Origin of the sequence: Magnetovibrio sp., from assembly GCF_036568125.1 — a bacterium.
Classification (GTDB): Bacteria; Pseudomonadota; Alphaproteobacteria; order Rhodospirillales; family Magnetovibrionaceae; genus Magnetovibrio.
The window spans coordinates 1-51,650 of record NZ_DATCTF010000018.1 but is presented as its reverse complement, the minus strand read 5'-3'; the positions used below and the strand labels follow the sequence as shown (position 1 = coordinate 51,650).

The 51,650-nt window shown below is 59.3% G+C and carries 44 protein-coding genes and 1 tRNA gene; 40 read left to right on the top strand and 5 right to left on the bottom strand.

Going from position 1 to position 51,650, the window contains the following annotated elements; all coding sequences use genetic code 11:
• Window positions 1-23: 23 nt before the first annotated feature.
• The 14 genes from VIN96_RS15205 (at window position 24) to mobB (ending at window position 13,156) form a co-directional block, all read left to right on the top strand.
• Window positions 24-100: transfer RNA gene (locus VIN96_RS15205), tRNA-Met, on the top strand.
• 158 nt (window positions 101-258) lie between these two features.
• Complete coding sequence (locus tag VIN96_RS15200; protein ID WP_331897317.1) at window positions 259-963, top strand: fumarylacetoacetate hydrolase family protein; 705 nt, start codon at window positions 259-261, stop codon at window positions 961-963.
• A 91-nt stretch (window positions 964-1,054) separates the two neighbouring features.
• Window positions 1,055-2,581 carry a fused MFS/spermidine synthase gene (locus tag VIN96_RS15195; protein ID WP_331897315.1) on the top strand — a complete coding sequence of 509 codons (1,527 nt, stop codon included), beginning with the start codon at window positions 1,055-1,057 and terminating at the stop codon, window positions 2,579-2,581.
• Between the two features lie 140 nt (window positions 2,582-2,721).
• Entirely contained in the window at window positions 2,722-3,618 is an 897-nt protein-coding gene (gene fdhD / locus VIN96_RS15190; protein WP_331897313.1) for a formate dehydrogenase accessory sulfurtransferase FdhD, read from the top strand.
• Complete coding sequence (locus VIN96_RS15185) at window positions 3,615-4,166, top strand: DUF3305 domain-containing protein (protein WP_331897311.1); 552 nt, start codon at window positions 3,615-3,617, stop codon at window positions 4,164-4,166. The genes fdhD and VIN96_RS15185 overlap by 4 nt, the downstream gene beginning before the upstream one ends.
• The gene (locus VIN96_RS15180) at window positions 4,159-4,743 is read left to right on the top strand and encodes a DUF3306 domain-containing protein (protein ID WP_331897310.1); all 585 of its coding nucleotides are present in this window, start codon (window positions 4,159-4,161) and stop codon (window positions 4,741-4,743) included. Before VIN96_RS15185 ends, VIN96_RS15180 begins: the two co-directional genes overlap by 8 nt.
• Before the next feature lie 342 nt (window positions 4,744-5,085).
• The gene (locus tag VIN96_RS15175; protein ID WP_331897308.1) at window positions 5,086-5,718 is read left to right on the top strand and encodes a molecular chaperone TorD family protein; all 633 of its coding nucleotides are present in this window, start codon (window positions 5,086-5,088) and stop codon (window positions 5,716-5,718) included.
• Window positions 5,719-5,770: 52 nt separating this feature from the next.
• Window positions 5,771-5,977 (top strand): twin-arginine translocation signal domain-containing protein, encoded by a 207-nt coding sequence (locus VIN96_RS15170; protein ID WP_331897306.1) that lies wholly within the window; start codon window positions 5,771-5,773, stop codon window positions 5,975-5,977.
• Between the two features lie 15 nt (window positions 5,978-5,992).
• Window positions 5,993-8,866, top strand: coding sequence for a formate dehydrogenase subunit alpha (locus tag VIN96_RS15165; RefSeq protein WP_331897305.1), 2,874 nt, complete (start codon window positions 5,993-5,995; stop codon window positions 8,864-8,866).
• 17 nt (window positions 8,867-8,883) lie between these two features.
• Window positions 8,884-9,477: a formate dehydrogenase FDH3 subunit beta gene (gene fdh3B / locus VIN96_RS15160; protein WP_331897304.1), complete on the top strand. Its 594-nt coding sequence runs from the start codon at window positions 8,884-8,886 to the stop codon at window positions 9,475-9,477.
• A 96-nt stretch (window positions 9,478-9,573) separates the two neighbouring features.
• Window positions 9,574-10,635 carry a formate dehydrogenase subunit gamma gene (locus VIN96_RS15155; RefSeq protein ID WP_331897303.1) on the top strand — a complete coding sequence of 354 codons (1,062 nt, stop codon included), beginning with the start codon at window positions 9,574-9,576 and terminating at the stop codon, window positions 10,633-10,635.
• A 44-nt stretch (window positions 10,636-10,679) separates the two neighbouring features.
• Window positions 10,680-11,324, top strand: coding sequence for a respiratory nitrate reductase subunit gamma (locus VIN96_RS15150; protein WP_331897302.1), 645 nt, complete (start codon window positions 10,680-10,682; stop codon window positions 11,322-11,324).
• Window positions 11,321-12,574 carry a (Fe-S)-binding protein gene (locus VIN96_RS15145; protein ID WP_331897300.1) on the top strand — a complete coding sequence of 418 codons (1,254 nt, stop codon included), beginning with the start codon at window positions 11,321-11,323 and terminating at the stop codon, window positions 12,572-12,574. Before VIN96_RS15150 ends, VIN96_RS15145 begins: the two co-directional genes overlap by 4 nt.
• 36 nt (window positions 12,575-12,610) lie before the next feature.
• On the top strand, window positions 12,611-13,156 hold the full coding sequence (gene mobB, locus VIN96_RS15140) for a molybdopterin-guanine dinucleotide biosynthesis protein B (RefSeq protein WP_331897299.1): 546 nt from the start codon (window positions 12,611-12,613) through the stop codon (window positions 13,154-13,156).
• A gap of 28 nt (window positions 13,157-13,184) precedes the next feature.
• Here mobB and VIN96_RS15135 read toward each other — a convergent pair whose 3' ends face one another.
• Window positions 13,185-15,224 (bottom strand): 4Fe-4S dicluster domain-containing protein, encoded by a 2,040-nt coding sequence (locus tag VIN96_RS15135; protein WP_331897298.1) that lies wholly within the window; start codon window positions 15,222-15,224, stop codon window positions 13,185-13,187.
• Window positions 15,225-15,466: 242 nt separating this feature from the next.
• On the opposite strand from VIN96_RS15135, the gene VIN96_RS15130 reads away from it, so the two are divergent.
• The 20 genes from VIN96_RS15130 to VIN96_RS15035 all read left to right on the top strand — a co-directional run bounded on the left by VIN96_RS15130 (window position 15,467) and on the right by VIN96_RS15035 (window position 36,930).
• Window positions 15,467-15,769, top strand: a complete 303-nt coding sequence (locus tag VIN96_RS15130; RefSeq protein WP_331897297.1) for a DUF3144 domain-containing protein — start codon at window positions 15,467-15,469, stop codon at window positions 15,767-15,769.
• 116 nt (window positions 15,770-15,885) lie between these two features.
• A complete protein-coding gene (locus tag VIN96_RS15125) occupies window positions 15,886-16,200 on the top strand; it encodes a hypothetical protein (protein WP_331897295.1) in 315 nt (104 codons plus the stop codon).
• Window positions 16,193-16,921 carry a hypothetical protein gene (locus tag VIN96_RS15120; protein ID WP_331897294.1) on the top strand — a complete coding sequence of 243 codons (729 nt, stop codon included), beginning with the start codon at window positions 16,193-16,195 and terminating at the stop codon, window positions 16,919-16,921. Before VIN96_RS15125 ends, VIN96_RS15120 begins: the two co-directional genes overlap by 8 nt.
• 8 nt (window positions 16,922-16,929) lie before the next feature.
• Window positions 16,930-18,834 (top strand): V-type ATPase 116kDa subunit family protein, encoded by a 1,905-nt coding sequence (locus VIN96_RS15115; RefSeq protein WP_331897293.1) that lies wholly within the window; start codon window positions 16,930-16,932, stop codon window positions 18,832-18,834.
• Window positions 18,831-19,184 (top strand): ATP synthase subunit C, encoded by a 354-nt coding sequence (locus VIN96_RS15110; protein ID WP_331897291.1) that lies wholly within the window; start codon window positions 18,831-18,833, stop codon window positions 19,182-19,184. Before VIN96_RS15115 ends, VIN96_RS15110 begins: the two co-directional genes overlap by 4 nt.
• A gap of 1 nt (window position 19,185) precedes the next feature.
• Window positions 19,186-19,482: a V-type ATP synthase subunit F gene (locus VIN96_RS15105; RefSeq protein ID WP_331897289.1), complete on the top strand. Its 297-nt coding sequence runs from the start codon at window positions 19,186-19,188 to the stop codon at window positions 19,480-19,482.
• The gene (locus tag VIN96_RS15100; RefSeq protein ID WP_331897287.1) at window positions 19,479-20,114 is read left to right on the top strand and encodes a hypothetical protein; all 636 of its coding nucleotides are present in this window, start codon (window positions 19,479-19,481) and stop codon (window positions 20,112-20,114) included. The genes VIN96_RS15105 and VIN96_RS15100 overlap by 4 nt, the downstream gene beginning before the upstream one ends.
• Window positions 20,111-21,889 carry a V-type ATP synthase subunit A gene (locus tag VIN96_RS15095; protein WP_331897285.1) on the top strand — a complete coding sequence of 593 codons (1,779 nt, stop codon included), beginning with the start codon at window positions 20,111-20,113 and terminating at the stop codon, window positions 21,887-21,889. Before VIN96_RS15100 ends, VIN96_RS15095 begins: the two co-directional genes overlap by 4 nt.
• Window positions 21,879-23,279 carry a V-type ATP synthase subunit B gene (locus tag VIN96_RS15090; RefSeq protein WP_331897283.1) on the top strand — a complete coding sequence of 467 codons (1,401 nt, stop codon included), beginning with the start codon at window positions 21,879-21,881 and terminating at the stop codon, window positions 23,277-23,279. Before VIN96_RS15095 ends, VIN96_RS15090 begins: the two co-directional genes overlap by 11 nt.
• A complete protein-coding gene (locus tag VIN96_RS15085) occupies window positions 23,260-23,895 on the top strand; it encodes a V-type ATP synthase subunit D (RefSeq protein WP_331897282.1) in 636 nt (211 codons plus the stop codon). The genes VIN96_RS15090 and VIN96_RS15085 overlap by 20 nt, the downstream gene beginning before the upstream one ends.
• A gap of 16 nt (window positions 23,896-23,911) precedes the next feature.
• A complete protein-coding gene (gene greB, locus VIN96_RS15080) occupies window positions 23,912-24,400 on the top strand; it encodes a transcription elongation factor GreB (protein ID WP_331897280.1) in 489 nt (162 codons plus the stop codon).
• A gap of 159 nt (window positions 24,401-24,559) precedes the next feature.
• Entirely contained in the window at window positions 24,560-25,144 is a 585-nt protein-coding gene (locus tag VIN96_RS15075; protein WP_331897278.1) for an ANTAR domain-containing response regulator, read from the top strand.
• Window positions 25,145-25,155: 11 nt separating this feature from the next.
• Window positions 25,156-26,277 carry a CmpA/NrtA family ABC transporter substrate-binding protein gene (locus tag VIN96_RS15070; protein WP_331897276.1) on the top strand — a complete coding sequence of 374 codons (1,122 nt, stop codon included), beginning with the start codon at window positions 25,156-25,158 and terminating at the stop codon, window positions 26,275-26,277.
• Between the two features lie 323 nt (window positions 26,278-26,600).
• Entirely contained in the window at window positions 26,601-28,037 is a 1,437-nt protein-coding gene (locus VIN96_RS15065) for a CmpA/NrtA family ABC transporter substrate-binding protein (protein ID WP_331897274.1), read from the top strand.
• A 68-nt stretch (window positions 28,038-28,105) separates the two neighbouring features.
• Window positions 28,106-29,209: an ABC transporter permease gene (locus VIN96_RS15060; RefSeq protein ID WP_331897272.1), complete on the top strand. Its 1,104-nt coding sequence runs from the start codon at window positions 28,106-28,108 to the stop codon at window positions 29,207-29,209.
• Window positions 29,210-29,233: 24 nt separating this feature from the next.
• Entirely contained in the window at window positions 29,234-30,958 is a 1,725-nt protein-coding gene (locus tag VIN96_RS15055) for a nitrate ABC transporter ATP-binding protein (RefSeq protein ID WP_331897271.1), read from the top strand.
• Window positions 30,959-30,987: 29 nt separating this feature from the next.
• Window positions 30,988-31,407 carry a globin family protein gene (locus tag VIN96_RS15050; protein ID WP_331897270.1) on the top strand — a complete coding sequence of 140 codons (420 nt, stop codon included), beginning with the start codon at window positions 30,988-30,990 and terminating at the stop codon, window positions 31,405-31,407.
• A 43-nt stretch (window positions 31,408-31,450) separates the two neighbouring features.
• Complete coding sequence (gene nirB / locus VIN96_RS15045; protein WP_331897269.1) at window positions 31,451-33,898, top strand: nitrite reductase large subunit NirB; 2,448 nt, start codon at window positions 31,451-31,453, stop codon at window positions 33,896-33,898.
• A gap of 19 nt (window positions 33,899-33,917) precedes the next feature.
• On the top strand, window positions 33,918-34,253 hold the full coding sequence (gene nirD / locus VIN96_RS15040; RefSeq protein ID WP_331897268.1) for a nitrite reductase small subunit NirD: 336 nt from the start codon (window positions 33,918-33,920) through the stop codon (window positions 34,251-34,253).
• Window positions 34,246-36,930, top strand: coding sequence for a molybdopterin-dependent oxidoreductase (locus VIN96_RS15035; protein ID WP_331897266.1), 2,685 nt, complete (start codon window positions 34,246-34,248; stop codon window positions 36,928-36,930). The genes nirD and VIN96_RS15035 overlap by 8 nt, the downstream gene beginning before the upstream one ends.
• On the opposite strand, the gene VIN96_RS15030 is transcribed toward VIN96_RS15035, so the two are convergent.
• Window positions 36,869-38,164, bottom strand: coding sequence for a TIGR03862 family flavoprotein (locus VIN96_RS15030; RefSeq protein WP_331897264.1), 1,296 nt, complete (start codon window positions 38,162-38,164; stop codon window positions 36,869-36,871). The two genes, VIN96_RS15035 and VIN96_RS15030, sit on opposite strands and share 62 nt — an antisense overlap.
• 74 nt (window positions 38,165-38,238) lie before the next feature.
• Between VIN96_RS15030 and VIN96_RS15025 the strand changes: the two genes are divergently transcribed.
• Both VIN96_RS15025 and VIN96_RS15020 read left to right on the top strand, forming a co-directional pair.
• On the top strand, window positions 38,239-40,341 hold the full coding sequence (locus VIN96_RS15025; RefSeq protein ID WP_414675627.1) for a YgiQ family radical SAM protein: 2,103 nt from the start codon (window positions 38,239-38,241) through the stop codon (window positions 40,339-40,341).
• A gap of 96 nt (window positions 40,342-40,437) precedes the next feature.
• A complete protein-coding gene (locus VIN96_RS15020; protein WP_331897262.1) occupies window positions 40,438-40,920 on the top strand; it encodes a hypothetical protein in 483 nt (160 codons plus the stop codon).
• Window positions 40,921-40,940: 20 nt separating this feature from the next.
• Here the strand turns inward: VIN96_RS15020 and ggt are convergent, their stop codons facing one another.
• Window positions 40,941-42,692 (bottom strand): gamma-glutamyltransferase, encoded by a 1,752-nt coding sequence (gene ggt, locus VIN96_RS15015; protein ID WP_331897260.1) that lies wholly within the window; start codon window positions 42,690-42,692, stop codon window positions 40,941-40,943.
• A 139-nt stretch (window positions 42,693-42,831) separates the two neighbouring features.
• On the opposite strand from ggt, the gene VIN96_RS15010 reads away from it, so the two are divergent.
• Window positions 42,832-43,770 carry an MBL fold metallo-hydrolase gene (locus VIN96_RS15010; protein WP_331897258.1) on the top strand — a complete coding sequence of 313 codons (939 nt, stop codon included), beginning with the start codon at window positions 42,832-42,834 and terminating at the stop codon, window positions 43,768-43,770.
• 28 nt (window positions 43,771-43,798) lie between these two features.
• Entirely contained in the window at window positions 43,799-45,016 is a 1,218-nt protein-coding gene (gene arsJ, locus VIN96_RS15005; RefSeq protein WP_331897256.1) for an organoarsenical effux MFS transporter ArsJ, read from the top strand.
• A gap of 2 nt (window positions 45,017-45,018) precedes the next feature.
• Here arsJ and VIN96_RS15000 read toward each other — a convergent pair whose 3' ends face one another.
• Window positions 45,019-46,209, bottom strand: a complete 1,191-nt coding sequence (locus VIN96_RS15000; protein ID WP_331897254.1) for an NAD(P)/FAD-dependent oxidoreductase — start codon at window positions 46,207-46,209, stop codon at window positions 45,019-45,021.
• Window positions 46,206-46,457, bottom strand: a complete 252-nt coding sequence (locus VIN96_RS14995) for a hypothetical protein (RefSeq protein ID WP_331897252.1) — start codon at window positions 46,455-46,457, stop codon at window positions 46,206-46,208. The genes VIN96_RS15000 and VIN96_RS14995 overlap by 4 nt, the downstream gene beginning before the upstream one ends.
• A 133-nt stretch (window positions 46,458-46,590) precedes the next feature.
• Here VIN96_RS14995 and VIN96_RS14990 point away from each other — a divergent pair, with 133 nt between their 5' ends.
• On the top strand, window positions 46,591-46,959 hold the full coding sequence (locus VIN96_RS14990; RefSeq protein WP_331897250.1) for an Hpt domain-containing protein: 369 nt from the start codon (window positions 46,591-46,593) through the stop codon (window positions 46,957-46,959).
• A gap of 163 nt (window positions 46,960-47,122) precedes the next feature.
• Window positions 47,123-51,650 (top strand): tandem-95 repeat protein (locus tag VIN96_RS14985; RefSeq protein WP_331897248.1); only part of this gene is annotated, 4,528 nt, incomplete at its 3' end.

Genomic DNA, 51,650 nt, shown 5'->3' with positions numbered 1-51,650 from the left:
CTCGGTCCGGTATACAAAATTGACGCGGGGTGGAGCAGCCCGGTAGCTCGTCAGGCTCATAACCTGAAGGTCGTTGGTTCAAATCCAACCCCCGCAACCAATAATATCAACGGCTTAGCCTTAACCGGCTAAGCCGTTTTTGTTTGCCGGGAAAGCGTGCGGCAAGCCGTGGGGCTCTGCCGCGTTAATGGGCTGTTGCAAGAACATCGTTCAGCGTAAGCTCGCGCGACATCAAGCGTTCTCGGGAAATGTGCCACTATGAACAGCATCTATCTCTTTCCACCGTCGCCCGTGCCGACCGTCCCCATCAAAGGCGGGGAACAGGTGTTTCCGGTAAACCGTATTTTTTGTGTCGGGCGGAACTATGCCGAACATGCTCGGGAAATGGGCGGGCAGCCCGATAAGGAAGAGCCGTTCTATTTCACCAAAAGCCCATCTGCGATTGTGCCGTCGGGGGCGAGCGTTTCGTATCCTCCCGAAACCGAGAATTATCACTATGAGATAGAATTGGTGGCGGCTATCGGAAAGCCCGTTTTTCAAGCCGCGCCGAACGATGCGCTCGACGCCGTATTCGGCTACGCCTGCGGGCTGGATATGACGCGCCGCGACCTGCAATTTCGGGTTCGCGAAAAGCAGCGGCCGTGGGATGTGGCTAAGGACTTCGAACAATCCGCGGTGATCAGCCCCATCGTGCCTTCGGCGGTCTGCGGACACTTGACCCACGGCAAGATCGAGCTGCGCGTCAACGGGGAAACCCGCCAGAAAGCGGACTTGAGCGACCTGATCAATTCTGTCCAGGAACTGATCGTCGATCTGTCGCGCTATTATCATCTGGTGCCCGGTGATCTGATCTACACCGGCACACCGGCAGGGGTCGGACCGGTTGTGCCCGGCGATCATCTGATCGGCAGCATTGCCGGCTTGGGTGAAATTGAGCTCACCGTCGGCAAGCCCCACACGTAAGAACAGAACCTTTCTTCATCTTCAATCCCTGTTAAAGTCGGATGCAGTTGAGTATTCGTCACCCGGTCATATCGTGAGGAGAGCGTTGAGCATGCGCCAGGTCCTGTTTGCCGTAACGTTGCTGGTCAGTTCCGCGTGTGGGCTGGTGATCGAAATCGTCGCGGGGCGGTTGTTGGCACCGTATGTCGGCATGTCGCTGTATACCTGGACCGCGATCATCGCGGTGGTTTTGGCCGGGTTGTCGGTGGGCCATTGGATCGGCGGCGCGTTGGCCGCACCCCATGTCGACAATCGCTTGGGCGCGTCGCGGGTGGCGTGGGCCTTGGCGTTGTCTTCGCTGTCCAGCCTGGCCACGCTGGTGTTGTTGCGGGAAGTGTCGGGGCTGTTGTTGCAAAGCGGTCTTGGCCAGATCGAGATCATTGTGCTGCTTGCATCGGCGCTGTTTTTTCTGCCCAGCCTGTTCGTCGGTATCGTCTCGCCGATCCTCACCAAGCTTGCCGTGGATGCCAGCGCGCATCATCCGGGCGGCGTCATCGGGCGTATGTTCGCGTTGGGCACGTTGGGTTCCATCGCCGGTACGCTGTTGGCGGGGTACCTGTTCATTTCGTGGATCGGATCGATCGGCACGGTGTTGATGGTGGCCGCAGTTTACGCGACATTGGCGGTGTTGTTCGTGGTGTCGAGCCGCACCGGCGTGATCGTTGTGGTGCCGTTGGTTTTGGGGTTGGGGGCGACCGGTTTGTGGGGCAACAACGTTCAAGCCTTCACCAGCCCATGTACGGCGGAAAGCGACTATTTTTGCATCCGCGTGGATCCATTCCCCGATGCGCCCGGCGCGCGGTTGATGGCCTTGGATCATTTGGTGCATTCGATCAACGACGAACGCGACCCGGGATTGCTCTATAGCCCCTATCTGCATTTCGTCGATGAATACGCACGCGCCACATTGGGCCCGGGGGCACGGAGCGCCTACTTCATCGGCGGCGGCGGGTTTACGTTGCCGCGCGCCTGGGCCGCTGAATTTCAGGGCCGGGCCAAGTTGGTGGTGGCGGAAATCGACCCTGCTGTGACCAGGGCCGCGACGGATCACTTATGGCTCGACCCGCGCGCGCCGGGCCTGGAAATCGCCCATCAGGATGCACGCATGTATCTGCAATCACTGCCGCTGGAACCGACATTCGATGTGGTATTCGGCGACGCTTTTTACGACATTTCCATTCCCGCACATCTGGTCAGTCAGGAATTCACCGAGCAGATCGCCCGGCGTCTTAACCCCAATGGCTTTTATGCCATCAACACGGTCGACAATGGTCACAATCCGCGCTTTTTGCTGAGCCTTGCGCGAACCCTAGGCACGCGGTTCGCCAATGTCGAGGTGTGGGCCGAACGCGGTCAAATGGGACAAGAGGGCCGAGTCACTTTTGTCGTGGTGGCGTCCAACAGCCGCAGCGCGCGCCCGGTGTTGGAATCCAATAAAGGGTTGGAGCGCACGTGGGTGCGTTGGCCGGACGCAGATCTGCGCGCCCGTGCCTTGGTCCCGGACGTGCCCGTGTTGACCGACGATTACGCACCGGTGGATCGCTTGATGAGCGGCCTTCTGACGGCGGCAGAGTTATAATCCGGGCAGATCAAAATGCCGACCGGATATGGGGGCATGACTATCTGAGCGACAAAACCTTGCTATGCCTATTGACCTGGCACTAGGTTGGACTCAGATACTAAAAGGTATGTCCTTTCATCTTTCACAACGAGGGTGCCGTGAACACAGTTCCGTCCAATACGTCTGAAGCCTTTGTGATTGGCCCCGATCCCGAAGACGCGCGTCTCACGGCAGAGGTGCACGGGATCGACCACAACGGCGATGCGGTCACCACCTCGGTCTCGGTCGAGCGGCCCTTGACGCTGTTTCTCAACAGCCAAGAGATCGTCACCATGATGACCATCGGCGACTATCCGGATTATCTGGCGGTCGGTTATCTGCGCAATCAGAACATGTTGCGCGACGACGACGAAATTACCGCCATCGATTACGATGAAGAAATCAACACCATCGTCGTGCGCACCGCCAAGGACACGAACTTCGAAGACAAGCTGAAAAAGAAAACGCTGACCTCGGGCTGCGCTCAAGGGACGGTCTTCGGCGACGTCATGGAACAGTTCGACACGGTCAAGCTCGCCGCGGACGCCAAGGTTCACACCGCGGCGCTGTATCCGTTGCTCAAGGCCATCAACACAGCGCCCAGTTTGTATCTCAAGGCCGGCGCCATTCACGGCTGCGTGCTGTGCGCGCACGACCGGCCGTTGGTTTATATGGAAGATGTGGGGCGCCACAATGCGGTCGACAAAATTGCCGGTTGGATGTTTTTGGAAGGCATGTCGGGGCACGACAAAATCTTTTACACCACCGGGCGGTTGACCTCTGAAATGGTGATCAAAACCGTGCAGATGGGCATCCCCATTTTGGTGTCGCGTTCCGGTTTCACCGCATGGGGCGTGGATTTGGCACGCAAGGCGGGATTGATTTTGATCGGCCGCGCGCGGGGTGCGCGGTTTGTCGCCCTGTCGGGCGAAGATCGCATCGTCTTCGACGCTCAAGAGACCGACAAAGCCGACAGCGCCGCCACGGACAAAGTGCGCAAAGGGGCTACGTCATGACCGATGGATCATCGACAGGGGACGCGGGCGCCGCCATTGCAGACCGCCACCGCGTCGGCATCGTGGTGGAGCGGCGCGACAGCGACAATCCGTGGATCGACGCGACTTGGCGGGTGGCGGACATTCTGCCCGAACCGCCCAGCGACGATACCCGCCGCCCGTTGGATAGCGGGCCTGGGTGGCGGCGCGATTACGTTGGCAGCCTTGAGGTCGAATTGTTCAAGCGCGAAACGGAAGCCTATAAAGTCAACTTGTCTCAAGAGGATCCGGTTCTTTACGTCGTCTTGCGTCCTGGCGAAGACGACGACGATGAAGAGGTGTCGCCGTTTCTCGCCACCTTCAGTCCCTACGAGGCCGGGGATTATACCGAAAGCGGCGAAATGATCGTGGACGCGGTACCCGCGCCCGCGGTTGTGGTCGCATGGGCGGCGGCGTTCGTCGAAGCCTTTCACGTCGATCAGCCCTTTAAAAAGCGCAAGCAGAAACGCAAAGAAGACAGCGCCACGGGGCGGAACGATGGTGCGCGAATGAGGCCCGGTCATGGTTGATAAAATCGAAGAGAAAGGCTTTTTGCAGCGCTGGTCAGCGCGCAAGTTGGAAGCCGATCGCGATGCGAAGATGGCGGTCGTTCCACTGGAAGATGCCCAACCCGCAAGCGTTGTTGCGGACAGCGAAGCGCCTTCCGACGCCGAACCATCCGCACCGCCGCCAGATCTGCCGGACGTGGAAAACCTGGATGCCGAATCTGATTACACGGGATTCCTCGGTGACAATGTTCCCGAGGACTTGGCCAAGATGGCGCTGCGCAAACTGTGGCGATCCGACCCGGTCCTGGCCAATATCGACGGTCTGAACGATTATGATGCGGACTTTTCCAAAGTCGGCATGGTCTCGGAAGTGGTGAAGACCGTTTATCAAGTCGGCAAAGGCTACCTGAGCGCGGACGAAGCAGTTGAAGACTCCGAAGAGAGCGAGGATCAAACGCTCACCGATCAAGGGAGCGGAGATGAAGCGGCCGCAGAGCCAGATGCGGAGTCTGGCGATGTTGCCGTTGACGGTGACCCCGTTGCGACCGTGAATGACGCGCACACACCTATGCCCAAGAAGGCCGAAACGGCGAGCTGATTTCCACAATGTGAAATTCTCGTTATCCGCGTTTTCAGTGTGGATAATGCGCGAACGCGCGTGGATGCCTGAGAATCCTTTTACATGCAAAAATCCTAATATTATTTCGTATTTACAAGACATTATTGAAGGCTGGATGAGCACTGGCCCGGAGTTGACAACGGCTCTAATGAGGATCCTAATGACCTCACAAGCGGGACGTGGGTATAAAGTGTGCCAGCATGCCGGGTCCCGCAGGCAACGTGGTTGTAACGCATTGTGCGCGTCATTTCATCGGTTTGGGAGCTGATTGGAATGGAACGTTAGGCTTACAACATTCATTCATGCGGATCGTGGGACAGCATGGAACTTTCTGAAGATACGTTAACGCCAGAAAAGAACGATGCGTCAAATCTTGCAGAAGAAGATCTTCTGCGGGCCAATGGCTATGGTCTTCTGGCGTCACTGCTGATCGCGCCACCAAGCGGCGAGGTGCTGAATATTGTCAAGGCTATGAACGGTGATGCTTCGCCTTTCGGTCAAGCCATCACCGAACTGGGTGAATTGGCCCGCACCACCACCAAAACCGACATCGAAGATGAATTTACGCGGTTGTTTTACGGTCACGGTGCCGGGGGGGAACTGCATCCGTATGCCAGCTTTTATCTCACCGGGTTCGTCTACGACAAACCATTGTCGGACCTGCGCGAGGATTTGGCCCGTTTAGGCCTGTCGCGTGCCGATGGCATCAGCGAACCCGAAGACCAAATTGGATTTTTGATGAACGCCATGCACGACCTGATCACCGGCGCGCATGGACGGTTCATGGACATCGAAGGGCAAAAAGCCTTTTTCGACCACCATGTGGCGCCTTGGGCGTCGCGCTTTTTCAAAGACTTGGAAGGGGCAGAGAACGCGGTGTTCTACCGTCCCGTAGGCATCATCGGCCAAGTGCTGATGGAAATCGAAAGCAAAGCCTTCACCATGGCCGCCTAGGCGGCGCAGGGACGTGGGAAACATTCGAAGCCGTTTCGAAAGGGAGACGACAATGAGCGAGCAGATCAAAGAAAAAGACAAGGCCGTTCAATCGCGGCGTGGTTTTTTGAAGGGCGCGGGCGTTGCGGGCATCGCGACCGCCATCAGCGTGCTGTCCGACACGGAAGCCGAGGCCAAAGAGGTCGTGGTGGAAAAGGGCTCGTCCGGGTATCGGGAAACCGATCACGTCAAATCCTATTACGAAGTTGCGAAGTTTTAAGGGGAGGGGATAGAGATGCTCATCAAGAAAAAGAACGGTTCCGCCTCAGCCCCGCGACTGAAGCAGGCATTGTCCAAAAGCATGGGCGGCGCTGTCGATCGTCGTGCATTCCTGAAAGGCTCAGGTCTCGCAGCCGGCGGTGTCGCGCTGGCCGGTGCCCTTCCGCTGGGCGCGGTGCAAAAGGCCAAGGCGGCAGAGCCCATGGGCGATGCCAAAGGCGAAACCAAGTCGTCTGTGTGTACGCACTGTTCGGTGGGTTGCGGCATCAAGGCAGAAGTCAAAAACGGCGTGTGGACCCGCCAAGAGCCGGACTTCGACAGTCCCTTCAACCTCGGCGGACATTGCGCCAAGGGTGCGTCGGTGCGTGAACACGCGCACAACGAACGCCGCCTGCGCTATCCGATGAAGTTGGAAGGCGGCAAATGGAAACGCATTTCCTGGGAAACCGCGATCGACGAAATCGGCGACAAGATGCTCGAAGTGCGCCAGCAGTCCGGTCCCGATTCCGTGTACTGGCTGGGCTCGGCGAAATTCTCCAACGAACAAGCCTATCTGTTCCGCAAGTTCTACGCTTTCTGGGGCTCCAACAACGGTGATCACCAAGCGCGTATCTGTCACTCCACCACGGTTGCCGGTGTCGCCAACACCTGGGGCTATGGCGCAATGACCAACTCCTTCAACGACATGCATAATGCCAAGTCGTTGTTCTTGATCGGCTCCAACCCGGCGGAAGCTCACCCCGTCGCGGTTCAGCACATCTTGAAAGCCAAGGAAGAAAACAACGCACCCTTGATCGTGTGCGATCCGCGCTTCACCCGCACCGCCGCCCATGCCGACGAGTTCGTGCGCATGCGTCCGGGTACCGACGTGGCGTTGATCTGGGGCATCTTGTGGCACATCTTCGATAACGGCTGGGAAGACAAGCAGTTCATCGAACAGCGCGTCTGGGGCCTGGATCGGGTGCGCAAGGAAATCGAACAGTGGACGCCCGAAGAGACCGAACGCGTCACCGGCGTTCCCGGTGCGCAGCTCAAGCGCGTCGCTGGGCTGTTGGCGAAAAACCGCCCCGGCACCGTCGTGTGGTGCATGGGTGGCACCCAGCACCACAACGGCAACAACAACACCCGCGCCTACTGCATCTTGCAGCTTGCCCTCGGCAACATGGGCAAGGCCGGCGGCGGCACCAACATCTTCCGCGGTCACGACAACGTGCAAGGCGCGACCGACATGTGCGTGCTGTCGCACTCTCTGCCCGGCTACTACGGCCTTGCGGCGGGTGCGTGGAAGCACTGGTCGCGCGTTTGGGATGTCGACTACGACTGGATGGTCAGCCGCTTTGCGTCCGAAAAACTCATGCAGTCGGCGGGCATTCCGGTGTCGCGTTGGATCGACGGCGTGCTGGAAAACAAAGACAACATCGATCAACCCGACAACCTCCGGGTGATGGTGTTGTGGGGCCATGCGGTGAACTCGCAAACCCGCTTGCCGGACATGAAAAAGGCGATGGAAAAGCTCGACACCATGGTCGTGATCGATCCGGTGCCGACGTTCGCATCGGTCATTCCCGACCGCACCGACGGCGTGTACGTGCTGCCCGCCTGTACGCAGTTTGAAACGTACGGCTCGGTCACCGCGTCCAACCGTTCCTTGCAGTGGCGTGAAAAGGTCGTCGACCCGCTTTACGAATCTTTGCCCGATCACACGATCATGGCCAAGTTCGCCAAAAAGCTCGGCTTCGCCGATCAGTTCTTCAAGAACATCAAGCTCAACGGCGACGAGCCGGTGGTCGAAGACATCACCCGCGAATTCAATAAGGGCATGTGGACCATCGGCTATACGGGTCAATCGCCGGAGCGCCTGAAGAAGCAGTTGCAATACAAGCACACCTTCGACAAGACCTCCTTGAAGGCCGTGGGCGGTCCTTGCGACGGTGAGTATTACGGTCTGCCGTGGCCGTGCTGGGGCGACGATAAGTTGGGTCACCCGGGCACGCCGATCCTCTACGATCCGTCGATGTCGGTGGCCGAAGGCGGCCTGACGTTCCGCGCTCGTTACGGCGTCGAACACGAAGGTGAAAACCTGCTCGCCGAAGGCTCGTACTCGAAAGGTTCCGAGCTCAAGGACGGCTATCCCGAGTTCACCATGGCGATGCTCAAGAAACTGGGCTGGGACAAAGACCTGACCGCCGAAGAACGCGCCAGCATCGAAAAAGTCGCGGGCGATAAGACCAACTGGAAGACCGACCTGTCGGGCGGCATCCAGCGTGTCGCCATCAAGCACGGCTGCGCGCCGTTCGGCAATGCCAAGGCCCGCACGTATGTGTGGACCTTCCCCGATCCGACGCCGCTGCATCGTGAACCGCTGTATACGGCGCGCCGCGATCTGTTGCCCAAGTATGCGACCTACAAGGATACCCGGGCTTATCGTCTTCCGACGCTCTATGAATCGATCCAAAAAAACGATCATTCGAAAAACTTCCCGACCATCCTCACCACCGGACGTTTGGTGGAATATGAAGGCGGCGGTGACGAAGGCCGCTCCAACAAATGGTTGGCCGAACTGCAGCAAGACATGTTCTGCGAAGTGAACCTCAAGGATGCCAACGATGCGGGCATCCGCGACGGTGCCGATATGTGGGTGCACAGTCCCGAAGGCGGCAAAGTTCTGGTCAAGGCCATGGTCACGGATCGGGTTGCGCCAGGCGTCGTGTTCATGCCGTTCCACTTCGGTGGTTGGTGGCAGGGCAAGGATCTGCGCGACAAGTACCCGTCGGGAACCGATCCGTATGTCTTGGGCGAAGCCTCGAACATGTGCGGCACCTATGGATATGACTCGGTGACGCAGATGCAAGAAACCAAGTCGACGCTCTGTCGTATTGAAGCCGCGTAAGGGTAGGGAGAAAAACAATGGCTCGCATGAAATTTCTTCTCGATTCCGAACGCTGCATTGAATGCAATGGCTGCGTTACGGCGTGTAAAAACGAAAACGAAGTGCCATGGGGCGTCAACCGCCGCCGGGTGGTGACCATCAATGACGGTCAGCCCGGTGAACGGTCCGTCTCCGTGGCGTGCATGCACTGTTCGGACGCGCCGTGTATGGCCGTTTGTCCGGTCGATTGCATCTACTCCACCGAAGACGGTGTGGTGTTGCATTCCAAGGACCTGTGCATCGGCTGTGGCTACTGCTTCTTCGCTTGCCCGTTCGGCGCGCCGCAGTTCCCCAAAGACGGGGCCTTCGGTTCGCGTGGCAAAATGGACAAGTGCACCTTCTGCAACGGCGGTCCGGAAGCCGACGGCTCGCAAGAAGAGTTCCACAAGTACGGTGGCAACCGTCTGTCCGAAGGCAAGCTTCCGCTGTGTGCGGAAATGTGCTCGACCAAGGCGTTGTTGGCGGGTGATGGGGATATGGTTTCCAACATCTACCGCGAACGCGTGGTGTCGCGCGGCTTCGGCACGGGTGCGTGGGGGTGGGGAACCGCCTACAACCAAAAGGGCGAATAAATTCGCACGGGTGCGTCCGGGGTTAGTTTGAAACCGGGCGCACCTATTCGGATTGATGCGTTCGCAGTGAACGGTTGCATACGGGATACCTTGTTCATGACGTCACGTGGGTTGATACATCTCTTTCGCACATTTGCTTTCACCACCTTGATGGTCTGGGGATTGGCTTTCGCGCTGAGTGGAGGCGTGAAGACGGCTTTCGCCCAAGCCGACAATCCTCTCGCCGGTTCCGTTCCGGGCGAGGTGAAGGGATCGAACAGCAACAGCGATTTATGGCGCGGCATCAATCACGGCGAGCCGGGCACAGTCTCCATTCCCGATCAAAAAGCGGCCACCTTGATCAACCGCACCGGTGAAGACTGGCGTTTGGTGCGCATGGGCCCGCTGCCCATGTGGGGCGGCGTGTTGATGGGCATTTCTCTGGTGGGCGTGCTGGGCTTCGCGTTGGTCTACGGCAAGTTCAAGCTGCATGGCGAACGCACCGGTCGCGTCATTCCCCGTTTCAGCCAAGCCGAGCGCTGGGTGCACTGGTTCGTCGCCAGCCTGTTCATCATGCTGGGACTCACGGGCATCGTCATCTTGCTGGGGCGTTTTTTGCTCAAGCCGGTGTTCGGCGCGGATGTTTTGGGCGCATTGGCCAATGCGAGCCTTCAAGCCCACAACCTGTTGGGTCCCATTTTCATCGTCGCGATGCTGATCATGTTGGTGATGTATTTCAAGGACAACTTTTATCAAAAGGGTGACTTCACCTGGGCGTTGAAGGGCGGATTTTTTTCCAAGCACCATCCGCCGTCGTGGAAATACAACTTGGGCGAAAAGTCTTGGTATTGGCTGATCGCTTTCGCCGGCACGGCGCTTTCCCTTTCGGGTGTGTTTTTGATTTTCCCGACCCTGCTCGATGACGTTCAAGGCATGCAACTTTCCCACATCGTACACGCAATCTGCGCGGTGGTTCTGATCGCGGCGTCTTTGGGTCACATCTATCTGGGTATTTGGGGCGTCGAAGGCGCGTTGGACAGCATGACGCTCGGCTACGTCGATGAAACCTGGGGGCTGGAACACCATCGTTGGTGGGCCGAGGAAGAAATCAAGAAGGAACGCGTTGTCGAGGGCGCACCCGATGCCGTACTCGCCGCGAAGCATGACCAAGCCACATGATGTCGTCTTCGTTCGCGAGGCGCTTGCATGAAGGAGTTTAAACCGTGAGCTTTCTGGAGTTTGTAGAAGGACCACTTTGGTATTTCGCCGCAACGGTGTTCGTGCTCGGCGCGCTGTGGAAAGTCGTGGGGATTTTGCGGTTGGGGCGCAAGAAGGATCTGTCGATCCCCCGCGCATCCGCCGCGGGTGGGGCGGTGAAGTCGCAATTCCTGCATTTCATCCCGCACGGTGGGTTCACCTTTCGCACTCTTTACCATCTGACGGCGGGTTATATCTTTCATATCGGTTTGTTCGTCTTGCTGCTGTTCGCGGCCCCGCATGTGGCTTTCATGCAAAACAACATCATTGCTATCGAATGGCCGACGATACCGTATTGGGGCTTTGTCGTTGCGGCTCAGTTCGCCTTTGCCGGTTTGATCCTTTTGTGGGTGCGGCGCATTTCCGACCCGGTGATGATCAAGATTTCCGACAAGGACGATCACATCGGATCATGGCTGACCTTCTTGGTGATGTTGACGGGCTGCATGGCGTTGCAAGAAAGCGTTGATGCATTGCGCGCCACGCACATGCTGCTGGTGGACCTGTGGCTCATCTACTTCCCGTTCAGCCGCTTGATGCATGCCTTTACGTTCGCATTCAGCCGTGGATATACCGGAGCGTTCTTTGGACGTAGGGGGATCGTGCCATGACCATCGCCGCCGCTGTCGAGACTTTGGTCTCCAACATCGATGCCTCCGCCGCCAGTTATCTGGACGCCTGCGTGCATTGCGGTCAGTGCGCCGAGGCCTGCCACTTTTTCGAAAATACCGGCGATGTGCGCTACATTCCGACCTACAAGTTGGATCTGTTGCGGCGTGCCTATAAACGCCACAAAGACCCGCTGAGAGGCGTCAAAAAACTGTTCGGCTTGGTGCCTGCGGAATTGACCGAGGATGACCTCAACGAATGGTCCGAGCTTATTTACGACAGTTGCACCTTGTGCGGGCGTTGTTCCATCGTTTGTCCCATGGGCATCGATATCGCCGGACTGGTGCGCAAAACCCGCGAAGGCATGGTCGCCGCCAACATCGTTCCCGATGGCCTGACCGGCGCCGCCGGCCGCGCCTTGGAAACCGGCAGCCCGTTGGGCATCAAACCCGAAACCTTCCAGAAGATCGTCGCCGAGCAAGCCGAGGCCACCGGCATTCCCATCGAATTGGACAAACCCGGCGTCGATTACATGGTGATCTTGTCGGCGATGGAAGTGCTCAATTTCTATGAAGTCATCGGTGCGCTGGCGCGGATCTTCAAAAAGGCCGGTCTAACCTGGACCATGTCGACCAAGGCTTACGAAGCAACCAACGTCGGCATTCAGATGGGCGATAAAGCCATCGCCAAAACGCTGGTGTCGCGGGTCGTTGATGCTGCGGAAGAACTGGGCGTGAAGTATGTCGTCAGCCCAGAATGCGGCCACGCCTATTCGGCCTTGAATTGGGAAGGCCCCAATCTGGTCGGACGGACCTACAAGTTCGAGGTGATCCATATCATCGAGTTGCTGAACCAGCTTTGCGAGCAAGGAAAGATCACCACCAAGGGCAAAGACAGCCGCCGGCTGACGTTTCACGATCCCTGTCAGATCGTGCGCCGGGGCGGCATCGTCGATGAGCCCCGCGCCATCTTGGGCCAGATCGCCGACAACTTCGTTGAGATGACCCCCAGCCGCGAAGCCAATATCTGTTGCGGCGGCGGCGGCGGCGTCAGTTCGAACCCCAACGCGGAAGAATTGCGCCTGCGCGCGTTCGGCAGCAAAAAACGTCAATTGGATGCGGTCAAACCCGATGCCATGGTCACGGCGTGCGGCAACTGCCGCAACGTGTTGGAAGAAGCCATCGATGAATACGACATGGTGATGCCGGTCTTGAGCCTGACCGAACTGTTGGCGGAATATCTCGATGATTGAGTTGATGTTGATATCGAAGCAAAAGGTGGCTGGGATATGAAAATATTTGGCATCGTCGGATGGAGCGGCAGCGGCAAGACCGAGCTGTTGGTCAAGTTGTTGCCGGAACTCAGACGCCGTGGCTTCAGGGTCTCGACCATGAAGCACACTCATCACAATTTCGACATCGACAAACCGGGTAAGGATTCATACCGTCACCGCAAAGCGGGGGCGGAGGAAGTCTTGATCGCGTCCGGTGGGCGCTGGGCGCTGGTTCGTGAACTGCGTGACGAGCCGGAACCGGACATGGACACGCTGATCGAACAGATGACCCCGGTGGATCTGTTGTTGATCGAAGGCTTCAAGCGCAATCGCCACCCCAAGCTGGAAGTCAGCCGTCCGGCCACGGGCAAATCCTTGATCGCGACGGATGACGACACCATCGTGGCGGTGGCCAGCGATGCGCGCATCGGCGGGCTGTCGGTGCCGCTTTTGGACCTCGACGATGTCGGCGCGGTTGCCGACTTCATTATCCGCTACACCGGTGCGGTGCCCGGCGCGGCGCCGTCCGTCGGACGCATGCAAATGGGCGCTGCCGAATAAAGGCAACGCCCATTGAAGCCCCCCAACTTCAATTGAGCTTTTTCGGGTCGTCCGTCGCGGCGGCTTCGCGTTCGCGGAAATAGTCGTCCGTCGTGCGGGTCAGCGGACGGGTACCATGGGCGAACGGGTCGGGCGTGGCTTGGCTCATGGCGACGACGCGGCAGTTTTCACACATCTTGAGCCGATCCAATCCGCCCGGTTCGCTGAACATGGGGTGGTCTTTCAGCTTGTCGATCATGCGTTCGATCGACGCCTTGGTGCCGAACGGCTTGCCGCAACTGACGCATTCGAACGGTTCTTCCGATTTAAGGGTCGCCAAGTTGCGCGCCTGACCGGTGAAATCGATCCCCGGCGACAAGGTGATGACCTTTTCCGGGCAGGTCTTGCGACACAGTCCGCATTGCACACAGGCATTTTCCCGGAACCGTAATTCAGGGCGATCGGGGTTGCTTTTCAACGCACCCGCCGGGCAGGCGCTGGTGCACGACAGGCACAACGTACAGCCTTCCGCGTCGATGGTGATGGCGCCGAAAGGCGCACCGTCGGGCAGCGCGATGCGATCTTGCGGGCTCGGCGCGTTGGCGTGCAGATGCGTGAGCGCCATCGACAACGTCTCGCGCTTACCACCTTCGACCGCGAAGTTGGCGGGCTTGATGGCTTGGGTTTTGGGCAAGGTCCAAAGCCGGTCTTCGATTTGGCTCGGGTCAGCATCGTCCAGCACCGCGATACGCTCGCCCCCATAACCCAGGCCGTCCAAGATGGTGTTTGCGTATCCCGCTTGTTCCCGTACGGCTGCAAATTCGTCCGCCTTGGCGGGGTTGGCCAACAAGATCACGCGGCTGGCGCCGTAAGCGCTGAGGCTCAGCAAAATATCCAGGCCGACGCCTGTCACACTGTTGAGGGTGAACGGTACGACGTGGGCCGGCAAACCCCGGCCATAACGCGCCATCATCGCCACAACCTCTTCGCCATAGCTGGTGTCGGTCACCAACATCACGGGGGGGGCGCCCTTGGCGGCGTGGTAGGTTCCCAGCAACGCGCGCGCGCGCGCCAAGGCGCCTTTGACGGACGGGTATTGATAGGCGTTCGCACCGGTTGGGCAGACCGCAGTGCATTCGCCGCACCCGGCGCACACATAAGGATCGATTTTCACATGATCGCCGTCCGGTGCGATGGCTGACGTCGGGCAAACATCGACGCATCGTGTGCAGGCGACGATGGAATTGCGCGCATGGGCGCACAAGGCGGCGCTGTGACTGACATATTGCGGCTTTTCAAACTCACCGACGAAATTCAGGGCGTCGAACAACGTGCGTTCGACGGCGAGCGGGTTGCCGATGTCGGGACGCAAATAGCCATCGCGCTTTTCGGGTGCGGGAAACAGCACCGATGCACCCCGCAGATCGACAATGATGTCGGCGCTCAAAGCGGTGTTCGAGGAACGGCCGGAAAACCGAACCGCATCGCGCGATGACGGCTCGAGCGACGACAGGGATTCGAACGTTACCGAAAACGCACCCAAATGGCCCGAGGCGGAGGCCACTTTGCCATGAAAAACAGGCACCTCCCCCATGGCGGGCGGTGCGATGTCGCTTGCTGTTTCCAGACAAACCGTCACCGCCAGATGCGGGGCAAGGCGTTTGGCGGCTTGCAAGGCATGTTCGTCGCGCCCCAAGATCAGCGTGCGTCCTTGTGACGTCATGCTCACGCTTGTGGTCGCCGCCACGGGCGCGGTGGTTTCAGCGATCAATGCCGCTATTTTTGCGGTGGCCTTTACACCCTCGTCCGACCAACCGGCCGTTTCGCGGATGTTGACGAAATCGGGGGCGACATCCACGCCGCCGGCGTCTTCCCATGCTTCCATCAGAACGGGTGCTTCTTGGGTGCAGCAAATGACGGCGGGGCCGTTTTGCGCCGCGATCCCGTCGAGCGCCCCGATTTGCGAGCGGCAGAGTTGCTCGTAGACCTTCGGTGGGGTGTCGAGGTCCAGCGCCTTGGCAATGGCTTTCGCGTCGAGCGTTTGGCTGTTGTCGCAAGAACAGAGAAACAGGGACGGTTTCGAGGTCATTGTGGACTACCCATGTTGTTCAGGCCGATTTGTGATGTGGCCAGAATACTACCATCACTTTGACGACAAGATTTGCGGAAAGAATGAGATTTTGTTGCGTTTTCACATTGTGGAGGTGCCAATAGGCATTAGAGGTGCATCTTGCTTGTTATTTGGCGGTGTCGGTCTTACTTATCTATGGCTTATCCATGGGCGCGTGAGGCGCACCATCACCTGAAACGCACAGCAAACGGGGCTGTCTAATGACTTCCAAAACGCAACAGCATTCCATCGGGGTGGAAATCGCAAACCAGATCATCGATCTCGCCAACACTCGTCTTGAAGCCGGGGACTTGGTTGAAGATATCGCTTCGGGCTTGCGGCACGCGGCAGCCAATTTTTCGGCGTACGCTTTCTTTCGTTCTGAAAAACTGCCCAAGGATCCCAACGATACCGTTGAGAACTTCATCTCGTTTTTCGAACACTATCTGAGTGTGCATAAGCCCAAGGAAGAACCGGGGCAAGGTCTGAAACATTTGATCGAACAGGCAAAAAACGAAATTTGATGGGGTTGAGGGAGGGATGAGCCTTGACGCCACCCGAACAAAATCGGAGGATTGACCCAGGAGTTTGAACCGAAGGTGATGTGCGCGAAACGACGCATCAATCCAGGGGTAGGCCTTTGCAAAATCCAATCGATGCGGTTCTGGAAGCGGAACGCGAAGCCGAAAGCGAGACCGATCGTCACCGCGCAGCGGCGCGTAAGACCATCAATCAAGCTTTGGAAGACGCGCGGGTAATAGCCGAACGCACCCATCGGCGTATCTCCAACATTCGCACCCATTGCACGGCTTCGGTCGAAGCGTCCTGCGCGGCGATGTGGCGGGCCTATCGCGATCAACCCAAAACCGTGGTCGACAGTCTGATCACGCCCGATCATATCGCCAACGTCTCAAAGCGCGTGGCCGCGAAACTTACAGGCGCGCGCGATGGCTAGCCGGGCCTCGTTTGCATATGCTCAAACCCGCATGCAGGCGCATCACGGGCGGCGCCCCACGAAATCTACGTGGCAGTACCTCAATTCCAGCAAAAGTCTCGGACATTATCTCGATAGTGCGCGCCAAACCGGATTGAAGCGCTGGGTATCGCATTTGACGGCCACTTCAAGTGTGCACGCCATCGAGGATTCGTTGCGGCGCGAGTGGCGGTCCTATGTGGCCGTTATCTCGGCGTGGATCCCCCGCGAATGGCGTCCCGCCTTGCAGTGGACGGGTGGGTTGGTCGACGTGCCCATGACCGCGCATCTGGCCCGCGGTCTGGCGGTTCCGGATTGGGCCGGGGCCGAACGGCCGAAAACCGTCTTGGCACAAAAAGACGATGCCGAGTGGCTCGCGCAGCCCGCCCCCATGGCGGTTTGGCTTGAGCAGTTCCACACGTTGTTGCCCGGCAACGCGGCCACGCGCGCCGACGGCGCGGCGTTGGAAAACGTAATCGCCATCTTGCAGCGCGATCATGGTGCGGACAAACCGGCCAACACGCTTGAGGGGGTCGAGATTCGCTATCAATTGATTTCACGCATGGAGCAGCTGTTTCGCCGCCACGCGCAGCAGCCCGCCGCCGTGTTCGCGTTTTTGGCGATGGTGGCGATGGATTTGGAGCATTTGCGTGCCCACCTCGTTCATCGGTCCTTGTTCCCCGAAACGCTCGACAATCGCTAGGGACGCATATGTTTCATCCGCGAAGCGCAAATTGGTTCGACATCATGGTGCCGCAAAGCGCGCTGGCCTCGACGCTTGAGGGTTTGGCGCACATGAATGCCATTGAGCTGGAGATGGATGCCGACTCGCCCTACGAAGCCGTCGATCTGTCCGATTTGCGGGCGGGTTTGGATGCGTACGGCGAACTGGCGCGGCGCTACCGGGTTTTTTGGCCGGCCCCGGAGCGCGGTTCGCCGTTGCCATCCTACGCTCTGTCCGAGGTTTTGGCCGACAGTGTGAAGCGGTTTCAAAAATGGGCGGCCGAGGCAGTGCCGCATATCGGCGCACTGGAATGCGCGGTGCGCCAGCAAGCCAACTTGCGCCATTTGAGCGAGTTGGCCGCCGCCGCCGGTGCAGAGTTCCCACGCCGCTTGCTGTCGGGAAAACGCAGCAAACTGTTCGACATCGCGGTTTATCTTCTGGAAGACGGCAATCTGCCGCAACGGCACTTGGCGGATGTGTATGCGCGTACCTTCGAAACCCCGATGGGCGTTTATTTTCTCGCCATCGGACCTCACCCCGCGATTGCCGCTGTGACGGTCGAATTGGGTGCGTCCAAGGCACGCAAAATTGACGTGCGCGAAATTCTCGACGCCATCGCCAGCAATGAGATGAAAGATCTGTCGCATAACCTGGATAAGGACTTGTTCGGCACCATCTCAGCGTACATCGCGGCTCAACACGTGCGTGAGCGTCATGCGCAAAAGGCCCTCGCCAAATTGTCCGCAGACTATCGATTGGCGCAAGCGCGCGCCAACATCGAACGGTTGCGGTGGTTGGTCGATCATGTCGGCACGACGGTCTATACCGCCTACTTTGTCCGCATCACAGGGTGGACGGCCCTGAGCCAGCAAGCCCTGGAGCGAACCTTGAACGACTTGCGGACGGATGACGTGCGAACAAGCTACGCGGTGACCGTCGGCCCCCCGCCGGACGGCCTCACGCCACCGTTGTTGTTGGACAATCCTGCGTGGGTGCGCCCATTTGAAACCTTCGTGCGCCTTTTGGGCATGCCCGACCGGGGTGAAGCCGACCCCAGCCCCTTGGTCGCCGTCATCGCACCGTTGCTGTTTGGATTTATGTTTGGCGACGTTGGGCAGGGTTTGGTGTTGCTGTTGGCTGGCTTGGCGTTGCGCCGCAGATGGCCGACGGCGGCGATCTTGGTGCCGGGCGGACTGTTCGCCATGATCTTCGGCTTCGCCTTCGGGACGATTTTCGCGCGTGAAGACGTCATCGGCGCGATGTGGCTGCATCCGTTGGTGCACCCGATTCCGGTATTGAGCGTCGCGATCGGCGCGGGTGTGGCGATCTTGCTGACCGGCATGATGCTCAACAGCGCCGGTGCGCACTGGCAAGGGCGGGGGCGGAATTGGTGGGCGACACAAGCGGGGCTGGTGGTCGCTTATGGCGGCGTGCTGATGAGCTTCGCGACGGTTTGGGGGCAGGTTGTGATCGGCGTGGGCGCGGTGTGGTTCTTGTTGGGCACGGTGCTGTCCGGCGGCGCCTCGAACGTGTCTGGCGCCGGTGTGCGATTCGGCAAAGCCGTCGGCGAATTGATCGAGCAGCTTTTCCAACTGCTCATCAACACCTTGTCGTTCGTGCGCGTGGGCGCGTTCGCCATCGCCCATGCGGGCTTGTCGTCGGCGGTGATGGTGTTGGCGGATATCGCGGGCGGGACGGTGGGCTTTTGGTCGGTTATGATCGTCGGTAACGTGTTCATCATCGCCCTCGAAGGATTGGTCGCGGGTATCCAGACCACTCGTTTGATGCTGTTTGAATTTTTTATTCGTTTTTTGCGCGCCGAGGGGCGTCCCATGCGCATACTGCAAACACCGGCCGCTTGGTCTTTGAAACTTGAAGGAAAAACGACATGAGCGTCGACAGAATCATTCTCTTTGCCTCGCTAACCTTCGGCATTTTTGTCATCGTGCCGTTGAGCTTGGTTCTTTTCACGCCGGAAGTGTTCGCCGCGCAAGACACGGCGACCCTGATGACCAGCGATCCTGCGGTGCGCCAATGGGCATTTGTCGCGGCGGCCATTTCGGCTGGGCTGGGCACCTTGGGTGCGGGTTACGCCGTCGGAATCGTCGGCAGCGCGGCCGTCGGCGCACTGACGGAAAAGCCGGAACTTTTGGGCCGCTTGCTGATTTTCGTCGGCTTGGCCGAAGGTATCGCGATCTACGGCTTGATCGTCGCCATTTTGATTCTCAATCAGGCGGGTTGAGATGAGCCGGGTGGCGTTCATCGGCGACGAAATCAGCGCCGCAGGCTATCGCTTGGCGGGCGCTGAAATCTTTTGCCCTGGTCCGGGGCAAACCCACCAGACCTTTGCCAAGGTGTCGGCGAGCGCAGATGTGATCATGATTACCGCCGAGGCCGCAGGGAGCATTCCCGCTGCCGTGATGGCCGAAGCGCAAGCCGCTTCAACGCCGTTGGTGATGATCGTCGAAGATATTCGCGCCCGGATGTCGCCGCCCGATTTGGAAAAACAGATGCACGCAATTTTGGGATTGGATGCATGAGCGATAACCAGTCCCAAGCGGACGAGAAAGTTGAAGCCATGCTCGACATGGTCAAACGTAACCGCGAAGAACAGTGCCGGATCATCGATGCGGAAGCCGAACAGCAGGCGCGCGACATCATTGCCCGTGCCCACAAGGACGCCCGCGCCAAAGTCCATGAGGTCATTGTCGAAGAACGCCGCAACGGCCTGCGGGCGATCGATAAACAGCGCGCCAAAATAGAAACGGCGAAACGCCAAAACCTGCAAGATCAGGAAAATGCGTTTCTGGAAAAGGTATGGCAGCAGTTGGAACGAGAACTGATCGCGCGCTGGCAAGATGCCACCGCCCGCCAAGCCTGGATCGACGGGGCGGTCGATCAGGCGGTGGCGCATCTGCATCCCGGCGCATGGCGCATCGAATACCCGACGAATGGATCGCTTGATGAGCTCAAACCTTGTATCGAAAGGATCAAAGCGTTCAGTGGCGCCGAGCCCAAACTCATCGCCGTGACGAATTTCGACACGGGCGTATGCATCGAAGCAAACGGCGTGCGGGTCGACGCCACCCTTGCAGGTGTGCTGGCGGACGAAAAGGAAATTGCGGCACTGCTTCTGGCGGAACTGTTTGCGGATGCGGAGGCCACGACATGAGTCAAGCGCGCATTCATTGGATCGGCGGGCCGGTGCTTCGCGCCACGGTCGAAGGCGATTTTCACGTCCACGAAGCCTTGCGTGTGGGACCGCAGAAGACGTTGGGTGAGGTCATCCGTGTGTCGGAACGCGAAATCGTTGCCCAGGTCTACGAAGACACCACCGGGTTGCGTCCGGGCGATGTGGTCGAAGGCACCGGCGCGCCGTTGTCGGTGGCGTTGGGGCCGGGCATTTTGGGTTCGATCTTCGACGGTTTGTTGCGTCCGCTCGATGGCGCGGGTGCTAAAAACTTCGTGCGTCCCGGCGGTTTCGGTCGTGATCGGCAAAGTTATCCGTTCACCCCGCACGTCAAGGTCGGCGAACGGGTTGCGCCGGGCCAAGTGTTCGGCGAAGCCCAAGAGCGCAATCGCGTCGAAAGGTGCATGGTGCCCCACGACGTCGAAGGGGAAATCGTCACCATTGTGAGTGCGGGCGAATACGCCGACGATGAGGCGCTAGCGATGGTGAAACGCGACGACGGGACCGAGGCGGACCTCACCATGGTTCAGTATTGGCCGGTGCGCCGGGCGCGCCCGGTGGCGCGGCGCGAAATGCTCGGCCAACCGTTGATCACCGGCCAACGGGTCATCGACATGCTGTTCCCCGTCGCGTTGGGCGGCCGCGCCATGTTGCCGGGCGGTTTCGGCACCGGAAAGACGGTGTTGCAGGAAACCCTCGCCAAGTGGTCGGACGCGGACGTCATCATCTATGTCGGTTGCGGTGAACGCGGCAACGAAATGGCCGAAGTCCTGCACGAATTCGCCAAGCTGGAAGACCCCCGCACCGGCCGCGCTTTGATGGAGCGCACGGCGATCATCGCCAACACCTCGAACATGCCTGTGGCGGCGCGCGAAGCCAGCATCTACACCGGCATCACGGTGGCGGAATATTTCCGCGACCAAGGCCTCAACGTCGCGTTGATGGCCGATTCCACCAGTCGTTGGGCGGAAGCCTTGCGCGAAGTATCTGGCCGCTTGGGCGAGTTGCCGGGCGAAGGCGGCTATCCGGCGTACATCAGTTCGCGCTTGGCCGAATTTTACGAGCGCGCCGGACGGGTCAAAACGCTTGACGGCGACGATGCCTCGCTGACCGTGGTCGGCACGGTCAGTCCGCCGGCGGGCGATTTTTCCGAACCCGTCACCACCCATTCGAAACGTTATGTGCGTTGCTTTTGGGGCTTGGACCGCATCCGCGCCCAGGCGCGCTTTTATCCGGCCATCGATCCGTTGCAGTCCTATTCCGAAGACGCGCCGCGATTGGCGGAATGGTGGCGCACCAAAGGCGGCAATCCCGATTGGCAACAGAGCCGTCAAAAAATACTCACCCTTCTCGATGAGGAAGCTCGTATCGAGCGTCTGGCACGCATTGTCGGCAAGGATGCTTTGCCCGCCGAACAACAAATCGTCTTGCTCTATGCCGAAATGATCAACGAAGGTCTGTTGCGCCAGTTGGCGACGTCGCCGGTCGATCGCTATTGTTCGCCGACGCGCCAAACCCACATGATCCGCTTGATCATGCACTTTATCGAACGGGCCGAGCAGGCCATGCTCGATGGCGTGACGCCGCAGGTCATCTCGAACCTAGCAACCCGGCGTCTGCTGCAGCGCATGGGCGAGGAGCTCGGTGAGGACCGCCTAGACGATTACAAAGACCTGTGGCGCGCCATCGACGAAGATTTCGCCGCGCTTTCCAGCCCCCACAACGGTGGCGCCAAGGAGGTGCACGATGCGCATTGATCTGACCGCGACGGGATCGGGCACCGCCATCGAAGGCCCGCTGATGTTCTTGAAGCGCAACGTCAACGTCGGCCTCAACGAAGCGGTCGAAGTGGTTGGCGCTGACGGCAAGGCGCGCTTGGGCCGCGTCGCGGTGCTGGGCGAAGACAGCATCGGCATCGAGGTTTTGGAATCCACCACCGGCTTAGGCCTGGCCGACACGCGGGTGCGGTTTTTGGCTGAACCGTTGACCATGTCTTTGGGGCCGGGCCTTTTGGGCCGCGTGTTCGACGGCGTTGGGCGGCCCATGGATGGCGGCCCGCCGGTCGCCGCGACCCGACGCGTGCGCATCGATGGCGGTTCGATCAACCCGGCGTTTCGCGAAACCCCGGTGGATTTCATCGAAACCGGCATTTCCACTATTGATCTGATGAACAGTCTGGTGCGCGGACAAAAGCTGCCGCTGTTTTCCGGCGGCGGCATGCCCCATGACCAGATCGCCATCGAAATCGCGCGCCGCGCACGGTTGCGCGGCGGCGACGCGGGCGACTTCGCGATCGTGTTCGTCGGTATCGGCATTCCACAAGACACTGCCGAACAGTTCCGTTCCGCCATGGAAGACAGTGGCGCATTGGAACACACGGTGATTTTTCTCAACATCGCCGGCATGCCCAGCCCGCAACGTTTGCTGACGCCGCGCTACGCCTTGACGGCGGCGGAACATTTGGCCTTCGTCGAAGGGCGCCATGTCTTGGTCATCATGACCGACATGACCAACTACTGCGAAGCCCTGCGCGAAGTGTCGTCGAGCCACGGCGAAATCCCCAGCCGCAAGGGCTATCCGGGGTATATGTATTCCGATCTCGCGACCATTTTTGAGCGCGCGGGCGCGGTGCGCGGGTTGCCGGGAACGGTAACCCAGTTGCCCATTTTGACCATGCCCGGCGACGACATCGGTCATCCCATCCCCGACTTGACCGGCTACATCACCGAAGGGCAAATCGTGCTGGATCGCGAGCTGTTTCACAAAGGCGTCAACCCGCCGGTGAACGTGCTGCCGAGTTTGTCGCGGGTCATGGATGCGGGTATCGGCGAAGGTTTCACCACCGCCGATCATCCGGCGCTGTCCAACCAGTTGTTCGCCGCTTATGCGCGGGCCACCCGGGTGCGGGTGTTGGCCAGCGTGGTCGGGCGCAACAGCTTGTCGAGCGTCGATCAGAACTATCTGGAATTCGGCGATCGTTTTGAGCGCGATCTGGTGCATCAGTCCGAACCGCGTTCGTTGGAAGAAAGCATGGCGATCGGCTGGAAGCTGCTGAGCATCTTGCCCAGCGTCGAGTTGACCCGTATCAGTGACGAGCAGATCGCCCGCCACATCAAAGGAGGCGGCGATGCGCCTTCAGGGTCGTGAGGTCTCACCCACCCGCGCCAGCCAACTGGCGTTGCGCGACGAGCAGAAACTGATCCGCGAGGGTTATGAGTTTCTCGACGAAAAACGCATGTTGTTGGCGCAAGAACTTCTGCGTCAGTTGCAAGCGTTCAGCGCCTTGAATGCACGCCGCAAAGATGTTCATAAGTCCGCTCGCGACGCCCTGGTCGCGGCCTTGATGCGTCACGGTTTGGAAGAACTGTCGCTGTATCCGCCGCCTGTTGACGATGAGCTGGCCGCAGATATCGCTTCGCGGAAGTTCATCGGTTTTTCACTACTCGAGGCAAAGTTGATTTTTGAGTCCTCGGCTCTTAATCAAAGCCCCGCCCAAGCGGCGTTTCCCAGTGTCGAAGCCGACCTGTGCGCCGAAGCGTTCCGCGCGTTGATGGTGATCGATGTCGAACGCGCGGCAATCAGCGCCAATCTGCACCGCTTGGCCCAAGAATACGTCGCCACCGAACGCCGTGCTCGGGCGTTGGAAAACGTCTTGTTGCCGGAAATCGCGGTGGCGGTTAAACAGATCGGCGAAAACCTCGAAGCCAGCGAGCAGGAAGAGGCGCTTCAGGTGCGCCACGCGAAATTCACCCACGCAACCTAAAGCCCGTGAAAACACCATGAACGCCGAAAAAGAATCCATCACCCCCGCGGGCTTCGCCAAGCTGCAGGCCGAACTGACTCAGTTGTGGGAAGGCGAGCGACCGGAAGTGGTGCGCACCGTACACTGGGCGGCGAGCAACGGTGACCGCTCGGAAAACGGCGATTACATTTACGGCAAAAAGCGTCTGCGCCAAATCGATGGACGGGTACGCTATTTGCGCAAACGTCTGGAAAGCCTGAAGGTCGTCGATCCGTGCTTTCAGGTCGAACGCGACCGTGTGCACTTTGGCGCGACGGTGCGCTACGAGCGTGAAAACGGTGCGGAGCAGACCGTCACCATTATCGGCAGCGATGAAACCGAACCCAGTGCCGGGCGCATCAGCGTGGACTCGCCCATCGGCCGCGCGCTGATGGGCAAACGCGTGGGCGATCTGGTCAATGTCATCACCCCAGGCGGCGAGGACGAGCTCGAGGTGTTGAGCATCGCCTATCCCGAACGCCCTTAATTTTTCGCATCTGCACACGTTTTGTGCAGAAATTGTGATGGTGAGACCGTCAATTCGGGCCGGTATCGCGGAAATCCACAGATAACGCAAGTGGCACTCATCTTGCAGTTTACCTCGCGACGTTGATGCGAAGTCGGGGCGAATGAGAAGTTTGGGTGAATGACGGGCGATCTCAAGATATTGGTGATCGATGAAGATCCGGTGCGCGCGGCGATCTTGAAAGAGGGATTGAGCGACGGCGGCCATCTGTGCGTGGAGTGGATCGCCGACACCTCAAACTTGTATGCGCGTATATCGGCGTTGGATCCGGACGTAGTGCTGATCGATCTTGAAAACCCCAACCGCGACGTGTTGGAGCAAATGTTTCAGGTCAGCCGCGAGGTCAAACGGCCCATCGCCATGTTCGTCGATCAATCCGATAGCGCCATGATCACCGCCTCGGTCGACGCGGGCGTTAGTGCCTACATCGTCGATGGGCTGCGCAAGGACCGCATCAAGCCGATATTGGATATGACCATCAGCCGCTTCAATGCGTTTTCCAGATTGCAGCGCGAACTCGACGACACGAAAACCCAATTGGAAGAGCGCAAGATCATCGACCGCGCCAAGGGCATCTTGATGCGCCAAAAAAGCATAGGTGAGGATGAGGCCTATGCGCTATTGCGCCGCAACGCCATGAACCAGAAGAAAAAAATCGCAGAGATCGCCGCCAGCGTGGTGACCGCCGCCGATTTATTGAGTTGAGGGCCGAAACCATGAGCACCACGCAAAATCTTGTTCCGGTACGCGCTGGGTTCATTCCCCTGGTCGATTGCGCTGTGTTGGTTGTTGCACGCGAACAGGGCTTTGCGGCACAACACGGCCTTGACCTGCAGTTGTTCAAAGAGGTGTCGTGGGCCAATATTCGTGATCGTGTCAATGTCGGCCAATTCGATGTGGCGCATATGCTGGCGGGCATGCCCATCGCCGCGAGCCTGGGCGTCGGCCATATCAAAGTTGCAACCATCGCCCCCATGGCCTTGAGCGTAGGCGGCAACGCCATCACGGTGAGCCACGGCCTATTTGATGAACTGAACGCCACCGGTCTGGATCTGAGCGAGCCCCTGAGCGCGGCCAAAGCATTACGCCAAGTGGTCGATCGGCGGCGCGGTGAAAACCGAGAGCCCTTGTCGTTCGGCCAAGTGTTTCCGTTTTCGTGCCACAATTACCAACTGCGCTATTGGATGGCGGCTGCGGGCATCGACCCCGAACGCGACGTGCGATTGGTTGTTATCCCCCCGCCGTACATGGTCAAAAGCCTGGAGGCGGGTCAAGTGGATGGCTTTTGCGTCGGCGAGCCCTGGAACACCCTGGCCGCAGAGCAAGGCGTCGGCGTGATCCTAACCCACACGGCAGCCTTCTGGCCGTTCGGCCCGGAGAAGGTTTTGGGCCTTCAGCAAAACTGGGCGGAGCAGAACTCCGAGCCCCTTACGGCGTTGCTCCAAGCGCTGGATCAAGCAGGGCAATGGGCGGACGACCCCACTCATCGTCTTGAACTGGCGACGCTTTTGGCGCGGCCGGAATATCTGGATGTGCCGCAAAGCGTGGTGCTGACGGCGTTGAACGGCGACCTGAGTTTTCACGACAACGGCGCGGCGCGCGCGGACTGCGAACATGCACTGTGGCTCTATGCGCAAATGGTGCGCTGGGGTCAGACGCCGTTGTCGCGCGATGCGGAGCAAGCGGTATGCCGCACCTACCGCCCGGACCTGCTGGCCGAAGCATTGGGCATCGCAGCGGGCGAACAATCCGAACGCGACACCGTGTTTTTGGACGGAGTGCCCTTCGATGCCACGAACGTGCCAGGCTATATCGCCGCTTTGAAGGTCAAGTCATGACCAAAAAATGTACAGTGTTCATTAAATAAGCATAATATGCACAAATTATGGGCAATGGTGGTGCGCCGTAGGTCTGTCTCGGAGCCACAAAATCCAAGATTTATCGATATATCAAATGGTTAAAATGCCAGCCGTTAATTGGCACGCATCTTGTAGTAACTGTTTCGTACCCCGGCGCTGATGTCGGGACCCAATTTACATTCCACCCAACGCCGGGTGAACGCTGCAACGTCGCAGATCCCAGGACCGAACGGTTCCGGAATCTTTGCGGCGTTTTTTTATTGTTTTACGCAAGCCACATGTGGCGAGAAGGAGAAGTCCAAATGAGCAAACCTCGAATGCCCAAGCATTCCTTCGAAGATGTGTCGCAGAAGTCCATAGTTCGTCAAGCGGCCCTGGGCCTGGGCACGTTGGCCTTGGGGTTGGGCTTGTTTGCCTTTCCGTTGCACGCCGAGCCGTTGGAGGTTGAGAAAGAAGAGCTGAAGTTCGGCTTCATCAAACTCACCGACATGGCGCCGCTGGCGGTTGCGTATGAGCAGGGTTTCTTCGAAGACGAAGGTCTTTACGTGACGCTGGAACCGCAAGCCAACTGGAAGGTGTTGCTCGATCGCGTGATCACCGGAGAGTTGGACGGCGCGCACATGCTGGCCGGACAGCCGTTGGGCGCGACCATCGGCTTCGGCACCCAGGCGCATATCATCACGGCGTTTTCGATGGATTTGAACGGCAACGCCATCACCGTGTCCAACGACATCTGGGATCAAATGAAACCGCACGTGCCCAAAGGCGCGGACGGCAAGCCCCAGCACCCGATCAAGGCCGATGCGCTCAAGCCCGTGGTCGATCAATTCCGCACCGAAGGCAAGCCTTTCAAGATGGGCATGGTGTTCCCGGTGTCGACCCACAACTACGAACTGCGCTACTGGCTGGCGGCCGGCGGCATTCATCCGGGATATTATTCCAAGACCGACACCACCGGCCAAATCGGTGCGGACGCGTTGCTGTCCGTGACCCCGCCGCCGCAGATGCCGGCAACCATGGAAGCGGGCACCATCTATGGCTATTGCGTCGGCGAGCCATGGAACCAACAGGCGGTGTTCAAGGGCATCGGCGTTCCTGTCGTGACCGATTACGAAATTTGGAAGAACAACCCCGAAAAGGTCTTCGGTGTCAGCAACGAATGGGCTGAAAAGAACCCCAAGACCCATCTCGCGGTGGTCAAGGCTTTGATCCGCGCCGCGCAGTGGTTGGATGAAAATGACAACGCCAATCGTCAAGCTGCGGTCGAAATTCTCGCCCGTTCGCAGTATGTCGGCGCGGATGCGAACGTGATTGCGAATTCCATGACCGGCACTTTCGAGTATGAAAAAGGCGACAAACGCGATGTGCCCGACTTCAACGTGTTCTTCCGCCACTATGCGACCTATCCGTACTATTCCGACGCCATTTGGTATCTGAGCCAAATGCGCCGCTGGGGTCAGATCACCGAACAGAAATCCGACGAATGGTACAAAGAAACCGCGGCCAAGGTTTACCGCCCGGACATCTATCTGCAAGCGGCGAAGATGTTGGTCGATGAAGGCAAGGTCAAAAAGGAAGACTTCCCTTGGGACAGTGACGGCTACCGCGCGCCGCAGACGCACTTCATCGACAACCTGATGTACGACGGCACCAAACCCAACGCATACCTGAGCCAATTCCCGATCGGCCTGAAAGGCGCCGAGGTGGTAGTCGGCAACGAAGTGCTGGCTTCCAAGTAAGGACATAGGTGGGGAGGGGCCTGCATCTCCTCCCCACCGCCAAGCACGCATAATCGAGGAACAGTGACATGAACACCGCAACGACCGCGAACGATGCCAACGCCGAAGAGGCTCTCAAAGCTGCTGCAAAAGCGAAGCGACTGGAACGACTGCACACGCGCATCAACAAGGCGTCGAAATATCTGAACGTCGCCGGATTGGGCTGGGTCACGCCGATTTTGAAAATGGCTGCCGGCGAAGACGCCAAGACCCAAGGTAAAGAGTTGTGGCGCTTGCTGGGGGTTCCTGTCACGGCGATCATGCTGTTCTTGGCCATGTGGGCGCAGACCGCGCCGATGGTCAAAACGTCGCTGGGGGCTATTCCCGGCCCGGTTCAGGTTTGGGAACAGACCGTCAATCTTTACGCCGATCACGTGCGCGAGCGGGAAAAAGAAGCCGCGTTTTATGATCGTCAAGACAAGCGCAACGCCGCCAAATTGGACAAAAACCCGAGCGCCGAAATCAAGGTGCGTCAATACACCGGTAAGCCGACCTACATCGACCAAATCTTTACCAGCCTGAAAACCGTGTTCATGGGCTTTATGATCGGTTCCTTGATCGCGGTGCCGCTGGGTGTGTTCTGTGGTTTGTCGCCAACGGTCAACGCCGCGCTCAATCCGCTGATCCAGGTGTTCAAGCCGGTCTCGCCGTTGGCATGGTTGCCGCTGGTGACCATGGTGGTGAGCGCGGTTTACGTCAGCGACAACCCGATGTTCGACAAAGCCTTCGTCACGTCGGCTATCACGGTGACGCTGTGCTCGTTGTGGCCGACGCTGATCAACACCGCCGTCGGCGTGGCGTCCATCGACAAGGATTTGATGAACGTGGGCCGCGTGTTGCGCTTGAAATGGGACACCACGCTGACCAAGTTGGTGTTGCCGAGTTCGCTTCCCTACATCTTCACCGGTTTGCGTCTGTCTCTGGGCGTGGGTTGGATGGTTTTGATCGCCGCAGAAATGCTGGCGCAGAACCCCGGCCTCGGTAAATTCGTGTGGGACGAGTTTCAAAACGGATCGTCTCAGTCGTTGGCTAAGATCATGGTCGCAGTGTTCACCATCGGCATCATCGGTTTCGCATTGGACCGCATCATGTCCGCAATGCAGGCGATGTTCACCCACGGCGAAGTGCGCTGAGCGGGAACGGAAAGGAAAACGATCATGGCACCGGTCCTGGAACTCAAAAACGTCACCAAAAGCTTCGGTCAGGGTAAAGACAAAACCGCCGTGCTCGGGGGCATCGACCTCGCCATTGAAGAAGGCGAATTCGTCGCCATTGTCGGTTTTTCCGGCTCGGGCAAAACCACGCTGATCAATTTGATCGCGGGCCTGGAAAAGGCCGACCAAGGCAAGGTTCTGTTGAAGGGCCAACCGATCACCGGACCCGGACCCGATCGCGGTTTGGTGTTTCAAAGCTATTCGCTGTTTCCGTGGCTGACGGTGTTGGACAACATCAAGCTGGCGGTGGAAAGCGTCTTCACCGATCTGAGTAAGTCAGAACGCGCAGCCAAGGCGCAGCATTACATCGACATGGTCGGCCTTAGTCATGCCGTCGACCGCCGCCCGGCGGAACTTTCGGGCGGCATGCGCCAACGCGTTTCGGTGGCGCGCGCCCTGGCGATGAACCCCGACATCTTGCTGCTCGACGAACCGCTGTCGGCGCTGGATGCGCTGACCCGCGCCAAGCTGCAAGACGAGATCGAACAGATTTGGTCGCAAGACAAAAAGACCGTGATCCTCATCACCAACGACGTCGATGAAGCGCTGTTGTTGGCCGATCGCATCATTCCCCTCAATCCGGGGCCGGACGCCACCTTGGGGCCGGCCTTCAAGGTCGATCTGGCGCGTCCGCGCGAACGCACGGCGATGAATTCCGACGCGACGTTCAAGAAATTACGCGCGGACATCACCAAGTACCTGATGGACGTCGGCGCGGCCGCCCAAGCGGCCAGCGGCGACGAAGGCGAACTGCCCAACGTCACCCCGGTGTTCCCGGATGCGAAACGCCCGCCGAAAGCGTTTCGCGAGGCGATGAAGAGCCACCACGAAGACCGCTATCTCGAATTCTTCAATCTCAAGAAAGTTTATCCGACGCCCAAAGGGCCGCTGACGGTGGTGGACGGTTTCGAGACCATCTTGAAGAAGGGCGAGTTCATTTCCCTGATCGGCCATTCCGGTTGCGGCAAGTCGACGGTGCTGTCGATGGCGGCGGGACTGAATTCCATCTCCGACGGCGGTATCGTTCTGGACGGTCACGAAGTCACCGGCGCCAATCCCGAACGCGCGGTGGTGTTTCAGGCCCCCAATCTCTACACCTGGCTGACGGCTAAGGAAAACGTGATGCTGGGCGTGGAACGCGTGTTCCCCCACGCCACCCCCGGCGAGCGCAGCGACATCGTTGAATATTATTTGTCGCGTGTCGGTCTCAAAGACGCCATGCACAAACCCACCGCCGACATGTCCAACGGCATGAAGCAACGCGTCGGCATCGCGCGCGCCTTTGCGCTGTCGCCGAAACTGCTGCTGCTGGACGAACCGTTCGGCATGCTCGACAGCCTGACGCGTTGGGAACTGCAAGAAGTTTTGATGGAAGTCTGGGATCGCACCAAGGTCACCACGGTGTGCGTCACCCACGACGTGGATGAAGCCATCTTGCTGGCGGACCGGGTGGTGATGATGACCAACGGCCCGCATGCGCGCATCGGCAAGATCATGGATGTCGACCTGCCACGTCCACGCACCCGCAAAGCGCTGCTGGAACACCCCAAGTATTACGAACTGCGTGAGCAACTGCTCGGTTTCTTGGAAGAGTACGAGCACGGCCACAAAGGTAAATCGGAACTGAAATCCGAAGACAGCGAGACGGAAACGAAAGCCGTCGCCTAAACCCTCGAAGATAAAAACGGAGACCGAACATGACACCCGAACAAAAGCAACTGGTTCAATCTTCTTTCGCCAAAGTCGCACCCATCGCGCCGCAAGCCGCCGAACTGTTCTACGGCCGCTTGTTCGAGCTCGATCCGTCACTGAAGGCTTTGTTCAAGGGCGATATGACGACCCAAGGTCAAAAGCTGATGTCCACATTGGGTGTCGCGGTCGGCAGCCTCAACAACCTCGATGCGTTGCTGCCCGTGCTGCAGAACCTTGGTCGCGGCCATGTGGGCTATGGCGTGAAGGACAGTCATTACGACACGGTCGGCGCGGCGCTGCTGTGGACCTTGGAACAAGGCCTGGGCGACGGATTTACGCCGGACGTCAAGGATGCCTGGGTCGAGGTTTACACCCTTGTCTCCACCGTCATGAAAGAAGCCGCCGCAGAGGTCAAGGCCGCCTGATCAAACCGGCTGTCATCGCGAGCTCGTGAGGAGAATACGAAACATGAAACAGAAACTGATCGTCATCGGTAACGGCATGGCCGGTATGCGCACGGTGGAGGAAATCCTCAGCCGCGACGCCGACATGTACGACATCACCGTGTTCGGCGCGGAGCCTCGCGAGAATTACAACCGCATCATGCTGTCGCCGGTGCTCAGCGGCGAAAAGTCGTTCGAAGATATCATCATCAACTCACGTGAATGGTATGTCGAAAACGACATCACGCTGTTCGCCGGCGATGCGGTGACCGCCATCGATGCGGGTGCCAAGACGGTTTCGTCGTCTCGCGGTCAGACGATGGCTTACGATAAGTTGCTTCTGGCCACGGGCTCGGAACCGTTCATCATTCCCGTGCCGGGCGTGGACTTCGACGGCGTGGTGACGTTCCGCGATCTCGACGACGTCAACCGCATGCTCGACGCCGCCAAGTCCGGCGGACGGGCAGTGGTGATCGGCGGCGGCTTGCTGGGTCTGGAAGCCGCAGTGGGGCTCAAGGCCAACGGCATGGACGTCACCGTTGTGCATTTGATGAACACTTTGATGGAACGCCAGTTGGACGAAGCTGCGGGTTATCTGTTGGCGTCCGAACTGGAAGGGCGCGGATTGACGGTATGCACCGGGGCCAACACCAAAGCCATTTTGGGCGATGGCAAAGTCACGGGCTTGCAGTTGGACGATGGCCGCGTGATCGACGCCGATTTGGTGGTCATGGCGGTCGGTATCAAGCCCAACGTGGCGCTGGCCAAGGACGCCGGGCTCGAAATCGGGCGCGGGGTGATGGTCAACGACCAGATGCAGACCTCAAACCCTGACATCTTCGCCGTCGGCGAATGCGTCGAGCACTGCGGCGCGACCTACGGCCTCGTTGCGCCGCTTTACGAAATGGGCAAGGTCTTGGCCGCACACCTGACCGGCGGCGGTGATGTTGCCTATCAAGGTTCCGTCACCTCGACCAAGTTGAAGGTCACCGGCGTCGATGTGTTCTCGGCGGGCGACTTTTCCGGCGGTGACGGCGCGGAAGACATCGTGTTCCGCGATGCTGCGCGTGGGGTCTACAAACGCATCGTCATTCGCGACGACAAGATCGAAGGGGCGGTTCTGTACGGCGACGCCAAAGATGGCGCGTGGTACTTCCAATTGATGAAGGATGGCGCGGACATTTCCGATTTGCGCGACACCATCGTGTTCGGCCAAGCCTACGCGGGGAGCGCGGGGGGAGGTGCCTGGGCGGACCCTAACGCCGCCGTTGCCGCATTAGCAGACGATGCTGAAATCTGTGGCTGCAACGGCGTGTGCAAGGGCGACATCGTCACCGCGATCACCGAAAACGGCCTGACCAGCTTGGAAGAGGTCAAGGCGCACACCAAGGCTTCTGCTTCGTGCGGTGGCTGTTCCGGGTTGGTGGAACAGTTGTTGGCGGTGACGCTGGGCGACAGCTACCAGGTGCAAACCGTCAAGCCGATGTGCGGCTGCACCACCCATAGCCACGACGACGTGCGCCGCCTGATCGTCGCCAAGGGGATGAAATCGATCCCCGAAGTGATGCAGGAATTGGAATGGTCGACACCCGATGGCTGTTCGAGCTGCCGTCCGGCGCTGAACTATTACCTGCTGTGCGCATGGCCGACGGAATATAGCGATGACAACCAGTCGCGGTTCATCAATGAACGCGTTCACGCCAACATTCAAAAAGACGGCACGTTCTCTGTGGTGCCGCGCATGTGGGGCGGCATGACTTCGGCCAACGAACTGCGCGCCATTGCCGATGTGGTCGACAAGTTCAACATTCCCGCCGTCAAAGTGACCGGTGGCCAGCGCTTGGATTTGTTCGGGGTGCAGAAGAAAGACCTGCCCGCGGTGTGGGCCGATCTGAACGCCGCGGGCATGGTTTCGGGTCACGCCTACGGCAAGTCGTTGCGCACAGTGAAGACCTGCGCGGGCGAACAGTGGTGTCGTTTTGGCACCCAGGATTCCATCGACTTGGGCATTCAGTTGGAAAAAATGACCTGGGGCTCGTGGACGCCGCACAAGTTCAAGATGGCGGTGTCCGGCTGCCCACGCAATTGCGCCGAAGCCACCATCAAGGATTTCGGCGTGGTCGCGGTCGACAGCGGTTTCGAGCTGCACGTTGGCGGCAACGGCGGTATCGAAGTGCGTGTCACCGATTATCTGTGCACCGTGGAAAGCGAAGCGGAAGTGCTGGAATACGCCGGTGCTTACATGCAGCTCTACCGTGAAGAGGCGCGCTATCTGGAACGCACCGCGCCGTGGGTCGAACGGGTCGGCCTGGAACACATCAAAACCCAAATCGTCGAAAACGCTGAGGGACGCAAAGCGCTATACGCCCGGTTCTTGGCATCGCAAGAGGCGCTGCAAGAAGACCCCTGGGCGGAGCGCGCCAAAGGATCAAAAGACGCCCACGAATTCACGCCGCTGAAAATCGTGGCCTAACGTGAAGGAAAACCAACTCATGTGGATGGAAATTGGAACCGTCGCCGACATTCCCAAATTGGGTGCGCGTGTGGTGCAAAGCGCCGCTGGCGACATCGCGGTGTTTCGCACCGCCGACGACGAAATCTTCGCATTGTTCGACAGTTGTCCACACAAGGGCGGCGCGCTCAGCCAGGGTATCGTTCACGGCAAGGCGGTGGCGTGTCCGATGCACAATTGGAACATCGACCTGGTGTCGGGCGAGGTTCAAGGTCCGGACAACGGTTGTTCGCGCACCGTGCCGGTGTCGGTGAACGCCGAAGGGGCGATCCGTTTGCAAATGCCGGATGTGAAGGCTACAGGCACCAATGGCTGACACCGTGCGCACCACTTGTCCCTATTGCGGCGTCGGCTGTGGCGTTCTCGTCACGCCTGCGGGGGATGGGACCTACAGCGTCAAAGGCGACCCAGACCATCCCGCCAACTTTGGAAAGCTATGTTCCAAGGGTTCGGCGTTGGGGGAAACGCTCGACAACGACGGGCGTTTGCTGCACCCGATCGTGGACGGTGCACGCGCCGATTGGGATACGGCGCTGGACCGGGTTGCGCATGAATTCAAGTCGGTCATCGACGAACACGGCCCGGACGCCGTGGCGTTTTACGTCTCCGGCCAATTGATGACCGAAGCCTACTACGTCGCCAACAAGCTGATGAAAGGGTTCATCGGTTCGGCCAACATCGACACCAATTCGCGGCTGTGCATGGCGTCCAGCGTGGTCGGCCACAAACGCGCGTTCGGCTCAGACACGGTGCCGGGCAATTACGAAGATTTGGATCAAGCCGATATGGTGGTGTTGGTGGGCTCCAACCTGGCGTGGTGCCATCCGGTTCTGTATCAGCGGTTGGCCCAAGCCAAAAAGTCGCGCGGCACCCGCGTTGTGGTGATCGATCCGCGCCGCACCGCCACCTGCGACATCGCCGACCAGCACTTGGCGGTGAAGCCCGGAACGGACATTCGGTTGTTCAACGGGCTGCTTTCACACCTTCATGCCCACGGGATGCTCGACGACGATTACGTTTTGCGCCATACCGAAGGCCTGCAAGATGCGCTGCAATCCGCGCGTCACGACGCACCGGACCTCGCCAGCGTGGCGGAGCTGTGTGGATTGAATTCAGCCGATATCGCGAGTTTTTATGCAGCGTTTCGCAATACTGAAAAAGTCGTCACCATTTATAGCCAAGGCGTCAATCAATCGGCGCAAGGCAGCGACAAGGTCAATGCGATCTTGAACTGCCACCTGTTGACCGGGCGTATCGGCAAACCGGGTGCGGGGCCGTTGTCGGTCACCGGCCAACCCAACGCCATGGGCGGTCGCGAGGTCGGCGGATTGGCCAACACCTTGGCCGCGCATATGGATTTCGACGCCGCGTCAATCGATCGCGTCGGGCGGTTTTGGTCCGCGCCGAATATGGCGCAACGTCCTGGGCTCAAAGCCGTGGACATGTTCGAGGCCGTTCACGACGGTCGCATCAAAGCGCTGTGGGTTATGGCCACCAATCCCGCTGTCAGCTTGCCCGACGCCGACCGGGTCCGCGCGGCGTTGGCGGCGTGCCCCTTCGTGGTGGTGTCCGATTGCGTCGCACGCACCGATACCACTGCATTTGCCGATGTCGTGCTGCCTGCCACCACGTGGGGCGAGCGCGACGGCACGGTGACCAATTCCGAACGGCGTATATCCCGTCAACGTCCGTTTCGCATCGCTCCTGGTGAGGCCCGCGAAGACTGGGCAATCGTCTGTGATGTGGCGGCGCGTATGGGCCACGGCAAGGCGTTCGCTTACGACGGTCCGGCTGATATTTTCAGGGAACACGCGGCGCTGTCGGCGTTTGAAAATGACGGTAGCCGCGATTTCGACATCGGCGGATTGCAGGGTTTGGACACGGCGGCTTATGACGATCTGGCCCCGGTTCAGTGGCCGGTTTTGGTTTCAGGGGAGGGCGGCCAGGAGCGCTTGTTCGCGCGGGGTGATTTTTTCACCGCCAACGCGCGGGCACGCTTCCTGGCCGTTCATGCTCAAGCGCCGGTTCAGGCATTGAGCGACGCCTTCCCATTGGTGCTCAACACCGGGCGGGTGCGTGATCAATGGCACACCATGACCCGCACCGGACTCAGCCCGCGCTTGGCGCAGCACCGCGCCGAGCCGTTCGTCGAGATCCATCCAACCGATGCAGCACGCTTCGCGCTTACAGATGGTGGGCTAGCACAGGTGCGAAGCCTCTGGGGCGATGTGCTGGTGCGGGTGCGTGTAGAGGTTGGCCAGCAACTGGGTTCGGTGTTCGCGCCCATTCACTGGAACGACACCAACAGTGCCAACGCTGTCGTCGGTCGACTGGTCAGCCCGGACACCGATCCCTTTTCCGGTCAGCCGGATGCCAAATTCACGCCGGTTGCGATCAATGCATATGCTCCCGCGTGGCATGCCTTGTTGGTGACGCGCACCGCAGTCGATGTCACCGATTGCGCATACTGGACCGCAATCGCTGGTGCGGGCTGCGTCGTCACCGCGATGGCAGGTAATGCCGAAATCGCCGATTGGGAAACCTGGGCGATGGAGCGACTGGGCGGCGAAGATCGTGAATGGCTGAGCTTTTCCGATCCCAAAGGCGGTCGCCACCGTTTCGCCGCGTTGAAGGACGGCCAGCTCGAAGCAGCGATGTTCGTTTCACCCCGCGCCGATTTGCCGAGCCTCGATTGGGTGCAGGGGCAATTCGCCTTGGATGTCCTGGACGACCAAGGCCGTGCCGGTCTGCTGGCCGGACGCGCTCCGGGCGAGACGTTCGATCCGGGACCGATGGTGTGTTCGTGCTTCAGCGTCGGCGTGAATGATCTGCGCCGGGCCATCACCGAGGGCCAAGCGTTGAGCGTCGAAGCAATCGGCGAGTTATTGCAGGCGGGCACCAACTGCGGATCGTGCCGTCCGGAAATTCAGGCTATTTTGGATCGAGAAGCGCCGCAACTTGAGGATCTAGACCCGCATCAAGCCGTTGCGTGATCCAATAAAACGCGCCGTCGCCCGCGCTACGTCCGGTGGCGAGACACGCGCTGAGCAAGTAGCCGCCGGTGGGCGCTTCCCAATCGAGCATTTCGCCCGCGCAAAACACGCCGGGCAGGGCTTTGAGCATATAACCTTCATCCACCGCGTCGAGTTTGACCCCGCCAGCCGTGCTGATGGCTTCTTCCAACGGACGGGTGGCGATCAGCGGAATGGGCAGGGCCTTGATGCCGGCCGCCAAGTGTGCTGTGTCATCGAATGCGTCGGCTGGAAGATATTCGCGCAGCAACGCCGCTTTGACGCCGGAAATGCGCACCGTGCGTTTGAGGTGCGTCGCCATGGATTTCTTGCCGCGCGGTCGGTTGAGCGCTTCGGTCAGTTCCGCCAAGCTGCGGCCGGGTGACAGATCGACGGTGAGTACGGCCTGTCCCTCGCGTTCCAGGGTGTCGCGCAGCGCGGCGGACAAGGTGTAGACCGGGCCGCCTTCCAGCCCGGTTTGGGTCACCACCGCATCGCCGGGCACGGCTTGATCGCCAAAGCTCAAGCGTACGGATTTGAGCGGCGCGCCGGCGAAATGCTCTTTCAGATAGTCGCTCCACGCCACATCGAAGCCGCAGTTCGCGGGGCGCAGGGCGGCGATCTCGACGCCTTTGTCGTGTAGTGGCGTCACCCACGCGCCATCCGATCCCAACTTGGGCCAGCTAGCCCCACCAAGTGCCAGTACGGTGGCATCCGCATGCACCAAGGCCGTGCCGTCGGGCGTTTCAAAATGCAGCGTTGCGTCGGTTTCGTCTTGGGCCCAACCGGTCCATTTGTGGCGCACGTGGATGGTCGCACCGCGGTCTCTGAGCCGGTGCAGCCAGGCGCGCAACAGCGGCGCGGCCTTGAAATCCTTGGGAAACACCCGTCCGCTGGTGCCGACGAAGGTCTCGACGCCCAGCTCATAAGCCCAGGCGCGGATCGCACCGGGCTTGAAATCGGTGAGCGCAGGTTCCAAATGTTCGCGTGAGACACCGAAACGACCGAGAAAGAGCTTGAAGGGCTCGTCATGGGTCAGGTTCAGGCCGCTTTTGCCCGCCATCAGGAATTTGCGCCCCAACGACGGCATGGCGTCGAAGATGTGAACGTGCGCGCCGTGATCGATCAGGGCTTCGGCCGCCATCAAACCGGCAGGGCCGCCGCCGACGATGGCGAACTGAACGTGGGACGGCGTCTCTTTTAAGGTGTTTGTCATGAGCAGACATGTAACACGCATTTGAATGGACGCATACGGGCGTGACGCGTAAAGTCCGCCTCACCATGGCTAAAATGAAAAAACAGACCAAATCCGGGGCGTTGTTCGCCCATCGACCCTATTGGGCGCAGCGCTTCGGCACCGCGCCGTTTCTGCCCATGTCGCGCGCCGAAATGGACGTGCTGGGGTGGGACAGCTGCGACATCATTTTGGTCACCGGCGACGCCTATGTGGATCACCCCAGCTTCGGCATGGCGATCATCGGGCGTCTGTTGGAATCTCAAGGCTTTCGCGTCGGCATCATCGCTCAACCCGATTGGTCCAGCGCCGATGCGTTCAAAACCCTCGGGCCGCCCAACCTGTTTTGGGGTGTGACTGCGGGCAACATGGACAGCATGGTCAACCGCTACACGGCCGACAAGAAAATCCGTCATAACGACAGCTACACGCCGGGCGACGAAGGCGGTAAGCGTCCGGACCGTTCCGTGATCGTCTACGCCCAGCGCTGCCGCGAGGCCTATAAAGAGGTGCCCGTGGTGATCGGCGGGATCGAGGCCTCGTTGCGTCGCATCGCGCATTACGATTATTGGTCGGACAAGGTGCGCCGTTCTGTTCTGCCCGATAGCAAGGCCGACATCTTGGTCTACGGCAATGCCGAACGCGCCATCGTCGACATCGCGCACCGCGTGGCGAAGGGCGAAAGCCCCAAGGACATGCACGACATACGCGGCACCGCGCACATGACCGACGGCGCGCCGGACGGCTATACCGTCATCGATATGACCGACCTGGATCTCGACAATCCCCATGGCAAAACCGACATGGACAAAACCGTGGTGCGCTTGCCGAGCTATGAGCAGGTCAGCGCCGATCCGGTGCTGTACGCCCAGGCGTCGCGGGTGCTGCACCAAGAGAGCAACCCCGGCAACGCACGCGCACTGATCCAGCGCCATGGCGAACGCGACGTGTGGTTGACCCCGCCGCCGATCCCGCTGACCACCCCGGAAATGGATGGCGTGTATGGCCTGCCTTACGCCCGCGCACCGCATCCCAGCTACGGCGATGCGCGCATCCCGGCGTGGGAGATGATCCGCTTTTCCGTCAACATCATGCGCGGGTGTTTCGGCGGTTGTTCGTTCTGTTCGATCACCGAGCACGAAGGCAGAGTGATCCAGAGCCGTTCCGAAGAATCGATCCTCAAGGAAATCGAAGATATTCGCGACAAGGTCGAAGGCTTCACCGGGCACATTTCCGACCTCGGCGGACCGACCGCGAACATGTATCGGTTGGCATGCAAGGACGATGAAATTCAAAAGGTCTGCCGCCGTCCGTCGTGCGTTTATCCCGACATCTGCAAGAACCTCGGCACCAACCACGATCCGTTGATCCACCTCTATCGCAAGGCCCGCGAGATCGAAGGGGTGAAGAAGATCCACATCGCGTCGGGGCTGCGCTACGATTTGGCGGTGAAAAGCCCGGCGTATGTCAAAGAGTTGGTGACCCACCATGTCGGCGGCTATTTGAAGATCGCGCCCGAACACACCGAAGAGGGGCCGCTGTCGAAAATGATGAAGCCCGGCATCGGCACCTACGATCGCTTCAAGCAGATGTTCGACCAGGCCGCCAAGCAGGCGGGTAAGGAATATTACCTGATCCCGTATTTCATCGCCGCGCATCCCGGCACCACCGACGAGGATATGATGAACCTGGCGATCTGGCTCAAGCGCAACAAGCTGCGCGCCGATCAGGTGCAGACCTTCTTGCCCTCGCCGATGTCGCTGTCGGCGGCGATGTATTATTCCGAACGCAACCCGATCAAGCCGATCCACCGTTACGGCAGCGAAGTGGTGCACACCGCCAAGGGCCTCAAACAGCGCCGTCTGCACAAAGCGTTCTTGCGCTATCACGACGCGGAAAACTGGCCGCTGATCCGCGAAGCCTTGGTGCGCATGGGCCGTGAAGACTTGATCGGCCCGTCCAAGAAACACCTCGTCCCCGCATGGCAACCCAAGGGCACCGGCGGGCGTGGTGGCGAGGGCGCGCGCACAGGTCGCAAGAAGGGCGAGCAGACGTTCTTCACCCAGCAAGCGGGGGAAGGACGCCGTCCCAAGCGGTTCGCGAAATCCACCGAAGGGCGTGGCAAGCCCGCGCGCAAAAAGCCGACCAAAGCGCGCTGATACGCGTTTGGCACACCCTTTGCTTCAATCACACCGTGTATGAACCGCCAAGGATGGCGGCGCACGGGCGGGTGCGTTGAAGCAAAGGACTGTCAGATGGATTTTTCCATTGGGAATACGTCGCCGTATGGCGCGGGGTATGGCTGGCGCACGGCGTCGGTGAGCAAAGAAGACCCTCAACAAACGCCCGACCCCGGCGCCGGCGAAAAAAGCCTCGTCGATGAAATTCGCGAGAAGGGATTTCGCACCTACGCCGAGGAAATGGAAGAAAAGAAAAAAGAAGAACTACGCCAAAAAATCCTTAGTGAAATGGGACTTAACGAAGAATCCTTGGCGAAGATGTCGCCTGAACAGCGGGCCCAAATCGAAGATATGATCAACGCCGAAATCGTCAAACGCATGGCTGCCGAAGCAGAGTTGAAGCGCATGGAAAAGGGGCTGCCGAGCCTTCAGGCCGATGCGTCGGGCATGGCGCGCATCGATGGTGCTGGGGTTGGTCTCGGCCCTCTGCTGGCGCTGCAGGAAGCCGAGTTGCAAGCCGAAGGCAAAACACCGGACAAGGACGAAGATGCCGGGTAATTCTTGCCGGGGGCGGTGATTTACTCGCCTAAAACGATGCCTTCGCGCCGGGGGTCGGCGCCGCCGACAAGTCCTTTGTCGCTGATAACAATGGCGTGAATACCGCTGTTGAGGTTGCGAATTTTGGTGTCATGACCCATGGTCGTCAGAACGGTGGATAAGGCCTTCGCGCCGGGCCCTGTTTCGATGTCCACGGTCTTGAACCGTTTGATGACGTGGGGAAGGGAGATGGCAGCTTGTACATCCAAGTTCCAATCCAACACGCCGATGATCGTTTGCGTCACGTATCCGATGATGCGCGAACCGCCCGGCGACCCCACCACCATTTTCAGCTTTCCATCCGGTCCATAGACGATGGTCGGCGACATGGACGATCGTGGGCGTTTGCCCGGCTCGACCCGGTTGGCGACGGGGGCTCCGTCCTTTTCGGGAACGAAGGAAAAATCCGTCAGTTCGTTGTTGAGCAAGAAGCCGCGTGCCATCACCCGTGAGCCGAACCCATTTTCGATGGTGGTGGTCAGCGACACCGCATTGCCGTCACCATCGACGATGGACATGTGTGATGTCGATGGGAATTCGATGGCGTTATCGGGCGTGCGCGTTTGGGCGTTTTGCCATGGTGGCGTTCCGGCTTCGACTGTGTTCGCCGCACGGCCTGGATCGATCAATGCGGCGCGGGCTTTTAGGTATGTCGGGTCGAGCAACCCTTCGGGCATTGCGACGAAATCACTGTCGGCCATGTAGAGGCCGCGATCAGAAAACGCCAAACGGCTGGCTTCGGCGATCAAATGGTGATTTTGGGCGATGGGCTGGGGGATATCAAAATGTTCCAACATGCCGAGAATTTGTCCCACCGTCAGCGCGCCCGATGACGGCGGACCCATGCCGCAGACGTTGTGAGCACGATACGTCACGCACACCGGGGCACGCTCGATGACGCGGTAGCTGGCCAGGTCCGCCTCGCTCAACAGTCCCGGATTGTCCTGCGCGCCGCGCACCGCGGCGACGATGTCACGGGCGATTTCGCCTTTGTAAAACACATCGGGGCCTTGATCGGCGATCAAGCGTAAGGTGTTTGCGTAAGCCGGATTTTTAAGGATCGATCCGGCTTTGAGCGGTGCGCCGTCGGCGTCGAAGAAATAGGCTTGCGTGTCGGGGTAGGTTCCCAGGCGCTCTTGATCCTTGGCGATCAACTGGGCGAGACGCGGCGAGATCTCGAAACCCTCTTGCGCCAGATCGATGGCGGGCTGCAACAACCGCGCCCACGTGAGCTTGCCATAGCGCTGGTGGGCTTCGAACATCAGCTTCAAAGTTCCGGGTGTGCCCACCGATCGCCCGCCGACCACGCCTTCGAAGAATTTCATCGCCGTGCCGTCGGGTTTGACAAACAGATCGGGTGTCGCCGCCATCGGTGCGGTTTCGCGGCCGTCGAGGGTGGTCAAAGCGCCGGACGCGCTGTCGTGGTAGACCAAGAACGCGCCACCGCCCAACCCGCTGCTTTGCGGTTCCACCAACCCCAGCACCATTTGCGTCGCGACCATCGCATCCACCGCGCTGCCGCCGTCTTTGAGCGCCGCGAACCCGGCCTGTGCGGCCAACGGGTTGGCGGCGGATATCATAAACCGCGTCGCCGAGACGGCGGTTTTGCGGATATGCCCGGTGGCGGCTTCGGGGGCGACGTCTTGCGCGCGTGCCAGATGGGGGGGGGAAAGGGGGGCTGCGAAAAAAGCGCACAGCGCAAGTCCGGTGAATAGTCTGCTAGCGGTGCGCATGGTTCCATCCCTCTCTGGTTTGCCTGTTGGTAGACTTAGGGACTTGGCCGATAGACGGCAAGCGCGAGCATATTAAAGTTTACGAACGCACCACACCTCTATATAACTAAAAAATTAGTTTTATATGGAGGTGTTGATCGTGTTTAAGCTCAAGAGGTTGGTTCGGATCGTGATGGCAGCCGTTACGGCGGTGTTGGCGCAAGGCGCCGCAGCGCAAGCGGCCGAGTTGAAGGTGGAGCACGTCACCGACAACGTTTACGCCATCGTCGGGCCGTATGAGCAGCGCAATGCGACCAACTTCGCCAACAATGCCACCTTTGGCTTCGTGGTGACGGACGAGGGCGTGTTGTTGGTCGATCCGGGTGGCAGCTACAAGGGTGCTGCGCAGGTCGATGCGGCGATCAAGACCATCACCGACAAGCCGGTCAAGATCGTCATCAATTCGGGCGGTCAAGACCATCGCTGGCTGGGCAACGGCTATTTCAAGGAGCGCGGCGCGCGCATCATCGCTTCCGAAGACGCCGTCGCCGATCACAAGGAACGCCTCAACGACTATTTTTTCATGCTCACCAACCTGATGGGTAAGGATGCATTGGCGGGCACCGACGCGGTCTATGCCGAAGAAACCTTCGCCAACGAGCTCGACTTGGATTTTGGCGGGCATCGTTTCGAAATCCGCCACGTCGGTTCCGCGCACACGTTGGGCGATGCGTTCATCTGGATGCCCGACACCAAGGTGATGTTCACCGGCGACATCGTTTACGTGGGGCGTATGCTCGGCATCGGCCCGGCGGGCAATACCGCCAGTTGGATCGAAACGTTTGACGCCATGGCGGCATATGATCCCAAACACATCGTGCCGGGCCACGGCCCGGCGACCGACCTGCGCCGCGCCACGCAGGAGACTTACGATTATCTAGTCTATCTGCGCACCATGATCGGGCGGATCATCGAAAACGGCGGTCTCATCGCCGAGGGCGTCAACATCGATCAGTCGATGTTCCAACATTTGGCGGTGTTCGACCAAATCAGCAAACGCAACGCGCAAGCGGTGTTCATGCAGATGGAATTCGAATAACCGCGTCACGATGAAATGAGTGCAGAATATGAGCGCCGATGTTCGCAATTATGCCTTGGTAACGGCGGCCTATTGGGGCTTTACGCTGACCGATGGTGCGCTGCGCATGTTGGTGTTGCTGCACTTTCATACGCTCGGTTACAGCCCGTTCGAAATCGCGCTGCTGTTTCTGCTCTACGAATTCTTCGGCATCGTCACCAACCTGATCGGTGGTTGGGTGGCGTCGCGGTTGGGGTTGAAGGTCACGCTGTTCGCCGGTTTGGCGTTGCAGGTGACGGCCTTGTCGCTGCTGGCGCTGTTCGATCCGAGCTGGCCGGTGTGGTTGGGGGTGTCGTATGTGATGGGCGCGCAGGCACTTTCGGGCATCGCCAAGGACCTCACCAAAATGAGCTCCAAAAGCGCGGTGAAATTGTTGGTGCCCGAAGGCGAACACGGCGCGCTGTTCAAGTGGGTGGCGGTGCTGACGGGGTCGAAAAACGCGCTCAAGGGGATGGGCTTTTTCTTAGGCGGGCTGTTGTTGGCGCTGTTCGGCTTCGCGGGGGCGTTGGCGGCATTGGCGGGCGGTTTGGCGGTGGTGCTGGCGGCGTCGGTGCTGCTGTTGCCGGGGCACATCGGTCAGGCCAAAACCAAGGTTAAGTTTTCGCAGATCTTGTCCAAAAGCCGGGCGATGAATTACCTCTCACTGGCGCGGTTGTTTTTGTTTTGCTCGCGCGACATCTGGTTCGTGGTCGGGTTGCCGCTGTTTTTGTCCGTATCGATGGGCTGGGATCACGCCGAGGTCGGCGGTTACATGGCGGCGTGGGTGATTGCGTACGGTTTCGTGCAGGCGCTTGCCCCCAAACTGGTGCGTAAATCCGCACATGCGCCGGACGGGGCATTGAGTCGCCGTTGGATCTTGATCTTGTTGGCCGTGATGGTGGTCATCACCGCGGCGGTGTGGGCGGACGTGCAGCCGGGTTTGGTGGCGGTGCTAGGATTGGCGGTGTTTGGGTTCGTGTTCGCGGTGAACTCGGCGGTGCATTCGTATCTGGTGTTGGCGTATACCGAGGCCGAGCATGTGGCGCTCAACGTCGGTTTTTATTACATGGCCAACGCGGCCGGGCGCTTGGTAGGTACGTTGCTGTCGGGTCTTGCCTATCAGTGGGGCGGATTGACGCTGTGTTTGGCGATTTCGTCGCTGTTTTTGCTGCTGGCATGGCTATTCAGCCTGGCCTTGCCGCGTCCGACTCAACCTCAGACAGCTTGATCTTAAACAGCTTGTCCGGCGGCAAACCCCGATGACCACGCCCATTGAAAGTTGAAGCCGCCCAGTTCGCCGGTCACATCCACCACTTCGCCGATGAAATAAAGCCCCGGCACGGTCTTGGCTTCCATGGTTTGGGACGACAGATCGCGGGTGTCGACCCCGCCGACGGTCACCTCGGCGGTGCGATATCCTTCCGATCCCGACGGCGTGACGCGCCAGTCGTTGATGCCTTCGGCCACCCGGCGCAACACTTTGTCGCCGGTCTCGATGATGCGCCCCGGGGCACCGTTCCATTCGACGATCAGTTTGGCCAGACGCTTTGGAACAAGGGTCGCAACAACGGTTGCGACATCTTGTTTGGGATTGGTTTCTTTGGCGGTTTTGAGAACCTCAAACGCATCGACTCCGGGCGCGAGGTCGATACGCAGTTCGTCGCCGTCGTTCCAATAGGACGAAATTTGCAAAATCGCCGGACCGCTGAGGCCGCGATGGGTGAACAGTAACGCCTCGCTGAACATCGTTTTGTTGCAGCGAATGCGCGCATCGATGGCGATGCCCGCAAGGTCCTTGATCTGATCGAGCAACGGGCCTGCGAACGTCAGTGGGGCGAGCCCTGCGCGGGTGGGAACGACCCTGAGGCCGAAACGCTTGGCGATTTCGTATCCGAAACCGGTCGCGCCGATTTTAGGGATCGACAAGCCACCGGTGGCGATGACCAAGGATCGACAGGTGAAGGGGCCATGGTCGGTGTGAACCGTAAAGCCGTCGTCATCACGTGCGACGTCCGTGATATGGGTGTTCAACTGTATGTGGGCACCGTGGTTTTTGCAGCGCGTCACCAACAAGTCGATGATGTCCTTGGCCGAGGTGTCGCAAAACAGCTGGCCGTGATCGCGTTCATGATAGGCGATGGCGTGGTTTTGAACCATTTCGATGAAGTCGTGCTGGGTGAAGCGTTTCAGCGCCGAGATGCAAAAGCGCGGATTTTGCGACACGTAATTGTCCGCGGATGCGAACAGATTGGTGAAATTGCAGCGCCCGCCACCGGAAATCCGGATCTTTTCGCCGACGTCTTTGGCGTGGTCGAGCACCCCAACCCGCCGCCCCCGTTCCGACGCGATGCCAGCGCACATCAAACCGGCCGCGCCCGCGCCGATGATGAGGGTGTCAAAACTCTGATTGTTTGAGGTCATGGACTGGTTCGCATGCAATTCGGAAACACTGAAAGTTGAAAAATCGTCGCAATGATATCGAAATCTTGAAAACGGTATCGAGCCACCAAGATGTGGAAGAGAAACAGAGCCAAAGGCGTGGCCACAATCGATTGTTTTATCGGCTTGTTCTTGTCCGTCGCGCAGTGAACCTTGTCGGCGCGGCAAAGTATGTACGGGGTGCCGTGCTTTGAAAAGAGCATCTTTGAGGCCTTGATGGGCTTGCGCATGCCTCTCATGGACGGCTACCCTGGTACAAGATTGCCCCTCAGAGATGAACTGCACACCAAAGTGGTGAAATGGATGGAAACGAAAAATACACCCGCTGAGCCACACGAAAAAGTAACCACATCGGTCTTGGATATGTCCGTTGAAGATATGTCGTTGCCTGAAGCGCTTGACGGTTTCGATTTGACCGATGGGTTGGAGCGTATGCTTGGCAGCCCCGAAATTTATCTCAAATTCATGCTGAAGTTCGTCCAAGATCACGCCGACGACGCTCGCGGTGTCCGTGAAAACCTGCAAAAAGGCGATCGCGACACCGCCCAACGGTTGGCGCACACGGTCAAAGGGGTCTCGGGCAATCTGTCGGCCCATGACCTCTATGCGGCGGCAAGCCGGTTGAGCGATCAGATCAAGCAAGGCGTGGAGGACTTGGACGGGGCTTTGGACGCGTTCGAGAGCGAATTGAAACGTGCTGTTGCGGCGGTGCACTCGCTTAACAAGGTGTGATGCACGCCCATTCCGCCGTATGGTTGCATTCAATCTATTAATCTAAAAGCAACATTTCCTTAAATTCTTTAGGCTTTTATTGAAACAGAATGATAGTCTGCCTTCATAGACGCAGAAGCGTCGTGAACGTGTCGATTAGAAGAGTTGACCGAAGGAAGCTGATTTGGAAGGTCATTACCCCTTTCAAGCCGGGCAAACGGGGGCCTTAGGGCACCCGGGACAACCTGGGCAAGCCGAGCACATCGCAACCACCACCGTCCGTGTTCCATCGGGCGCAGGCACTTTAGAGATGCCGGGGGGTGGTGCTTTTTTGCGTGCTGATTTTTCCCGTGAAGGCTTTGATCTGATCCTTGACGCCGGGTCGCTTGGAACCATCGTTGTTCCCGATTATTTTTTACGTCTGTCGCCGCCCGATTTGGTGTCTGCGGAAGGCGCTGTGTTGCCGCATCACATCGTGCGCACGCTGGCCGGACCGATGGCGCCGGCACAGGTGGCGCAAATCGGCATCGGTTCCGCACAGGCCGCGACCACGACGGTGGCGTCGGGCTCGTCCATCGGCACCGTCAGCGAAGCGCAGGGCGCGGTGACTGTGCTGCATCCTGACGGCACCGAAGCGATGTTGGTGACGGGCGATCCGATTTTCCAAGGCGACGTTTTGGTTACCGGTAAAGACGGCTCCGTCAGCGTGATCTTTGTCGACGATACTGTGTTTTCGCTCGATGCCGATGGGCGCATGGTCATGGACGAAATGGTCTACGACCCCGGCACTCAAACGGGCACCTTCAACGCCATGGTCGTGCAGGGTGTGTTTTCGTTCGTCAGCGGCCAAGTGGCGAAAACCTCGCCGGATGGCATGGTGGTCAACACCCCCACCGCGACCATCGGCATTCGCGGCTCGACCGCGGTTGGTAACGCTGCACCAGAGGGGACGGAAAATAAGATCACCCTGGTCCGCGACGTGGACGGCAACGTCGGTGAGATCATCATCACCAACGTTACGGGTTCGTTGGTGCTCAATCAGGACGGGGCTTCGACCACGGTGTTCAGCGCCAACGCCGCGCTGGGCCCGATGCAAATCCTGTCGCAGCAAGACATTCAAAAAAGCTTTGGCGGCAATTTGACGCGATTGGTGAAAACCGTCGCCAAGCAAGCTGAACAAAAGGCCGAACAAGCGCAGGAAAAGGCCCAGCAAGCCGAAGATGCCGCCGCTGCCGCCAAAGCCGATGCCGATGCCGCCAAAGCCGAGGCCGACGCTGCCAAGGCCGAAGCCGCGGCTGCCAAGGCCGACGCCGAAGCCGCCATCGCTGATGCCGAAGCCAAAGGCGACGAGCAGGCGTTGGCGGAAGCGCAAGCCAAAGCCGCCGCCGCCGAAGAAGCCGCCAAAGCCGCCGAAGAAGCCGCCAAGGCCGCCGCCGCCGCAGAACAACAAGCGGCTGCCGCCGAGGTCGAGGCCCAGCAAGCGGCGGTCGAGGCGGAGCAGGCCAACACCTTCAACTCCATGGCGTCGGCAGCGCTGAACGTGCAAGTGGCGGCCGAAACGGCTGCGCAGCAAAATCAGGCAAACACACAAGCCGATAAGGCCGATACGGCGCAAAAAGCCGACACCGTGACCGAAAACGGAGGCAACGCCAACGGCAACGATCAAAACAATCAAAACGGTGACCAGTCCCCAGCGCCGCAACCGGACTCTCAGTTGATCCCCGAATTTGATCTGGGGCAGGAGCCCGACCCCTTGCTGGACCCGGATTTCTTGCTTCAAGATCAACCTTTCTCAGGGCCGTTCACGACATCGGAACCTGACACCCAGAATCAACAGCAGGACGAGCCGACGCAGCAGCCCAATCGGACACCGACTGCAATCGACGAAATCTTGGCCGATGTGGACGAGGATTCAGGTCCCCTGACGGGCTATGTGCTCGCCACCGATGCAGACGGCGATCATCTGACGTTCAAGGCCGGCGAGGCGAGCGGCGGCACGTTGACCATGGACAGCGACGGACATTACTCCTTCGCACTGGACGCCAATTATTCCGGTTCGGCGTGGTTCACCTATACGGTCAGCGACGGCGAAAGCACGTCGGAGCCCGCGACGGTCAGCGTCACGGTGAAGCCGGTCAACGATCCACCAACTGTCGACGATACCAGCGTCAGCGGCAGCGAAGACCAGAGCATTTCAGGATCGGTTGCGGGCCAGGATGTGGAAAGCGATTCGCTGACCTATAGCTTGGCTAGCCAAGGTACTCACGGCACCGCGACGGTGAACGCCGACGGCACCTATACTTACGTTCCCAATGCCAATTATACGGGTACGGACAGCTTTTCCGTGACGGCGTCGGACGGTAACGGCGGCACCGCGACCGCGACGGTGACGGTCAACGTCGCCGCCGTCAATGACGTGCCGACCTTCGCCAATACAAACATCAGCACGGCCGAAGACCAGAGTGTGTCCGGAACTTTTTCGGCCACGGACATAGATGCCGATACGCTCACCTACGGTCTTGGCGCACAAGGTACAAACGGTACGGCAACGGTCAATCCTGATGGTTCTTACACTTACGTGCCCAATGCCAATTTTGCGGGCACGGACAGCTTTACGGTCACCGTTTCGGACGGCAACGGCGGCACGGCGACGAGCACGGTTTCGGTTTCGGTTGCGGCCGTCAACGATGCGCCGGTGGTTGATGGGACGCTGGCCGATACTATGCTCATCGGCGGCGAGATCATTTTTCAAACGACACACTTCAGCGCCACCGACGTCGACAACACTGCAGCGCAACTGACCTATAGCGTCGGAACCGTTCCGGCGAACGGCTCGGTCCAGGTATTTGACGGCACGGCCTGGGCCGCCTTGGCAGTCAACGGCACCTTCACCCAGGCCGACCTTGCGGCGGGCAATGTCAAATATGTTCATGGCGGGGGTGACGCGACACCCGACAGCTTCACCTTCACCGTTTCTGATGGTGCGAACACCACGACCACTTCAACTGTAACCCTTTCTTTTGTCTCAGACCTACCAGTGGCAGCGGCAGATTCCATCGCTGCGGTACAAGATGTCATTACATATATTCCGTTTTCGGCATTGCTTGGTAACGATGACAGTTCAGCCAGGGGATCTCTCGAAGTTGCGTCTGTAACATCTGGCGCGAACGGCACTGTAGAAATTCTTGGAAATTACGTTCTTTTCACGCCAACTCCTGGCTACACAGGTTCGGCTGATTTTACCTATACCGTAACAGATGGCATTCACACTTCCGTAACCCAGACGCCGGTGAATTTAACGGTTGGCGCTGTGACAGTATTTACGGGATCTGCGATAACAGGGACCACTGCAAACGATTTAATTCATGGCACCGTTGGCAATGATGTTCTTTCTGGCGGCGACGGCTACGACATCATCGACGGCGGCGACGGCAACGACACGCTCAGCAGCAATCACCATGGCAGTGAGATGACAGGTGGGCTGGGCACCAACAGCCTGACGGGGTCGATCTATTTGACGCTCAATGGCGTGACGCAAATCGACACCGCCGTGTATGCCGGCACGCAGGCCGATTACACCATCACGCAAAACGCCGATTACACCTATACGATCACCGGGGTCGGTATCAACGACACCCTGACCAATATGGATCAGTTGAAGTTCCTCAACAACGGCGGCACGGCAAGCTACTATCAATTGGGTGTGAAAGCCCTTTTGCACAGCACCGACATCACCGCCAGTGGCGGCGACGGCAACGATCACATCACGGGCACGACGGGTGCCGATACGATCTCGACGGGTCTGGGCGACGACATCGTTATTGGCGGCGACGGCTACGACATCATCGACGGCGGGGCGGGCAACGACACGCTCAGCAGCAATCACCATGGCAGTGAGATGACGGGTGGTCTGGGCGTCAACAGCCTTACGGGGTCGATCTATCTGACGCTCAATGGCGTGACGCAAATCGACACCGCCGTGTATGCCGGCGCGCAGGCCGATTACACCATCACGCAAAACGCCGATTACACCTATACGATCACCGGGGTCGGTATCAACGATACCTTGACCTATATGGATCAGTTGAAGTTTCTCAACAACGGCGGCACGGCCACGTTCTATCAATTGGGTGTGAAAGCCCTTTTGCACAGCACCGACATCACCGCCAGTGGCGGCGACGGCAACGATCACATCACGGGCACGACGGGGGCCGATACGATCTCGACGGGTCTGGGCGACGACATCGTTATTGGCGGCGACGGCTACGACATCATCGACGGCGGGGCGGGCAACGACACGCTCAGCAGCAATCAGCACGGCAGTGAGATGACGGGTGGGCTGGGCACCAACAGCCTGACGGGGTCGATCTATCTGACGCTCAACGACGTTGTGCAGATCGACACCGCCGTCTATGCCGGCGCGCAGGCCGAATACACCATCACGCAAAACGCCGATTACACCTATACGATCACCGGCACAGGTATCAACGATACCCTGACCCATATGGATCAGTTGAAGTTCCTCAACAACGGCGGCACGGCCACGTTCTATCAATTGGGCCGTCAAGCGACCTTGCATGGCACCGGCAGCACAGCCAGTGGCGGCGATGGAAAAGATCACATCACGGGCACGACGGGTGCCGATACGATCTCGACGGGTCTGGGCGACGACATCGTTATTGGCGGCGACGGCTACGACATCATCGACGGCG

What these genes read in the sequence shown, in the direction of transcription:
- VIN96_RS15200 (WP_331897317.1), top strand. Translation starts at nt 259, where the DNA reads ATGAACAGCATCTATCTCTTTCCACCGTCGCCCGTGCCGACCGTCCCC.
- VIN96_RS15195 (WP_331897315.1), top strand. Translation starts at nt 1,055, where the DNA reads ATGCGCCAGGTCCTGTTTGCCGTAACGTTGCTGGTCAGTTCCGCGTGT.
- VIN96_RS15185 (WP_331897311.1), top strand. Translation starts at nt 3,615, where the DNA reads ATGACCGATGGATCATCGACAGGGGACGCGGGCGCCGCCATTGCAGAC.
- VIN96_RS15180 (WP_331897310.1), top strand. Translation starts at nt 4,159, where the DNA reads ATGGTTGATAAAATCGAAGAGAAAGGCTTTTTGCAGCGCTGGTCAGCG.
- VIN96_RS15175 (WP_331897308.1), top strand. Translation starts at nt 5,086, where the DNA reads ATGGAACTTTCTGAAGATACGTTAACGCCAGAAAAGAACGATGCGTCA.
- VIN96_RS15170 (WP_331897306.1), top strand. Translation starts at nt 5,771, where the DNA reads ATGAGCGAGCAGATCAAAGAAAAAGACAAGGCCGTTCAATCGCGGCGT.
- VIN96_RS15165 (WP_331897305.1), top strand. Translation starts at nt 5,993, where the DNA reads ATGCTCATCAAGAAAAAGAACGGTTCCGCCTCAGCCCCGCGACTGAAG.
- fdh3B (WP_331897304.1), top strand. Translation starts at nt 8,884, where the DNA reads ATGGCTCGCATGAAATTTCTTCTCGATTCCGAACGCTGCATTGAATGC.
- VIN96_RS15155 (WP_331897303.1), top strand. Translation starts at nt 9,574, where the DNA reads ATGACGTCACGTGGGTTGATACATCTCTTTCGCACATTTGCTTTCACC.
- VIN96_RS15145 (WP_331897300.1), top strand. Translation starts at nt 11,321, where the DNA reads ATGACCATCGCCGCCGCTGTCGAGACTTTGGTCTCCAACATCGATGCC.
- mobB (WP_331897299.1), top strand. Translation starts at nt 12,611, where the DNA reads ATGAAAATATTTGGCATCGTCGGATGGAGCGGCAGCGGCAAGACCGAG.
- VIN96_RS15135 (WP_331897298.1), bottom strand. Translation starts at nt 15,224, where the DNA reads ATGACCTCGAAACCGTCCCTGTTTCTCTGTTCTTGCGACAACAGCCAA.
- VIN96_RS15130 (WP_331897297.1), top strand. Translation starts at nt 15,467, where the DNA reads ATGACTTCCAAAACGCAACAGCATTCCATCGGGGTGGAAATCGCAAAC.
- VIN96_RS15120 (WP_331897294.1), top strand. Translation starts at nt 16,193, where the DNA reads ATGGCTAGCCGGGCCTCGTTTGCATATGCTCAAACCCGCATGCAGGCG.
- VIN96_RS15115 (WP_331897293.1), top strand. Translation starts at nt 16,930, where the DNA reads ATGTTTCATCCGCGAAGCGCAAATTGGTTCGACATCATGGTGCCGCAA.
- VIN96_RS15110 (WP_331897291.1), top strand. Translation starts at nt 18,831, where the DNA reads ATGAGCGTCGACAGAATCATTCTCTTTGCCTCGCTAACCTTCGGCATT.
- VIN96_RS15105 (WP_331897289.1), top strand. Translation starts at nt 19,186, where the DNA reads ATGAGCCGGGTGGCGTTCATCGGCGACGAAATCAGCGCCGCAGGCTAT.
- VIN96_RS15100 (WP_331897287.1), top strand. Translation starts at nt 19,479, where the DNA reads ATGAGCGATAACCAGTCCCAAGCGGACGAGAAAGTTGAAGCCATGCTC.
- VIN96_RS15095 (WP_331897285.1), top strand. Translation starts at nt 20,111, where the DNA reads ATGAGTCAAGCGCGCATTCATTGGATCGGCGGGCCGGTGCTTCGCGCC.
- VIN96_RS15090 (WP_331897283.1), top strand. Translation starts at nt 21,879, where the DNA reads ATGCGCATTGATCTGACCGCGACGGGATCGGGCACCGCCATCGAAGGC.
- VIN96_RS15085 (WP_331897282.1), top strand. Translation starts at nt 23,260, where the DNA reads ATGCGCCTTCAGGGTCGTGAGGTCTCACCCACCCGCGCCAGCCAACTG.
- greB (WP_331897280.1), top strand. Translation starts at nt 23,912, where the DNA reads ATGAACGCCGAAAAAGAATCCATCACCCCCGCGGGCTTCGCCAAGCTG.
- VIN96_RS15075 (WP_331897278.1), top strand. Translation starts at nt 24,560, where the DNA reads ATGACGGGCGATCTCAAGATATTGGTGATCGATGAAGATCCGGTGCGC.
- VIN96_RS15070 (WP_331897276.1), top strand. Translation starts at nt 25,156, where the DNA reads ATGAGCACCACGCAAAATCTTGTTCCGGTACGCGCTGGGTTCATTCCC.
- VIN96_RS15065 (WP_331897274.1), top strand. Translation starts at nt 26,601, where the DNA reads ATGAGCAAACCTCGAATGCCCAAGCATTCCTTCGAAGATGTGTCGCAG.
- VIN96_RS15060 (WP_331897272.1), top strand. Translation starts at nt 28,106, where the DNA reads ATGAACACCGCAACGACCGCGAACGATGCCAACGCCGAAGAGGCTCTC.
- VIN96_RS15055 (WP_331897271.1), top strand. Translation starts at nt 29,234, where the DNA reads ATGGCACCGGTCCTGGAACTCAAAAACGTCACCAAAAGCTTCGGTCAG.
- VIN96_RS15050 (WP_331897270.1), top strand. Translation starts at nt 30,988, where the DNA reads ATGACACCCGAACAAAAGCAACTGGTTCAATCTTCTTTCGCCAAAGTC.
- nirB (WP_331897269.1), top strand. Translation starts at nt 31,451, where the DNA reads ATGAAACAGAAACTGATCGTCATCGGTAACGGCATGGCCGGTATGCGC.
- nirD (WP_331897268.1), top strand. Translation starts at nt 33,918, where the DNA reads ATGTGGATGGAAATTGGAACCGTCGCCGACATTCCCAAATTGGGTGCG.
- VIN96_RS15035 (WP_331897266.1), top strand. Translation starts at nt 34,246, where the DNA reads ATGGCTGACACCGTGCGCACCACTTGTCCCTATTGCGGCGTCGGCTGT.
- VIN96_RS15030 (WP_331897264.1), bottom strand. Translation starts at nt 38,164, where the DNA reads ATGACAAACACCTTAAAAGAGACGCCGTCCCACGTTCAGTTCGCCATC.
- VIN96_RS15025 (WP_414675627.1), top strand. Translation starts at nt 38,239, where the DNA reads ATGAAAAAACAGACCAAATCCGGGGCGTTGTTCGCCCATCGACCCTAT.
- VIN96_RS15020 (WP_331897262.1), top strand. Translation starts at nt 40,438, where the DNA reads ATGGATTTTTCCATTGGGAATACGTCGCCGTATGGCGCGGGGTATGGC.
- ggt (WP_331897260.1), bottom strand. Translation starts at nt 42,692, where the DNA reads ATGCGCACCGCTAGCAGACTATTCACCGGACTTGCGCTGTGCGCTTTT.
- arsJ (WP_331897256.1), top strand. Translation starts at nt 43,799, where the DNA reads ATGAGCGCCGATGTTCGCAATTATGCCTTGGTAACGGCGGCCTATTGG.
- VIN96_RS15000 (WP_331897254.1), bottom strand. Translation starts at nt 46,209, where the DNA reads ATGACCTCAAACAATCAGAGTTTTGACACCCTCATCATCGGCGCGGGC.
- VIN96_RS14995 (WP_331897252.1), bottom strand. Translation starts at nt 46,457, where the DNA reads ATGCGCAAGCCCATCAAGGCCTCAAAGATGCTCTTTTCAAAGCACGGC.
- VIN96_RS14990 (WP_331897250.1), top strand. Translation starts at nt 46,591, where the DNA reads ATGTCCGTTGAAGATATGTCGTTGCCTGAAGCGCTTGACGGTTTCGAT.